This is a genomic window from Streptomyces griseus (assembly GCF_001715295.1).
GTDB lineage: Bacteria > Actinomycetota > Actinomycetes > Streptomycetales > Streptomycetaceae > Streptomyces > Streptomyces griseus_G.
On the sequence record NZ_MDKB01000002.1, the window covers coordinates 811,817 to 867,791 of the forward strand.

The following is a 55,975-nucleotide window of genomic DNA, read 5'->3' on the forward strand; positions in this document are numbered from 1 at the left end:
TCTCGATCGGCGGCGAGAAGGGGACCGTCTCCGTCAACAGCGACGCCTCCGCCACCGCATTCGCCGACTCGGTCCACGCGCTCATCCGGGAGTACGGCTTCAACGGGGTCGACATCGACCTGGAGAACGGTCTGAACTCGACGTACATGACGAAGGCGCTGCGCTCGCTGTCCGCGAAGGCGGGTCCCGGTCTCGTCATCACGATGGCCCCGCAGACCATCGACATGCAGTCGACGTCCGGGGAGTACTTCAAGACGGCGCTCAACATCAAGGACATCCTGACCGTCGTCAACATGCAGTACTACAACAGCGGTTCGATGCTCGGATGTGACGGCAAGGTCTACTCGCAGGGCTCGGTGGACTTCCTCACCGCGCTCGCCTGCATCCAGCTGGAGGGCGGTCTCGCCCCGTCCCAGGTCGGCCTCGGAGTCCCCGCCTCGACCAGGGGCGCGGGCAGCGGTTACGTGTCCCCGTCCGTCGTGAACGCGGCGCTCGACTGCCTGGCCAAGGGAACCGGTTGCGGTTCGTTCAAGCCGTCGCGGACGTACCCGGGCATCCGCGGGGCGATGACCTGGTCGACGAACTGGGACGCCACGGCCGGCAACGCCTGGTCGAACGCCGTCGGCCCCCACGTCCACGGCCTGCCGTAGCCGAGGACCCGAAGCCGCAGCGCCGCCGCTCCCCCGGCGGCGCTGCCGGGTTCGGCCGGGCGGTGCCGGCCGTGGGCTCTCTCCGGGCGGAGCCCGGAGGCGTCACCAGGGCAGCTCGCGCACCTGCTGGACGCACAGCACGACGAACAGCAGGCCCGCCGCCCCGAGCATCCCGTTGCTGAGCCATCCGTTGCGCCACTGCGGCGGTGTACGGGCGGAGTTGAGCAGCCGGAGCAGGGTCAGGGCCAGGAAGGGCATGAAGAACGCGCCGAGCACGCCGTAGGCGATGACCAGGCCGAACGGCTCGTCGAGCCAGAGGAGGGCCATCGGGGGGAAGGTGAGCCAGAGCAGGTACGCGCGGAAGGGAAGGGACCGCTCCGAGCGGCCGACCGCCGCACTCCCCGCCTGCTCCGCGCCCCCGGGGCGGCGGCCGGCCCGCATCCGCTCGACGAAGTCGGCGAACATCAGGCTGACACCGTGCCACACGCCGATGAGCGACGAGAACGAGGTGGCGAAGAAGCCCACCAGGAACAGCTTCGCGGTGGCCGGGTCGAAGCGGTCCTCCAGGACCTGTCCGAGGTCGATCAGCCCACGGTCGCCCTTGGCCAGGGCGAGGTGGGAGGCGTGCAGCAGTTCGGCCCCGACGACGAGCATCGCGACGACGAAGATGCCCGTGGTGAGGTAGGCGACCCGGTTGTCGAGCCGCATGACCTTCATCCAGGACGAGTCGGACCAGCCCTTGGCGTTCACCCAGTACCCGTAGGCCGCCATCGTGATGGTGCCGCCGACCCCGCCGATCAGCCCGAGCGTGTAGACGAGGGAACCGTCCGGGAGGACGGGGAGGAGTCCGGCGAAGGAGGCGCCGAGGTCGGGGGCCACGCGGGCGGCGACGTAGACCACGACGACGAACATGACGCCGACCAGGACCGTCATGACCTTCTCGAAGACGGCGTACTGGTTGAACCAGACGAAGACCAGTCCGGCCAGCCCCATGACGATCGCCCAGGTCTTGAGCCCGGGGCCGTCGGGGAAGAGGGCCACGACGGGCAGGGCGCTGGAGGACATGGCCGTCGCGCCGTACACGAACCCCCAGACGACGACGTACACCGCGAAGTAGACGGTGGTCCATCCGCCGAGGCCGCGCCAGCCGTCGAACAGGGTGCGGCCGGTGGCCAGGTGCCACCGGCCGACCGCCTCGGCGAGGGAGATCTTGACGAGGCAGCCGATCACGGCAGCCCACATCAGGGTGTAGCCGAATCTGCTGCCGGCGACGAGCGTCGCGACCAGGTCCCCGGCACCGACGCCGGTGGCGGCGACGACGATACCGGGGCCGATGTACCTCCAGCTGGACGCGCGCTGCGGGGAGCTGAACTCCCCCGTTCCCGTGCTTCTGTTGGTCTCCGCCATGCCGATCAACGAAGCGTACGGGGACGGATCGCGCAAGAGGGCGTGCGGTGCCCTCCGTCCGGGGAGCGGACCTCAGATGACCAGGCTCAGGGCGGCAGCGACCACGAACCCGGCGACCGAGAGGACCGTCTCCAGGACCGTCCAGGACTTCAGGGTGTCCCGCTCGGAGATGCCGAAGTACTTGGACACCATCCAGAAGCCGCCGTCGTTGACGTGCGAGGCGAAGATGGAGCCCGCCGAGATGGCCATGATGATCAGGGCGAGGTGCGGCTGCGACATGCCCTGGCCCTCGACGAGCGGGACGACGATGCCGGCGGTGGTGACGATCGCGACCGTCGCCGAACCCTGGGCGACCCGCAGCACCACCGAGATCAGCCAGGCGAGCAGGATGACCGGCAGCCCCACGTCGTTGAAGGTGTCGGCGAGCGCGTCCGCGATGCCGCTGCCCTTGAGTACGGCTCCGAAGATCCCGCCCGCGCCGACGACCAGCAGGATGTTGCCGACCGGCTTGAGGGAGGCGGTGGAGACCGTTTCGAGCGACTTGCGGGACCAGCCGCGCCGGATGCCCAGCAGGTAGTACGCCAGGAGGAGCGCGATCGTCAGCGCGACGAAGGGGTTGCCGAAGAACTCGATGACGGAGCGCGGGGTGGAGGGGTCCAGGGCGATGGAGGAGAACGTCGCGGCGAGGATCAGGATCAGCGGGGTGCCGATGATGGCGAGCACGGTGCCGAGGGCGACGGGCTTCTCGTGCGGGGTGACCCCGGCGGCCCGCTGTTCGGCGACGACGGCGGCCTTGGCCTCGGCGGCGGCCTCGACCATGTCCTGCGGTACGTCGACGAACAGGCGCTTGCCGATCCAGGCGGAGTAGGCCCAGGCGGCGAGGACGGACGGGATACCGACGACGGCGCCCATCACGATGACCCAGCCCAGGGAGACGTCGAAGAGTCCGGCGGCGGCGACCGGGCCGGGGTGCGGCGGCAGGAACGCGTGGGTCATCGAGAGTCCGGCCAGCAGCGGCATCGCGTACAGCAGGATCGATTTTCCGGAGCGCTTGGCTGCGGCGTAGACGATCGGCGCGAGGACGAAGATGCCGACGTCGAAGAAGACCGGGATGCCGAAGATCAGGCCCGTGAGGCCCATGGCGAGCGGCGCGCGCTTCTCACCGAAGAGGTTCAGCAGGCGGGCGCTCAGCACCTCGGCGCCGCCGGAGACCTCCAGGATCGCGCCGAGCATCGTGCCGAGGCCGATGATGATGGCGACGTGGCCGAGGATGCCGCCCATGCCCGACTCGATGACGGAGACGGCGGCGGACTTCTGGACCGTGCCGAAGAGTTCGGTGACGGAGAGGCCGGCACCCAGGCCGACGGCTATGGAGACGGCGAGCAGCGCGACGAACGGCTGCAGTCTGACCTTGATGATGAGGAAGAGGAGCAGCGCGATGCCGAGGGCGGCGACGGTCAGCAGACCGGCGGTGCCGTCGATCAGGGCGAGGAGTCCACCGGTGTGGGGTGGCGCCTCGGCCGGCGCGGGGGTGGCGGCGAGCAGCATGGTTGGTCAACTCCGTGGGTGACAGGGGCCCTTCGGGGCAGGGGGGAGCGCGGCACGGCGCTCCCGTGGGACGGGGCGCCGTGCCGTGGTGCGGGACGGTGCGGAGGGAGGGGCGGGCCGGGCCGGTGGATCAGCCGAGGACCGCGAGCGCGTCGATCTCGATGAGGAGTCCCGCGGGCAGACCCACGTAGACCGTGGTGCGGGCGGCGGCGGGGGCGGTGAGCCCCTGGCCCTCGAAGTACTCGTTGTAGATCGCGTTCATCTCGGCGAAGTGGTCGACGTCCGTGAGGTAGACGCGCATCATCATCACGTCGTCCCAGCTCGCGCCGCCCTCCTCCAGGATGGCCTTGACGTTGGCGAAGGTCTGCAGGGTCTGCTCGCGCAGGGTCGGCCCGGCCGGGGTGGGGGCCTGGCCCGGCACGGCGGGCAGGAAGCCGACCTGGCCCGCGACCTGGAGGATGTTCCCCTTCCGCACGCCGTGCGAGAACCTGGCGGGCGGGGTGGTGTGGGTGCCGGGGGTGAGAGCGGTCTTCTCGGTCATGGTGGTTCAGGCTTTCTCGGTGGGGGTGCTGCCGGAGTACTCCCGGCTGATGGCGTCGGCGGTGCGCCGCACCAGGGGGAGCAGGGTGAGGAGTTCCTCGGCCGTGACGACCACGTTCGGCGCGGACACCGACATGGCGGCGACGACCCGCCCGTCCGCGCCCCGGACGGGGGCGCCGACGCAGTTGATGGACTCCTCGTGGCCGCCGAGGTCGGTGGCCCATCCCTGTTCGCGTACGACGGCGAGTTCCCTGAGGAACGCCCCGGCGTTCGGGACCGAACGGGACGTGTACATGGGGTAGTCGAGCTTCTCGGCGATCGCGCGCCGCTCCGGCTCGGTGAGGTCGGCGAGGAGCAGTTTGGCGACGGCGGCGACGGTGATCGCCACCGGCTTGCCGATCCGGGAGTACATCCGCACGGGGTAGCGGCTCTCGACCTTGTCGATGTAGAGGACCTCGTTCTCCTCGTACACGGCGAGGTGGACGGTGTGTCCGCACTGCTCGTTGAGCTCGACGAGGTGGTTGTGGGCGATCTCGCGCACGTCGAGGTTCTCGACGGCCTCCTGCGCGAGGGCGAAGAGCCGGGCACCGAGGCGGTAGCGCTGGTCCTGCTGACGGTAGACGAGTCCGTGCTCGTGGAGCGTGCGCAGGAGCCGCAGGGCCGTGGACTTGTGGACGCCGAGCCGTTCGGCGACCTGGCCGAGATCGGCCGGTCCCTGGGCGAGCAGCGGCAGGATGCTCAGCGCGCGGTCGACGGTCTGGCTCATGTGACTCGTACCTCCTCGGGTGCCTGGCCGGCCGCTGTCCAGCCGGGGCCGAGACGAAGTGTCTCCCAGGCGGTGTCGTCCAGAGCCGCGAGACGGTCGGCATGGGCGCGGGCCGGGGGCGCGGTGAGGTCGCCGGGGACGGTGAGGACGGCTGCGGCCGTCAGGTGGCCGTGCCGGGCCCGGTCCCGCATCGGCAGGTCGCGCAGGGTGGCGGAGAGGAACCCGGCGGCGAAGGCGTCGCCCGCGCCGACGGCGGCGACGACGTCGACGTGCAGGGCGGGGACGGGCGTGACGGTGTCCGCCTGCCCGCCGCCGGTGCGGGCGAAGACCGTCGCGCCGTCGGCGCCCCGCTTCACGACGAGGACCTCGGGCTCCGGCAGGGCGGTACGGATCGCGTCGGCCCCCCGCACCCCCCAGGCCTCCTCGGCCTCGTCCTCGCCGACGAAGACGAGGTCGCTGCGGCGGGCCAGGGCGAGCAGGACCTCGGGGCCCGCGTCGCCCGTCCGCCACAGCCCGGGGCGGTGGTTGACGTCGAAGGAGATCAGCGGGCGGCCCTCCCGGGCGGCGGTGAGGTCGTGCAGCAGGGCCAGGCAGTCGGCGGAGAGCGCGGCCGTGATGCCGGACAGGTGCAGGACGCGGCCGGTGAGGAGGTCCTCGTAGGGGACGTTGTCCGGGGACATCGCGGAGGCGGCGGACCCCGCCCGGTAGTAGGCGACTTCGTAGGTGTCGGTGGCGCGGTCCGTGGCGGTGCGGAAGTAGACGCCGGTGGGGCGGTGCGGATCACGGCGTACGGCGGAGGTGTCGACCCCGTATCCGGCGATCGTGTCGACGAGGTGGTCGCCGAAGCCGTCGGCGCCGACCCGGCCGACCCATTTCGCCCGGTGGCCGGAGGCGGCCAGCGCGCAGGCGACGTTGGACTCGGCGCCACCGATGCCACGCGAGAAGGACGGGACGTCGGCGAGGCGGCCGGGCCGCGAGGGCAGGAACGTCACCATGGACTCGCCGAGGCAGACGACGTCCGTGTCCGCCGCGCTCGTCCTGGTCGCGAATCCGGGCACTCTGGGCTCCTCCTGGTCGGCCGTGGGCGCCGGTGCTCACCATTGACCCGGCATCGGCTCGGATGTTAGACAGCGGGTAGCGAGATGCGCAATGGGCGTTGCACATGATGCAACGTCGGCATCGAGGTCATCACCGTCACCGAGGAGGCACCCTTGGCCGCCGAGCAGTCCGCCGAACAGCCCGCCGGGCCCCCCGCGGGGTCCGCGGGGCCGCCCGTGCCGATGATCGACGGCGGGTCCCTTGCGGCACTCGCGCGGGAGCGGGTCGACCACCGCTTCAAGGCGCTGCCGCCCGACGCGGAGGGCCTGACCGTCGGCGCGCTGGCGGCCGAACGGCGCAACCTCTTCACCGGAGGGTTCACCACACCCGTGCTGGCCCTGTCCGCCGAGGCGATCGAAGCCAACCTCGCACTCCTGCAGACCTACAGCCGGCGGCACGGCCTGGCCTTCGCCCCGCACGGCAAGACGTCGATGTCACCGCGGCTCTTCGCCCGCCAGCTGGAGCACGGCGCGTGGGGGATCACGGCCGCCGTGCCCCACCAGGCACGTGTCTACCGGGCCCACGGCATCCGGCGGATCTTCCTGGCCAACGAGCTCGTGGACGCGGCGGCCCTGCGCTGGCTGGCCGGTGAGATGGACGCCGACCCGGACTTCAGGTTCGTCTGCTACGTCGACTCCGTCCGCGGTGTCGAGCTGATGGACGAGGCCCTGCGCGCGGCGGGGGCGTCCCGCCCCGTCGACGTCGTCGTGGAACTCGGCGCCGGCCCGGGTGCGCGCACCGGTGCCCGTACGGAGGACGACTGCGCGGCGGTCGCCGACGCGGTGGCGGGCGTCTCCACCCTGCGCCTGGTGGGCGTCGCCGGATACGAGGGAGAGGTGCCGGACGCCTCCCCCGAACGCGTACGGGAATGGCTGCGCCGGCTCGTCGCCCTGGCCGCCGCCTTCGACGCCGCCGGACGCTTCACCTCGCTCGCCGCGGACGAGGAGATCCTGGTCAGCGCGGGTGGCAGCGCCTGGTTCGACGCGGTCGCCGATGTCTTCGCCGAGATCCCGGTCCTCGGCCGCCCGGTGTGCCGGCTGCTGCGCTCGGGCGCCTACGTCAGTCACGACGACGGCCACTACCGCCACCTCACCCCGTTCAACCGGGTCCCCGGGGAGGGCGCGCTGCAGCCGGCACTCCGGCTCTGGGCCCAGGTCGTCTCGCGGCCCACGCCGGAACAGGCCTTCGTCAACGCGGGCAAGCGCGACGCCGCCTACGACCTGGACCTCCCCGAGGCCCAGGCCGTCCGGTCCGCCCGCGACGGCTCGGTGCGGCCGGCCACCGGCATCACCGTGACCGGCCTCTCCGACCAGCACGGCTGGCTCCGCACGGAGCCGGGGACGGTACTGGAGGTGGGCGACTGGGTCGGTATGGGCCTGTCGCACCCCTGCACCGCCTTCGACAAGTGGCAGCTGATCCCGCTGGCCGAGGCCGACGGCACCGTCACCGACTACCTCCGCACGTTCTTCTGACAGCCCCGGGACGACATCCCGAGGAAGGACAGGTCACCCCGCCATGGATCTCGTCATCCGCGACGCCCGTGTCATCGACGGCAGCGGCGCCCCCTCCTACCGAGCCGACGTCTCCGTCGCCGACGGCCGGATCACCGGGATCCACCGCGAGGGTGCCGGCCCCCGCCCCGGTGCCACGCGCATCCTGGACGCTGACGGCCTCGCCCTCTCCCCCGGCTTCGTCGACATGCACGCCCACAGCGACCTGGCACTCCTGCGCGACCCCGACCACAGCGCGAAGGCCGCGCAGGGGGTCACCCTCGAAGTCCTCGGCCAGGACGGCCTGTCGTACGCCCCCGCGGACGACCGGACGCTCGCCGAGGTGCGCTGCTCCATCGCCGGGTGGAACGGCGACGGGTCGGACATCGACTTCGACTGGCGCACCGTCGGGGGTTACCTGGACCGCCTCGACCGCAACTTCGGCGGTCAGGGCATCGCCGTCAACGCCGCCTACCTCGTCCCGCAGGGGACGGTGCGGATGCTCGCCGTCGGCTGGGAGGACCGGCCGGCCACCGATGCCGAGCTGTCCCGGATGAGGGAACTCGTCGCGCAGGGCATGGCCGAGGGCGCGGTCGGCATGTCCTCGGGCCTGACGTACACGCCCGGCATGTACGCGGGCGACGCCGAACTGACCGAGCTGTGCCGCGTGGTGGCCGCCCACGGCGGCTACTACTGCCCCCACCACCGCTCGTACGGGGCGGGGGCGCTCGCCGCGTACGAGGAGATGGTGGAGCTCACCCGTCAGGCGGGCTGCGCCCTCCACCTCGCCCACGCCACCATGAACTTCGGCGTGAACAAGGGCAGGGCTCCCGACCTGCTCGCCCTCCTGGACGACGCCCTGGCGGCGGGCGCCGACATCTCCCTGGACACCTATCCCTACACCCCCGGCTGCACCACCCTGGTCGCGATGCTGCCCAGCTGGGCGGGTGAGGGCGGCCCCGAGTCCGTCCTGTCCCGGCTCGCGGACGACGCCACGGCGGAACGGATCCGCCACCACCTGGAGGTCCTGGGCTCGGACGGCTGCCACGGCGTCCCGATCGAGTGGGACACGATCGAGATCTCGGGCGTCGGCGCTCCGGATCTCACCGGGTACGTGGGCCGTACGGTCGCGGAGTCCGCCCGGCTGCGCGGCGAGGACCCGTGGGTGACCGCCCGCCGGCTGCTCGTCGAGGACCGGCTCGGCACGACGATCCTCCAGCACGTGGGCCATGAGGAGAACGTGCGCCGGATCATGCGCCACCGGGTGCACACCGGAGGCAGTGACGGCATCCTCCAGGGCGACAAACCACATCCGCGCGCCTACGGCACCTTCCCCCACTACCTCGGCCACTACGCAAGGGAGCTGGGCATCATCGGCCTGGAGGAGTGCGTCGCCCACCTCACCTCCCGCCCCGCCGCACGCCTGCGCCTGGCGGACCGCGGCCACGTCCGCGAGGGCTACCGCGCGGACCTGGTCCTCTTCGATCCGGACACGGTGGCGGCGGGCTCGACCTTCGACGCGCCGCGCACCCTCCCGGTGGGCATCCCGTACGTCCTGATCGACGGCCGCTTCGTCATCGAGGACGGCAGGCGGACCTCCACCCTGGCCGGCCGCGCGGTCCGGGGGACGGGCCGGGGCGCGGACCGGACCGCGAGGTGACGGCCGGGCTCCCTTCTCCGCGCCCGGCCGTCCCGTAGGCCCGCCCGCTACGGCTTGGGAAGGGCGCAGCCCGCCCGGGTCAGGTCGATCTGGCTGCCGGGGCCGACGCAGGGCACGATGCCGTACGTCTGCTGCGCGTAGTTGATACCCTGACGGACCGTCACCACGCCGCCGGCGTCGACCTCGCACGGGTTGTTGTCCGTGCACCGCTGGCCGTCCTCGTTACCGGTGTTGTTGACCGCGACCACCTTCCCGGTCGCGTCGTCGATCACCGGCGAGCCGGACGTGCCGCCGATCGTCCGGCAGTCCGAGGTGTAGCGGACCGAGTCCTTCCAGGTCCAGGCCCCCTCCTTGAGGCGGTACGCGAACCCGTCGACGGCACAGCTGTACGTGCGCTTCCAGTACCCCGAGACGACCGTGATCGCCGTCCCCTGCACCGGGCGCGTGGCGTTGAGCTCCAGGGCCTTGATGCCGTAGGTGCTCTCGATCTGGGCGTACGTACGGGTGAGCCGGTAGAGCGAGACGTCGGTGTCCGTCATCGTCCCGTACGCGATCCTGTCGGCGCGGAGGGTGCCGACGCCCGTGCCCGCCGCGTTCAGCAGGGTGAAGCTCCGGGTCGACGCCCTGTTGAGGACGACTTCGCCGGGGCCCGGGAAGCCGGTCTCCAGGCAGTGGCCGTTGGACAGGACGAGGGCGGGGTCGCCCGGCAGGGACGAGGGCGTGCGGACGACCGAGCCGGAACAGTTGCTGAGCGCCACCGTGCCGGCGAAGCTGACCGCCTTCGCACGGACCTCGGCGGTCTGCGTACCGGCGCCGGCCGTCCGCGCGGTGACGCCGGTCCCGTTCGCGCGGGCCTGGGTGGTGCCCGGGTTCGTGACCGCGACCGCGGGGGCGGCACCCGCCCCGAGGAGCAGAACGGTAAGAAGTGCGCCGACGAGAGGCTTCTTCATGTGGGGGTCCCCTCCAGATGCGTCTGTCACCGGAGTTCTCCGGTTTGACATGCGCATGTTGGCCTACGGGAAGGGGGCCCACAAGGGGCGGAATCAAGCCGCGTCCCACCGGCCGTCAGCCGGTCACCCCCTCGCCCGCCCTGATCGCACCGCACCCGGCACGCCGGGCGCGGTGCGGCCGCCTCACCGGCCGGCCGCCTCCCTGGTGTAGGTCACCGCCGCCAGAAGGCTCAGAGCCTGTCGGGTGACCTGGGGTCGGAAAGCGGACGCGGTCCGGTGCGTGCGATTCCAAGGCGCTGGAAGGCCCGCGTAGCGGAGCTACGCGGGCCTTTCGGCAACGCGGGAAGCGGGCGTGCCGGGCTGTGGCCGCTCGATCAGAGGTCACCCGACAGGCTCTCAGCCCGGGTTCGGCCGTGCGCAGGATCCTGACGGCCGCCACCGCGTCGGCCGGCCCCTCGTACCCGGCCGCCGCGAGCCGCTGCCGCACCCAGCGGCCGCGCACCTCGGAGTCCGGGACGGCCGCGGCCCGCTCGACGAGGGCGACGGCGCGCTCCAGACCGGGCCGCTCGTCCTCGGGCGCGGTACTCAACGCCTCCCGCAGGAGCGCGCCGAGCTCCTCCGCCTCCCGGAGCACGGTCACGATCTTTTCCCGCCTGGCCCTGTCCGCACGGATCATGAGGGCAGCGTGCCCCGTACACCCCGCCCCTCCACCGCATTTGAGCAACTACTGAGGTGTCTGCGTACTGTCGGGTCATGACTCTCGACCTCGACGCCTACTTCGCCCGCATCGGCTGGTCCGGTGAGCGCCGTCCCACTCCGGAGGTACTGCGGTCCGTGCACCGCGCCCACATGCTCGGCATCCCCTTCGAGAATCTGGACCCCGTCCTCGGGCACGTGCCCTCCCTCGCCCTCGCGGACCTGGAGGCCAAGCTCGTCCGCGGCGAGCGGGGCGGGTACTGCTACGAGCACAACACCCTGCTCGCGGCCGTCCTCACCCAACTCGGCTTCCCCGTGACGCTCCTGGCCGCCCGCGTGGTGGTGGGTGCCGCCCCCGGTGACATCCGGCCGCGCACCCACATGCTGATGAAGGTGGAGGCGGAGGGCGCCGCCACCCCCTTCCTCGCCGACACCGGCTTCGGGTCGAGCGGGGCACTGCTGGAGCCGATCCCCCTGACGCAGGACACGGAACTGCTCGACACCCCCCGCCACCACCGGCTCGTGCACGCACCGCACGACGGCCCGCTGGAACTGTGGGAACTGCAGTCCGAGAAGGGCGGTTGCTGGGAGCCGCAGTACGAGTTCACGCTCGAACCGTTCCAGCATCCCGACTTCGAGGTGATCAACTGGCACATGGCGACGAACCCGGACTCACCGTTCCGTCAGGCGGTGTACGCCATGCGCACCCAGCCGGGTCTGCACCGGGCGCTGTCCGGACGCACCCTGGTGGAGACGGCCGACGACGGCACGATCACGGAGCGCGAGCTGAGCGGTCCGGCCGAGGTGCTGCGCGTACTCGCCGACGACTTCGGCCTACGGCTTCCGGAAGGGACCACCCTGCCGGGTTGAACCACGTCGGCCGGGCACGGCCCGGCCGCCCCGCCCCGCCCCGCGTGGCGCATCTCACCAGCCAGGTGCGGCACACCCGCATTCCAAGCCCGCGCGCCGCCCCGACCGGAGGTTCGCACGGTCGGCGGCCGGGGCGGCATGCCGATGAAAGAGCGGGCACGGCGCACTACGCCTCCGGAGGGGACAACGCGTACGCGAACGGGGCGCAGCGCGCGAAACGCGGCCGTAAGCTCACGGACATGCAGGTCATCCAGTCCACGAAGCTCTCCGGCGTCTGTTACGAAATCCGCGGCCCCGTGCTCGAGGAAGCCATGCGGCTGGAAGCCGCCGGTCACCGCATCCTCAAGCTGAACACCGGCAACCCCGCCGCGTTCGGCTTCGAGTGCCCGCCCGAGATCCTCGAGGACATACTGCGCAACCTCTCGGGGGCGCACGGCTACGGGGACGCGAAGGGCCTGCTGTCCGCACGCCGGGCGGTGATGCAGCACTACCAGACCAAGGGCATCGACCTCGGGGTCGAGGACATCTACCTGGGCAACGGCGTCTCCGAGCTGATCCAGATGTCTATGCAGGCGCTGCTCGACGACGGCGACGAGGTGCTGGTCCCCGCTCCGGACTACCCCCTGTGGACGGCCTCCGTCTCGCTGGCCGGCGGTACGGCCGTGCACTACCGGTGCGACGAGCAGGCCGACTGGATGCCGGACCTGGCCGACGTCGAGCGGAAGATCACCGACCGCACCAAGGCGCTCGTGATCATCAACCCGAACAACCCGACGGGCGCGGTCTACGACGACGAGATGTTGCGCGGGCTGACGGAGATCGCCCGGCGCCACAACCTCGTCGTCTGCTCCGACGAGATCTACGACCGGATCCTCTACGACGGCGCCACCCACACCCCGACCGCGGCCGTCGCGCCCGATCTGATGGTGCTCACCTTCAACGGGCTGTCCAAGAACTACCGGATCGCGGGATACCGCTCGGGCTGGATGGCGGTCTGCGGCCCGAAGGCGCACGCCTCCTCGTACATCGAGGGGCTGACGATCCTGGCCAACATGCGGCTGTGCGCGAACATGCCCGCCCAGCACGCGGTGGCCACCGCGCTCGGCGGCCGGCAGTCCATCGACGACCTGGTGCTGCCGGGCGGGCGCATCCTGGAACAGCGGGACGTGGCGTACGACCTGCTGACGCGGATCCCCGGGGTGACGTGCGTGAAGCCGAAGGGGGCGCTGTACCTCTTCCCCCGGCTCGATCCCCAGGTGTTCAAGATCAAGGACGACCGGCAGATGGTCCTCGACCTGCTGCGGGCCGAAAAGATCATGGTCGTACAGGGTACGGGCTTCAACTGGCCGGAACCCGATCACTTCCGGGTGGTGACACTGCCGCCGGCCAAGGATCTGACGGACGCCATGACGCGCATCGGAACCTTCCTGGACAGCTACAGCCAGCCCTGAACTCGATCAGTTCCGGATCGCACATAACTTTAGACAGATTCCAAGCTAGGATGGTCCTCCTGCACGACCAGGAGGCCCTCCATGTACGAGCCGATCCGCACGAAATCGGTCCACACACCGGCCGACGACGCCGGCTTTCCGCACCGCAGTCGTGAGGAGGAGCTGGACATCCAGCTCGCGGGGCACCTCGCCGCGCTCCTCGCGGTGACCGACGAACTGGGGCTCGCCACCACGGGCGACCGCATCGCCGAGCAGGTGGCCCGCCTCCGTGGCGCGCCGCCCGCCCGGCACGCCGGACGGACCGCCGCGGCGCCGGCCGCTCTCCACCACCGCGCCCACGCCCTGGCGGGCCGGGCCCTCCTCGTGGCGGCGTCACGCGCCGACACGGCCGCGGCGATCCTCGCCGCGCAGGCCATGGACGCGCACACCGCGGCTCTGGCCGCGGAGACCGTTCCCGCGCCGGCGGGCGCCCGCTGACGTTCCAAGTCCGCGGGCCGCGAGGGCCCGTGGCGCGGGTGCTCCCGGCCGGCCGGCCCTGACGGCCGGGAGCCGCCGCCATCGCCGGTCCCGCACCCACTCCCGTACCCACCGGGAAACCCCGGACAGGGGGCGGCCCCCGGAACCACGAGGGAGTTCCGGGGGCCTTCCGCGGCGGGCCGTCGACCCCACAGGTCAGGGCGGATGTCCTACGGGCCCGGTCGCGGAGTCCGGGGAGGCGCCGGGCCGGACCCGGCGCCCGGTCGTACCGGGTCGGGTCAGCCCAGGCGCTGGACCAGCGCGCGGTACTCGTCCCACAGCTCCTTCGGCGTGTGGTCACCGAAGGTGTTCAGGTGCTCGGGGATCAGCGCGGCCTCCTCACGCCAGACCTCCTTGTCGACGTTCAGGAGGAAGTCGAGGTCGGACTCGGAGAGGTCCAGACCGTCGGTGTCCAGGGAACCCTTGGCCGGCAGGATGCCGATCGGCGTCTCGACGCCCTCGGCCGTGCCGTCCAGGCGCTCGACGATCCACTTGAGGACACGGCTGTTCTCACCGAAGCCGGGCCACACGAACGCGCCCGCGTCGTTCTTGCGGAACCAGTTCACGTAGTAGATCTTCGGCAGCTTCGACTGGTCCGGCTTGCCGGCACCGACCTCGATCCAGTGCTTCATGTAGTCGCCCATGTTGTAGCCGCAGAACGGCAGCATGGCGAACGGGTCGCGGCGCAGCTCGCCGACCTTGCCCTCGGCGGCGGCGGTCTTCTCGGAGGCGACGTTGGCGCCGAGGAAGACGCCGTGCTGCCAGGTGAAGGACTCTGTGACCAGCGGGACGGCGGAGGCACGGCGGCCGCCGAAGAGGATGGCCGAGATCGGCACGCCCTTGGGGTCCTCCCACTCGGGCGCGATGATCGGGCACTGCCCGGCCGGCACGGTGAAGCGGGCGTTGGGGTGGGCGGCGGGCGTACCGGACTCGGGCGTCCAGTCGTTGCCCTTCCAGTCCGTGAGGTGCGCGGGCGGCTCCTCCGTCATGCCCTCCCACCACACGTCGCCGTCGTCGGTCAGCGCGACGTTCGTGAAGACGGAGTTGCCCCACATGGTCTTCATGGCGTTGGCGTTGGTGTGCTCACCGGTGCCGGGCGCGACACCGAAGAAGCCCGCCTCGGGATTGATCGCGTACAGCTGCCCGTCCTCGCCGAACCGCATCCAGGCGATGTCGTCGCCGATGGTCTCGACGGTCCAGCCGGAGATCGTGGGTTCCAGCATGGCGAGGTTGGTCTTCCCGCAGGCGCTGGGAAAGGCTGCGGCGACGTACCGGCTCTCGCCGCGCAGCGGCGTGAGCTTGAGGATCAGCATGTGCTCCGCGAGCCAGCCCTCGTCACGGGCCATGACGGAGGCGATGCGCAGGGCGTAGCACTTCTTGCCCAGCAGGGCGTTGCCTCCGTAGCCGGAGCCGTACGACCAGATCTCCCGGTCCTCCGGGAAGTGCGAGATGTACTTGGTGGAATTGCACGGCCACGGAACGTCCTCCTGGCCCTCGGCCAGGGGTGCGCCGAGGGTGTGGACGGCCTTGACGAAGAACCCGTCGGCACCGAGCTCGTCGAGGACCTCCTGGCCCATGCGCGTCATGGTGCGCATGGAGACGGCCACGTAGGCGGAGTCGGTGATCTCGACGCCGATCGCCGAGAGCGGCGAGCCGACGGGACCCATGCAGAACGGGACGACGTACATCGTGCGTCCGCGCATGGAGCCGCGGAAGACGCCGTTCTCGCCGGTGAAGATCTCCCGCATCTCCGCGGGGGCCTTCCAGTGGTTGGTCGGGCCCGCGTCCTCCTCCTTCTCGGAGCAGATGAAGGTGCGGTCCTCGACGCGGGCGACATCGCTCGGGTCGGACGCGGCGTAGTACGAGTTCGGCCGCTTGACCGGGTCGAGCTTGGTGAACGTGCCCTTGGCGACGAGCTCTTCGCACAGACGCTCGTACTCGGCCTCCGACCCGTCGCACCAGACCACGCGGTCCGGTTCGGTGAGGGCCGCGATCTCGTCCACCCAGGAGACGAGCTCCGGATGGCCGGTGGGGACAGTGAGGGGAGCCGCGATGTCGCGCGCCACGATCGCTCCTTGAAGTGGGTGTCTGAGGAAGAGGCCCCGTGGGGGCTGCGGCCCGGATGCTTCGATTCCGCCTACGCGCTCATCCGGTGCCGACCGCACTCATTTGATGTTGCGCTGCCCGCGCCCATATGTCCAGAGGGTCGCCCAGGTGAGCACAGTGAGTATCGCCACTCCGACGCACCGGGATCCGCCCCGCATCTCCGGCAGAAAAGACATAAGACCCCGGATCCGGCGTGCCGCACGGGAAATGACCCCGCACCGGACCGCACAGGGGCGTGGCCGCGACGCGACGCGGTGCCGCGGCCCTCGTCGCGCGTCGGCCGGGGACGACCGGGCCCGGGGCCCTACCTACGGTTGCGTAGGTAGCATGCGTACATGACTTCTGCTGCCGCCGCGTCGTCCGGACCCGTAGAACTCACCGACCCCGTGCCGGTCAAACCACGGATGCGCGGATGGCTGCACGCAGGAATGTTCCCCGCCGTGGTGATCGCCGGCATCGCCCTGATCTCCCTGGCCGACAGCACGCGCGCGCGGGTGGCCTGCGCGGTCTACATCCTCACCGCCTGCATGCTGTTCGGCGTGAGCGCGGTCTACCACCGCGGGACCTGGGGCCCGCGGGGTGAGGCAGTGCTGCGCAGGCTGGACCACGCCAACATATTCCTGATCATCGCGGGCACCTACACGCCGCTGACCCTTCTCCTGCTGCCGGAGTCCACCGGTCGGCCGCTCCTGTGGGCGGTCTGGGGGGCCGCTGCGGCAGGGATAGCCTTCCGGGTCCTCTGGGTCGGCGCCCCGCGCTGGCTGTACACGCCGTGCTACATCGCCATGGGCTGGGCGGCGGTCTTCTTCCTGCCCGACTTCATGCGCGCCGGCGGCGTCGCGGTGCTCGTCCTGGTCGTCGTGGGCGGCCTGCTGTACAGCGCGGGCGGTGTCATCTACGGCATCAAGCGCCCGAACCCGTCACCGCGCTGGTTCGGCTTCCACGAGGTGTTCCACTCGCTGACGCTGGCCGCGTTCGTCGTGCACTACGTCGGCATATCGCTGGTGGCCTACCAGCAGTAGACACCCGGCGCGCGAGGGGCCCGGCCGTGGTGGCCGGGCCCCTCGCATGACGGCCCGTCCGGGCCCGGACGGGCCCGGCGCCGATCAGCCGGCCAGCTTCGCGGCCAGGTCCGCCGCGTCGGTCGTCGGGGCGTCGCACACGAAGTGGCGGCAGACGTACGCCGTGGGCGCACCGCCCACCGGCGTACGGTCCGCCAGCAGCGGGAACTCGGCGCCCGCGTCCGGCCCCTCGCCCACTGCCACGACCGCGCCCGGCGCCCGTCCCAGCAGCGCCGCGCGGTGCAGTTCCCCGGCGACCGGGCCCGCCACCGCCACCTCGCGCGGCCCGTCCAGCAACGCCTCCGCGACAGCCAGCCCCCAGCCGGTGAAGCGGGGCGCCTTCGGACCGAGCGCGCCCACGATCCCGAGCGCGCCCTCGGCCGCCGTGCGGTGCGCCTCGGAGCCCGTGTGCGCCGCGTACGAGAGCAGGGCGCCCGCGGCGGCGGTCCAGCCGGCCGGGGTGGCGCTGTCCGTGGGATCCTGCGGCCGCCTGATCAGCTGCTCCGCGTCGTCGGCGGTGTCGTACAGCTGGCCGTTCTCACCGGTGAAGCGCTCCAGCACGATGTCCAGCAGGAATCCGGCGAACTCCAGCCAGACCCCCTCGCCCGTGACCGAGGCGAGCGTGAGGAAGCCCTCGGCGACGTCGCCGTAGTCCTCCAGCACCCCGGCGTTGTCCCCGGCCCGGCCGTCCTTCGACGTACGGCAGAGCCGGGCGAGGTCGCCCATGTGCACGCGTACCAGCAGGTCGGCGGCCTCGGTGGCCCGCTCGACCAGGTCCGGCCGGCCGAAGTAGGCGCCGGTCTCGGCGAGCGCGGCGATCGCCAGGCCGTTCCAGGCGGCGACGATCTTGTCGTCGCGTTCCGGGCGCACCCGCGCCTCCCGCGCCGCGAACAGCCGGGCCCGCACGTCGGCGGCCCGCTCGGCGTCGCGCGCCTCCCCGGTGCGGGCGAGCCGCAGGACGGAGGAACCCTCCTCGAAGGTGCCTTCCTCCGTCACCCCGAAGTGCTCGGCGGCGAAGGCGGCGTCCTCCGCACCCAGCACCTCGCGCAACTGCGCGGGCGTCCAGACGTAGAAGGCGCCCTCCGCATGCCGGCCCCGCGCGTCCTCGCTGTCGGCGTCCAGCGCGGAGGCGAAGCCGCCCTCGGCGGTCCGCAGTTCGCGCACCATGAAGTCCGCGGTCTCCAGGGCCACCCGGCGGGCCAGGTCCGAGCCGGTCGCCCGCCACAGATGGGCGTACGCGCGGCACAGCAGCGCGTTGTCGTAGAGCATCTTCTCGAAGTGCGGGACGATCCACTCCCGGTCGACGGAGTAGCGGGCGAAGCCGCCGCCGAGCTGGTCGTAGATGCCGCCGTGCGCCATGGCGGCGCAGGTGTCGGCGGCCATCTCCAGGGCGCCCTCGGCCCCCGTACGGGCGTGGTGGCGCAGCAGGAACTCGAGGACCATGGACGGCGGGAACTTGGGGGCGCCGCCGAAGCCGCCGTGCTTCTCGTCGTAGTCCCGGGTCAGCCGCAGCAGCGCCTGTGCGAGCTCGGGTCCGCCGGGCAGCTCCGTGCCGCCGTGGGTGACGGAGCGGCCCGCGAGGTCGCGGACGATGCGCCCGGCCACCTCCGCGACCTCCTCCCGCCGGTCCGTCCAGGCGGCCACGACGCCTTCGAGCACCTGGTGGAAGGACGGCATGCCGTGGCGGGGCTCGGGCGGGAAGTAGGTGCCGAAGTAGAAGGGTTCGGCGTCGGCCGTCAGGAAGACCGTCATCGGCCAGCCGCCCTGGCCGGTCGCGGCCTGCACGGCCTCCATGTACACGGCGTCGACGTCGGGCCGTTCCTCGCGGTCGACCTTCACCGGCACGAAGTGGGCGTTGAGGTAGTCGGCGAGGGACGCGTCCTCGAACGACTCGTGAGCCATCACATGGCACCAGTGGCACGAGGCGTAACCGACGCTGAGCAGCACCGGAACGTTCCGCTTTCTGGCTTCCTCGAACGCGCCGGGCGACCACGGCCACCAGTCGACGGGGTTGTCGGCGTGCTGGAGCAGGTACGGGGAGGTGGTCTGCGCAAGTCGGTTGGCCATGGCCCCCATCCTCGCGCACACGCCCCTGCAGCACCCGCGCGCCACGGGAGGGAAGGCGAACGGGCAGGCAGGTCGGGTGTGCGCCGCCGGAGCCGGGCGGCCCGGCATCGGCGGACAGTAGGCTGGCTCCAGCAGCACCGGGAGTGCTGAGGCTCCTCGAAGGAGGTACACCATGACCGCCGAGATGGTGGCGCCCGCGTGGATGCACACCCAGATCAGCGCGGAGCAGTACGACTCCTGGTCCGAGGAGCAGTGCGCCGGCATCGAGATCGTGGACGGGATGGTCGTCGTGAGCCCGAGCGCCTCCAAACGGCACAACAGGTTGGCCCGGATCCTGGCCAATGCCCTGGACGCAGCCGCGGGCCCTGCCTGGAACGCGGACACGGACTTCGACGTCCGCCTGCAGGACGTTCCCCTCACCAACCGCCGTCCGGACGTCACCGTCTACCGGGCGGAGACCATCGACCTCACACCCACTCGCCCCGAGCACGTGCTCCTGGTCGTCGAGGTGGTGTCGCCCGGCTCGGAGACCACAGACCGGATCGTCAAGGTCGATCAGTACGCCAAGACCGGCATCCCCTTCTACTGGCGGGTCGAGCAAGCCGCCACCGGTGTCCCCATCATCTACACCTATGTCCTCGACCCCGCCACCAAGGCGTACAGGGACGGCGAGATGTTCATCGGCGCGATCAAGACTGCTGCGCCCTTCCCCGTCACGGTCGATCTCGGGGCCATCTGAAGACGGAGAAGTCTCGCTTCCGGCATCTGACCGACAGCGCCCGGACAGTCGTCGTCCGCGACCGCTCGGAGCATCCGACCCGCCGATCGCCCTCACACTCGGCGCGATCGCCCACGAGGGCAAGCGGATGACGGCGAGCGGCACCACCACGGTCGACCGGTACGCCTTCGGCATCACCGAGGCCAGCGGCATGACGGGCCGTCATGTCGGGAGCACGTGAGAAGTCCTCGCGCACTGCTGAACCGAACACGGTGCCGAGCGGCGCACGGATCAGCGTCAAGGCCCGTACCCGTAGGGGAAGGTGGTCCGGGCGAGTCGCTCGGCCATGCCCCACTCCTCGCGTACGCGGCTCCCCACCCGGCTGATCGCCTCGCTCTCTCGCGCCGACGCGCCGTACGCAGGACACTGGGTGGCCATGAGGGCCGGCCGGACCGGCATCGCACGGGACCTAGGGGGACGCATGCGGGACAGCCATCGGGCGGAAGCCGAAAGGCTGTTGGTACGCGCCGTGGAGGAGGAGGCGCGGCGGACCGGTGGCCGGACCGACTCCGGCGCGCTCCTGGCGCGGGCACGGGGCCACCTGGACGCCATGGCGGCGGGCGCGGCCGAGGAGTACGCCGCCTACGTCCGGGCACTCGACGCGGCGGACGCGGGGAAGCAGCCGCTGTCCGAGCGGTTCAGCGGTGCGGTCCTGGGAACGCCCCTGCTGGTGACGGGAGTCGCCGCGGCCGCTGCCTTCGGCGCGGACCTGGCGCTCGGCACCGCGGCCGGTCAGGCGCTGGGAGCCGGGGCGGTGGTAGCCGTGGCGGGGACGACGGCGACCGTGGCCCGGGTGACCGCCTCGCACCGGCCCGCCGCCCACCGCCGGGCGGCCGCGCTGAACCAGCCCGGAGGCCCCGAACAGCTGAGACTCGCCTGGCTGACGGCACTGGAGGTACGCGGCATCCGCCCGTTCCTCGACCAGCAGCGGGTGCTGACGGCGGCGGCCCGGCCCGCGAGGAAGAAAGCCACCGCCTCCGTGGTGCCGCAACTGCGGGGCGGGGACCGCAGCGCGGCCGCCCGCACCCGCGCGGTCCTCGAACAGTCCTTCGGCCATCTGCCCGCCGCCGAGGGCCCGTTCGCGGGGCGGAAGACGGAACTGGCGCAGATCGCCCGGTGGGTGCACGCCGCCCGCGCCGCCACCTCGACCGAGCCGACCGTCGTCGTCCTGCACGGTGCGCCGGGCTCCGGGCGCACGACCCTCGCCGTACGCGCGGCGCACGCGCTCAGGGACCAGTTCCGCGGGGCGTGCGTCGTCGATCTGCGGGGTGACGTGGCCGGGGAGACACCCCTGCCGACCCGGGACGCGCTCCTGCACCTGCTCAACCGGCTGGGCGCGCCCCGCGACCAGCTCCTGTTCCGCGAGAGCGCCGCCTCGGACCGGGCGGAGCCGGGCTCCCGGGGAAGGTCGTCGGCCGAGCAGCAGGTGCGCCGCCTGAGCGAGCTGTACCACCAGCACCTGACGGGCACGCCCGTCACGGTCGTCCTCGACGACGCCACCGACGCCGCCCAGGTCCGCACGCTGATCCCCGAGCGCTCCGACAGCCTGGTCCTCGTCACCTCCCGCGAGCCCCTCGCCCTCCCCGACGACGTCCCGGCCCGGGTGTACCACCTGCCGGTCGCCGGGCTGGACGCGGCGGGCGCCGAGGAACTGCTGAGGGAGGCGGCGGAGGGCGAGGAGGACGGCCCGTACGACTACCCGTCCACCGACGCCGTCGTCGAGCTCTGCGGCGGGCTGCCGCTGGCCCTGCGCGTCGCGGGTTCCTCCCTCGGTACGCGTACCCGTGCCGAACTCGCCACCGCGCTCGGCGCCTACGGTCCGGTCGGACCGGTCGAACGGGCCCTGTGGCTGCGCTACACCGACCAGCCCGAACAGGCCCGACGGCTGCTGCGGCGCCTCGCGCTGGCGGGGCGCGCCAGTCTCGGGGCCGCCGCCGCCGCGTCGCTGCTGTCGGCCGACGAGCGGCAGGCCGGGCTGCTGCTGGACGCCCTGTGCCGGGCGGGGCTCCTCACACACGTACGGGGGGCGCGCTACCGGCTGCACGACCTCGTACGCGACTTCGCGCTGGCCAGGCTGCTGGACGAGGAGGAGGCGGCGGACCGCACCGCCGCCCAGGAGCGTCTCGTCCAGAACTACGCGGAGCTCGCCGACGCCGTGATCCGCATGGTCGACGGCAAGATGTCGACCCGGGCCGGCCAGTTCGGCTCGCACGGCTTCAGCTCACTGGACGCCGCGCTGCGCTGGCTGGACGACGAGTCCAGCTTCATCACCGCGGCGCTGCGGCACTCCGAGGGCGTCGACCAGGGGGCGGTGCTCCACCTGCTGGGCGCTCTGTGCGACTACTGCCTGCTGCGCGGCGACCTCTACCGGCTCGGCGAGATCGGCGAGCTCACCCGGGCCGTCGACAAGGGGCTGCTCGACCGGTCGGTCCAGTGGCGCACGGGCATCGCGGCCCGGCAGCTCGGCGAGCTCGACAAGGCCGCCACGACGCTGTCGTCCGTCGTCGGCCTGTACCGGGAGGCGCAGAACGACGCGGGCGCCGCGCTGGCCCTGTGCTCCCTGGGCATCACGCTGCACCACCAGGGAAATCTCACCGAGGCCTCGGCCCGCCTGCGGGAGGCCCTGGCCCTGCAGGCCTCCGACGAGCAGGCGGAGGACCGGGCCTGGTCGCTGCACGCCCTGGCCGCCGTGGAGCGGGACCGGGCGAACATCGCCGAGGCCCTCTCCCTGCTCGACACCGCGCTCACCTTGCACCGCGAGGGCGAGTCCCTGCACGGCGAGGCGTGGTCGCACTTCCAGCTCGGGCAGGTCTGCCTGCGGATGGGCGAGGTGGCGCGGGCGGAGGAGGAGCTGACGACCGCGCTGGACCTGTACCGCCGTACACAGGACGAACGCGGGGAGGCGTGGGCCCTCACCCAGCTGGCCCGCGCCCGGCTGATGGAGGGGAACGGCGGCACGGCCACCGCGGTGGAGGAGCTGCGCGGCGCCCTGGCCCGGCACCGGGCCAACGAGGACGCGCGGGGTGAGGCGTGGACGCGTTACTACCTCGGGCAGGCGCTGGAGGAGGACGGCGACACCGATCAGGCGGTACGGGAGCTGGAGCGGGCCCGCACGATGTTCTCCCGGATGCGGGACGTGTACGGGCTGGCGTGCGCCCGCCACCACTCGGGGCGGGTCACCCGTGACCAGCGGGCCGCGCAGACGGGCAACCTCCGCAATTCCGGATTCGCCCGCCAGCTCCTGGTGGACGCCCGCGCCGACTTCCGGCGGATCGGGGTGGCACACGGCGAGGCCTGGACCTGCCTGGAACTGGCCCTGATCGACGGCGGCAACAACCGCACGGCACAGGCACTGCGGCTGTGCGACGAGGCGATCGCCCTGTTCGCCTCGTACGGGGACGTCCGGGGCGGGGACTGGGCGGCGTTCCTGCGCTGCACGCTGCTGCCGTACGCCTCCCCCGGCGGCAGCGAGGTGGGCACGGCGGTGGCCCAGCAGGAGCTGGCGGACCTGCTGCGGGACGCGCACCCGCTGCGGGACCCCGGTCTGGAGGACTGCGCCGAGGCCTTCCGGGTGGTCCTCAACCGTGGGGTGGACCTGGACGACGGCTGGCAGGCCTGGCGCCTCGGGCTGACCCCGTCCCGGCACGCCCGCGAGGTGATGGGCGTACCGGTGGGCGCACGGCCGTGACGCCCCGCCCGGAACCCGCGGGGCACAGGTCATGACGCCCCGCCCGGTGCGGAGCACGCGGCACGGGCCCGGCGAGGTGCGCCGGGCCGGTGCCGCACCCTGCCCGGTGTCAGCCCTTGCGGGCTGCGTCGGCCTTCACGCCGGCCCCGGTCTGCGCACCGGATCCGCCCTCGCCCCCGGCGGCGGCCTTCTCTGCCGGGTCGGGGGCCTCCTCGAAGTCGACCCTCCCCATGTGGCGGTTCATCGACTTCATCAGCAGCCAGACCCCCACGGCGAGGGCCGCGAAGACGAGGAAGCCGAGGACGCCGGGGGTCACCTTGTTCTTGTCGAGCTCATCGGCGGCGAACGGAACGAGCTGCGTCAGTGCCTGGGTCGCGTACATATCAGGCATTGTCGCGGATGCCCGCGAAGAGGTCGCTCTCGGGGAGGGAGGTATCGACCAGGGACTTGGCGAGCTCGTACTCCTCGGTCGGCCACACCTCCCGCTGGACGTCCATCGGGACCCGGAACCAGCCGCCGTCCGGATCGATCTGCGTGGCGTGCGCGATCAGCGCCTTGTCACGGATCTCGAAGAAGTCGTCGCACGGGACGTGCGTGGTCAGCGTGCGTTCGGCGCGCTCGAACTCCTTCCAGCGCTCGAGCCACTCGCCGTACGGGGACTCCAGTCCGCGGGCGAGCAGCGCCTCGTGGAGGGCGACCGTGCGCGGCTTGTTGAAGCCCTGGTTGTAGTACAGCTTCTGCGGCTGCCAGGCCGGACCGAACTCCGTCTCGGGGAACTTCTCGGTGTCCGCGGCCCCGTCGAACGCGATCATCGAGATGGTGTGCGTCTTGATGTGGTCGGGGTGCGGGTACCCGCCGTTCTCGTCGTACGTGGTGATCACCTGCGGCCGGAACGCGCGGATCTTCGCGACGAGACGCCCCGCCGCCTTCACGTCGTCCTCCAGGGCGAAGCAGCCCTCGGGCAGCGGCGGCAGCGGGTCGCCTTCGGGCAGGCCGGAGTCGACGAAGCCGAGCCACTCCTGCTTGACGCCCAGGATCTCCCGGGCCTCGTCCATCTCCTTCTTGCGCACCTCGTGGATGTGCTCCTCGATGTACGCGTCCCCCTGGAGCTTCGGGTTGAGGATGGAGCCCCGCTCGCCCCCCGTGCAGGTGACGACGAGGACGTCCACCCCCTCGGACACGTACTTGGCCATGGTGGCCGCGCCCTTGCTCGACTCGTCGTCGGGGTGGGCGTGGACGGCCATCAGTCTCAGCTGCTCGGTCAAGACTCGGTCCTCAGTCATCGGTCGCGGTGGTCGGCTTCTATAGTGACTGAACCGGGGGGTGGAAAATTCCTCGGTCCCCGGTACGGGAGGAACGATCATGACGGCGGTGCGGGAGGCCGTGCCCGACGGGCGCTACGGCCGGTCACGTGACGAGCGCGCGGACCGCGGGCTGAAGATCACCGGTTCCGTGCTGGGCGTGCTCTTCCTCACCGTGATCGGCTGGTTCGGTTACGACTACGTCGCCGGCCAGGACCTCAGCGCCGAGCTGATCAAGTCCACCGTCGTCTCCGACTCCCGGGCCGAGGCGCATCTCGAGGTCCGCAAGGAGCGGGACGCCGAGGGGTACTGCACGGTCCGCGCCCTGAGCAGGGACGGCGGCGAGGTGGCCCGCAAGGACTTCCGCTTCGACGAGCCCTCCGAGCGGATCGACCGGGTCGTCGCGCTGCGCACGACGTCCAGAGCGACCGCCGTGGAGCTGATGACCTGCACCGCCGACGGCTGAGGGCCGTGCGGGGCGCGCACCGCACCCGCGCCGGCCGGCGGTGACGCGCGAGCGTCCGTTTACCTTCTCCCCCTTTTCGCGGGGAATTGTTAGGCTCGTGGTTTCGCCCACCCGTGGCAGCGCATGCTTGGGGTAGGGCGATGCTTTGTATTCCCAGTACCGACGAGGAGCACCCTGTGACCCAGACCAGCGATAACGTCACCTGGCTCACGCCGGAGGCGTACAACCAGCTGAAGGCGGAGCTGGAGTACCTGTCTGGTCCCGCGCGCACGGAGATCTCCGTCAAGATCGCGGCGGCCCGCGAGGAGGGTGACCTCCGCGAGAACGGCGGGTACCACGCGGCCAAGGAGGAGCAGGGCAAGATGGAGCTCCGGGTGCGTCAGCTCACCCAGCTCCTGGAACACGCGAAGGTCGGCGAGGCACCTGCCGACGACGGCGTGGTCGAGCCCGGCATGGTCGTGACGATCGCCTTCGACGGCGACCCGGACGACACGATCACCTTCCTGCTCGCCTCCCGCGAATACGCCAGCTCGGACATCGAGACGTACTCGCCCCAGTCCCCGCTCGGCGTGGGCGTGAACGGCAAGAGGGTGGGTGACGAAGCCGAGTACGAGCTGCCGAACGGGAAGACGGCCTCCGTGAAGATCATCTCGGCGAAGCCCTACACCGGCTGATCAGCCCCTCGCACAGAGAAGCCCCGGCCGCGCGCGGCCGGGGCTTCGTGGTGCCGTGCGGGTGCTCAGCCGGTGGCCGAGCGGTACGTGCGGACCGCGAGGGTCCGGAAGACCACCAGGATGACGACCGACCACAGCACCGACGCGACGATGGGGTGCCGCATGGGCCAGGCGTCCGGGGTCACGAAGCCGGGTGGCAGGTTGCCGAAGAGCACACGGCAGGCCTGCACGGTGGCGCTGAAGGGGTTCCATTCGGCGATGGTGCGCAGGAACGCCGGCATCTGGTTGGCGTCCACGAAGGCGTTCGAGATGAACGTCAGCGGGAAGAGCCAGATCAGCCCGCCGGAGGTGGCGGCCTCGGGCGTGCGCACGATGAGGCCGATCAGCGCGCCGATCCAGGAGAACGCGTAGCCGAGCAGGAGCAGCAGCAGGAAACCCAGCAGCACCTTGCCGAAGTTCTCGTGGACGCGCCAGCCGACGATCAGCGCGACGCCCGCCAGCACGACGAGGGTGAGCGCGGTCTGCACGAGGTCGGCGAGCGTGCGTCCGGTGAGGACGGCGCCCCGGGCCATGGGCAGGGAACGGAAGCGGTCGATCAGCCCCTTGTGCATGTCGTCGGCGATGCCCGCCCCGGCCCCCGCGGTGGCGAAGGTGACGGTCTGGGCGAAGATGCCGGCCATCAGGAACTCGCGGTAGGCCTGGGGCGAGATGGTGGCGCCGACCTTGATGGAGCCGCCGAAGACGTAGGTGAACAGCACCACGAACATGATCGGCTGGACCAGTCCGAAGACCACCATCTCGGGGATCCGGATCATGCGGAGCAGGTTCCGGCGGGCGACGACCAGGGAGTCGACGACCGACTGGGCGAGCGCGCCCCGGCGCACCCTGGGGGTGGTCTCCGACGGGGGTGAGACGGCGGTCACAGGACGTCCTCCTCGAGGTCCTGGCGGGCCTCCTCGGCCGGTCCGGGCCCGTTGTTCCTCGCCTGCTCGGCGGCGTGCCCGGTGAGGGAGATGAAAACGTCGTCGAGGGTGGGCCGGCGCAGCCCGATGTCGTCGATCTCCACGCCGCGCGCGTCGAGGTCGCGGATGACCTCGGCGAGCAGTCTGGCCCCACCGGTGACCGGTACGGTCAACTCGCGGGTGTGCGAGGAGACGGTGATCTCGCCCTTGCCGTAGGTGGCGAGCACCGAGCGGGCGGGCTCGATCTGGTCGCTCCGGTGGACGACGACCTCGACGCGCTCACCGCCCGTGCGGGCCTTGAGCTGGTCGGAGGTGCCGCGGGCGATGACCGCGCCGTGGTCGATCACGCAGATGTCGTGGGCGAGGTGGTCGGCCTCCTCCAGGTACTGCGTGGTCAGCAGCAGGGTCGTGCCCCCGGCGACGAGGTCCTGGATGACCTCCCAGAGCTGCTGCCGGTTGCGCGGGTCGAGTCCGGTGGTGGGCTCGTCCATGAACATGACCGGCGGGGAGACGACGAGCGCCGCCGCCAGGTCGAGGCGGCGGCGCATGCCCCCGGAGTAGGTCCTGGCGGTGCGGTCGGCCGCGTCGGCGAGGTGGAACCGCTCCAGCAGCCGGTCGGCCCGTCTCTTCGCGTCCCGCGAGCTCATCTGGTAGAGCTGGCCGACCATCCGGAGGTTCTCGCGGCCGGTGAGGTACTCGTCGACGGCCGCGAACTGGCCGGAGAGGCCGATCGAGCGGCGCACCTCGTCGGGGTTCTTCACCACGTCGATGCCCGCCACGACCGCCCGCCCGCTGTCCGGCTGGAGGAGGGTGGTCAGGACGCGAACGGCGGTCGTCTTGCCGGCCCCGTTGGGCCCCAGCAGTCCCAGGACGGTGCCCTCCGGTACGTCGAGGTCGACGCCGTCCAGTGCTCGTACATCGCCGAAGGTCTTCACCAGGCCTTCGGCGTAAATGGCGCCTGGCATTGGGATCCCCCAGTTGCTGTCGGGTGACTTCCTCGGCCGATCGTAGATTCGCCCGCGCCCCCCGGCCCGGAGGCACGGGCGGCCCGGCGCGCGTGCCAGGGCGGGACGGCGCGGCCCACGACCGGTTCCGGCGCTCGGACCCGCCTCGGGTGCTCAGTCCCGCACGAGGTAGCCGGCGGCCCGCAGCGCGGAGGCGACCTCCACGCAGTGCTCCGGCCCCTTGGTCTCCAGGTGCAGTTCCACCTCCGCCTCGGTGAGACCGAGCCGGGGATCGGTCCGTACGTGGCTGATGTCGAGCACGTTGGCGTCGGCGACGGACAGCGTGGCGAGCATCGCGGCCAGCGCCCCCGGGCGGTCGGTGAGCCGGAGCCGCAGGCTCAGGTAGCGGCCCGCCGCGACCATGCCGTGCGTCAGGATCCGCTGCATCAGCAGGGGGTCGACGTTGCCGCCCGACAACACGGCGACGACGGGGCCGCTGAACGACTCCGGGTCGCTCAGCAGCGCCGCGACGGGGCTCGCGCCGGCCGGCTCGACCACCATCTTGGCTCGCTCCAGGCACAGCAGCAGCGCACTGGAGAGCTCGTCCTCGGAGACGGTGCGGACCTCGTCCACCAGCTCCTGGACGAGTGGGAACGTGAGGTCGCCGGGCCGTCCCACCTTGATCCCGTCGGCCATGGTCTGCACCGGTCCGAGCGCCACCGGACGCCCGGCGGCGAGCGAGGGCGGAAAGGCGGCCGCGCCCGCCGCCTGCACGCCGACGATCCTGACGTCGGGGCGCAGCGCCTTCACGGCGACGGCGATCCCGGCGGCGAGCCCGCCGCCGCCGATGCCCACGACGACGGTGCGGACCTCCGGGCACTGTTCGAGGATCTCCAGGCCCACGGTGCCCTGGCCCGCGATGATGTCCGGGTGGTCGAAGGGGTGGATGAAGACGGCGCCGGTCTCCTCCGCGTACTCCTGGGCGGCGGCGAGCGTCTCGTCGACGACCGCCCCGTGCAGCCGCACCTCGGCCCCGTACTCGCGGGTCGCGGCCACCTTGGGGAGGGGTGCGCCGACCGGCATGAAGACCGTGGACCGTACGCCGAGCAGCGAGGAGGCCAGGGCGACCCCCTGCGCGTGGTTGCCGGCACTCGCGGCCACGACGCCGGCGGCCCGTTCGACGGGGGTGAGGCCGGAGATGCGTACGTACGCGCCCCGCAATTTGAAGGAGCCGGTGCGCTGGAGGTTCTCGCACTTGAGGTGGACCGGGGCGCCGACCAGTGCCGTGAGGTGGCGGCTGCCCTCCATGCCGGTCGTCCTGGCAACCCCGGACAGCATCTTCTGCGCCCCCCTGATGTCGTCGAGGATCAGTGGGGGGAAAGGACCCGGGGTACGGAAGCTCATGACAGCAAGTCTTGCAGCTCGCAGGCTTCGGGGCCGTCGCATCTCATGGGGGCCGCGAGGGTGTCCACGGGTTTGCGCGGCCCTGGTACGCGTTGCCCCCGGGCCGCGTACTCTGTCCCCCACCCACCCGACACCGCACGAAGAGAGCCCCCGGCCATGCCCCCTCAGGACATGACGACTGCTGCGTCTCCTTCCGGGGGCGCGACCCCCGGACATCCGGGATCCGACCACCTCCTGGACGCTCTTCAGCACCAGGTGGCCGTCTTCGCCCGCCGTGCCGAGCAGACCCGCCTCGGCGGTGTCGGCCAGGTCCGCAACTCGATGGACCGGGCCGCGTATCTGCTGCTCAACCGGCTCGACCTGGAAGGGCCGATGGGTGTCAAGGCGCTGGCGGCCGGCATGGGGATCGACTCCTCGACCGTGACCCGGCAGGTCGCGCCGCTCGTCGACACCGGGCTGGTCAAGCGCACCTCGCATCCGGAGGACGGGCGCGCCGTGGTGCTGCAGCTGTCGCCGCGCGGCCAGTCACGTCTGGAGGAGGTCCGTGCGTCGCGGCGCGAACTGATGCACCAGGTGACCGGTGACTGGAGCGAGGAGGAGCGCGACACCTTCTGCACCCTGCTGACGAGGTTCAACGCCTCGCTGGCGGCCCGGCAGGCCGCGCACCAGCCGGCCCAGGAGAACTGAGCCCCACCGGCGGGGGGCCGCGCCGGGCGGTCCGATCCGTTTCGTCCGGTCCTGACCTGGTCGCGGTTCTATGCTGGGAGTGTCGGTACGGCACCCGAGCCGAGGAGGCCGTCATGACACGGAAGATCGCCGACTGCCGTAAGTACCCGAGCGTCTCCGGCTGCTCTCTCACCATCTCGGGCGAGGAGGACGAAGTCGTCCGGGCCGCCGCCGAACACGCCGTCTCGGTCCACGAACACACGGACGGCCCGGAGCTGCGCGAGCAGGTCAGGGCCTCTCTGGAGGACGAGAAGGCCGCCGTCTGACGGCGTACCGCGCACATCCGGCGGCCGGGACACGTCCACGGCCGCCGGACGCAGGACTTGCGCTACTTGCCGGACCCGCCGAGCGCCTGGGTCAGGTCGGCCAGCAGGTCGTCGGCGTTCTCGATGCCGACGGAGAGCCGGACCAGGTCGGCCGGGACCTCCAGCAGGGAACCGGCGGTGGACGCGTGCGTCATCCGGCCCGGGTGCTCGATCAGCGACTCCACGCCCCCGAGGGACTCGCCGAGCGTGAACAGCTTCGCCCGGTTGCAGACCTCGACCGCAGCCTCCTCGCCGCCCTCGACGCGGAACGACACCATTCCGCCGAACGCCTTCATCTGCTTGGCGGCGATCTCGTGCCCCGGGTGCTCCGGCAGCCCCGGGTACAGGACCTGCGTCACCTTCGGGTGCCGGGTCAGCATGTCGGCCACCTTGGTGGCGTTCCCGTCGTGGCGGTCCATGCGCACGGCCAGGGTCTTGATGCCCCGCAGCACCAGCCACGCGTCGAACGGCCCGGCGACGGCCCCCATCGCGTTCTGGTGAAAGGCGAGTTCGTCGGCCAGGTCCGGGTCGCCGACGACGAGCGCGCCGCCGACGACGTCCGAGTGGCCGCCCATGTACTTGGTCGTGGAGTGCACCACGACGTCCGCGCCGAGGGCGAGCGGCTGCTGGAGGTAGGGGCTGGCGAAGGTGTTGTCGACGACGAGGCGCACCCCGGCCTGCCGGGCGACGCCCGCGACGGCCGCGATGTCGGTGATGCCGAGCAGGGGGTTGGACGGGGTCTCGACCCAGATGACCTTGGTGCGGGGGGTGAGGGCCGCCCGTACCGCGGCCACGTCGGAGGTGTCGGCGACCGAGAAGTCGACGCCCCAGCGCGAGGCGACCTTCGCGAACAGCCGGAAGGTGCCGCCGTAGGCGTCGTTTGGGATGACGACGTGGTCGCCGGGCGTCAGCAGGGTCCGCAGGAGGCAGTCCTCCGCGGCCAGGCCGGACGCGAAGGCGAGCCCGCGGCGCCCGCCCTCCAGTGCCGCCAGGTTCTCCTCCAGGGCGGTACGGGTCGGGTTGGCGCTGCGGCTGTACTCGTAGCCGCCGCGCAGGCCGCCGACGCCGTCCTGCTTGTACGTGGACACCTGGTAGATCGGCGGGACCACGGCGCCGGTGAGGGGATCCGCCGTGTTGCCGGCGTGGATCGCGAGGGTCTCGAAGCTGTGCTGGTCGCTCATGAGGCCCGAGCGTAGTTCGTCACACGGGCCGTCACGGGCCACTGCGCCGTCCGTGTACCCGTCCGGGGACAATGGGCGCATGGAGATTCTGTGGTTCCTGCTCGCGCTGTGCATGCTCGCAGCGGTCGCCGGCCCGATCATGCTGCGCCGCCGTGGCGGTATCCGCCAGGTCGCGCCCGGATCACCGGACGCGGCCGACCCGGACACCTACGGCTTCGTACGGCAGGAGGAGCTGGACGTCCGGCTGCCGGGGCCCGACCAGGACCTCCTGGACGTCCTGGACGTCGTGCAGGGCACGCAGAGCTGGCGGGCCGCCTCCCAGCTGCTCGCGGGTACGCCCAAGGAGAGCGAGACGCGCTGGCAGCGCGTGCAGGCGTTCGCGGGTGCGGCCTCCCTGGAGCTGGCGCAGCGGCCCGGCGAGGGCGGGGCGTGGCTGCGCGCCTGGCGGGCCGAGGCCCCGAAGGACGCGGGCGCCGCGGCGGTGCACGCGGAGTTCCTGGTGCAGCAGGCATGGCGCACCGGCACCGTGGGCACCGACGACTTCCGCATCATCCTGGAGGAGGCGCGTACGGTCTGCGGGGAGGCGGCCCTGCTGGCTCCGGGCGACCCGATCCCCTCCATCGTGGAACTGGCCGTCGCCCGCGGACTGGGCTACTCCCCCGAACAGTTCGACCAGCTCTGGGCGAAGATCATCGACCGGGCGCCCGCGCACATGGGGGCGCACATCGCCGCCCTGCACTTCTGGTGCGAGAAGTGGCACGGCTCCCGCGAGGAGGCCGCCCGCTTCGCGACGGCGGCCGCCGCCCGCGCCCCGCAGGGCTCGTTGCTCGCCGCGCTGCCGCTGTTCGCGGTGTACGAGCACCTTCCGGAGGTCAATCTCGTGCAGGGCTTCTACCGGAGCGCCGTCGTCACACAGGCGGTCGAGGGTGCGATGTTCGCGGTGCACGCGGCCCGCGCGGACGACCCGGTGCTCGCCCACGTACGGCACCTGCTGGTCCTCTTCCTCGTCCGTATGGAACGCTGGTCGGAGGCCGTGCACCAGTTCGTCCACATCGACGGGCACGTGGGTGCCCTGCCCTGGACCCAGAGTTCCGACCCGGCGGCCGAGTACACGGTGTACCGGGCGCTGGCCGTCGCCGGATTCGAGGCGAACGGCGGCAGCCCGGCGAGCCTGCCGCACTGATCTGTCACTCCGCCTGGATGGGAACGGCCCCGCTATGACCCGACTGATCCCGCTCGTCCTGATGGCCCTCGCGCTCTGGTTCTGGCTGCGGGCCAGGAAGAAGACGGCCGCTTACATGGCCTCGTACGAGGCGCCCGAGGCCCCTCGGGACCGCCGGGACCCTCCGGCCCCGGCTCCCTGAGGCGGCGGAATCCCGACCGCCCCCCGCGTGTTGTACGGACTGCAAACCGACCCCCGGAGGAGCCCCGCATGTCCCTGTTCCACCGCACCCCGCAGCTCCCCACCCGTGAGGAGGCCCTGCGCGGGCGACCCACCCCCGAATTCACGGTCCCCTCCCGCCACACGGTGCTCGGCAACCCGCTGACCGGCCCGTACCCGCAGGGCCTGGAGGTCGCCGACTTCGCGCTGGGCTGCTTCTGGGGCGCCGAGCGCAAGTTCTGGCAGACGGAGGGCGTCTGGACGACGCTCGTCGGATACCAGGGCGGTTACACGGAGAACCCGGCGTACGAGGAGGTCTGCTCGGGCCTGACCGGCCACACGGAGGCCGTACGGGTGGTCTTCGACCCGGAGGTCGTCGGCTACGCGGAGCTCCTGAAGCTCTTCTGGGAGTCCCACAACCCGACCCAGGGCTTCCGCCAGGGCAACGACGTGGGGACCCAGTACCGCTCGGCGATCTACACCCACTCCGCCGAGCAGGCGGAGGGCGCGGCGGCCTCCCGCGAGGCATACCAGCGGGTGCTGACCGGCGCGGGCTTCGGCGAGATCACCACGGAGATCCTCCCGGCCGAGGGCCGCACCTTCTGGCCGGCGGAGGCGTACCACCAGCAGTACCTCGACAAGAACCCGGACGGCTACTGCGGCATCGGCGGCACGGGGGCCACCCTGGAGTCGCCCTCCGAGACCAACTGGGGCCGCGCCTGCCCGACGGGCATCGCCCCGGCTCCCGCCGCGGAGTGATCGGGCGGGCGGGCCCCGGGGGCCCGCCCGGCCGTACGGCTCCGGTCAGCCGGCGGTGACCCAGCGGCCCGTGCCGGTGTCGTAGCCGAAGACGGGCCGTCCCCGGCTCCCGCTCGTACGGAACGGGCGGCCCCCGTCGTCGACGCGTACGGTGCCGTGGCTCGCGCCGGCGCTCCACGCCAGCTCCAGGTACCAGTCGCAGTCGCAGTCGGCCGCACGGCCGTCGACCAGGAGCACCTCGGGGTCGGTGGCCGACACGGTGTAGGGGAACGGGACCGCGGGGAGAGGCGTGCCGGAGTCGTTGCCCGCCAGGGCGCGGGCGACCGGGCGCGGGCGGTCGAGGTCGACGTCGAACACGCGTGGCGTGAGCGCACCACCGCATCCGTCGTCCATGCGGTGGACGTTGCGGCGGAGGGGCTCCCGCCGCGCGGTGACGCGGACCTGCATCGACTCCAGGACCACGGTCCGCTGGCCGGTGCCCTGCAGCGTGATCCGGACCCGGGTCCCGTCCGCGTGCACCCCGCCGACGGCGCTCGCCCAGGCCCCGGCGTCGGCCTCGACCGGGGGCGGGGGCACGGCGGTGGCGTCCCCGCCGATGAGGTAGGAGTGGCCACATCCGTACCTCCACACATGATCGTTGACGCTCCACGAGAACGGCACCGTGCCATCTCCCCCGGCCGGGGACGGGTCGGCGGGGACCGGGGACGCGGCGTCCGGGCGGTGTTCCGCGCCGCCGCTGCCGGAGGGCCGACCGGTGGCGGAGGCGGAGGGGGTCGCGGATGCGAGGGGTGCGTGCGCGGCGCCCCGGCCCGGTGGCGTGGGGTGTCCGGATCCGCTGGAGGGTGCCCCCGTGCCGGTGTGCTGCCGGGCGGCCGGTGGGGTGGAGGTGCCGTCGAGGGTGAGTGCCAGGGTGAGCACGAGGGCGGCCGGGAGGAGCGCGGCGGCGTACGCGGCGCGGCGCTTCCAGGGTGCGGGGGCGGCGGTTGCCGGGTCCTTGTCGTGGACCGCCTTGGCCCCGGGGGCGGGCTCGGGGGCGGGGGGCTCGGGTTCGCGGCCCTCTTCGGGGTCCACGGATCCGGGGCTCGCGGGCGCTTCGCTCTGTGCCCTCTGTGCGGCCGGCTGGCTGTGCCGCTCCTGACGGAGGGTTCGCTCCGCGTCCGCCAGGATCCACAGGCGGTGGAGGTCCACCAGCCGCTCGCCGGTGCACCCGCACAGGCGTGCCACCTGGGCGACCGGCGCGAAGTCCACCGGCACCGTCTGCCCGGTGCAGTAGCGGTGGAGCGTCGACGCGCTGATGTCCGTCCGGCGCGCGAGGGAGCCGTACGTGCGGCCGGAACCCTCCCGTATCCCGCTCAGCCACCGGGCGAACTCCTCACGCGCGGACTCCGTCGGTGCCTCCACCCCGTCCCCCCTCCCCCGTGCCGTCCCGAGTGGCGTTCCACCCCCTCGAAACAGTCCCACGTCACCGGGGGTGGGATGGTTCCACCCCACCCCGACCGCTCGGGACGCTTGGTCCGCCCCGGGACTCCGCCCAAGCTGGTGGCTGTCCGACCCGGCAACTGACCACCAGGGAGCTCTTCGTGAACACAATCCGCACTGCCGTCGTGACCGCCGCAGCCGTGGGGGTGGCCCTCGCCTCGTCGGTACCGGCCTCGGCCGCCCCCGTGGCGCCGAAGTTCCTCTCCGCGTCGCAGTGGCCGGCCTCCCTCAGCCCGTGGAGCGCGGACCCGGTGCGGCAGGGGCTGCCCGACTCGGGCTCCGCGTGCACCGCGGGGACGACGCCGGCGGCGTCCAGCTCGTACCGGGACTTCAGGACCGAGCTCGACACCGGGGCCAGGCAGACCACCACGGTCGCGTCCACCACCGCCGAGGCGAAGAGGCTGGCCGCCGCACTCCGCGCCGCCGTCGAAGGCTGCCTCGAACGGCTCCGGGCCGAGCAGCCGGGCCTGGAGGGCGAGACCCGCTCCCACGGCACGGTGGATGTGGAGGAGGGGGCGCATGTCTACAGCATCGACACGTCCTACCCGGAGGTCGGCTCGACCGACATCGCGCTCTACGCGGTCGGCCGTGACGGCCGGACGGTGACGGTGCTGGAATGGGGGCAGCTGGGTGACCTCGACGGCGCTCCCCTGCAGGGGTTCAAGAGGACGACGGGCGTCGCGGTCGCCAAGCTCCGCTGACCCGGGCCCGTCCGCCGGCGGGCGGGTGCCGCCCTCAGGCGGCCAGCCGCACCTCGCCGAACGAGGCGGAGCCCCGGGAGGTCCGGGAGGCGGGGGCGCTGCGGCGGGCGAGCTCTCTCCGGGCCAGGGACAGCACGTCGGCCAGCCCGAGCCCGAGTGAGCGGGCGGCCGCGGCGAGGACCTCCGAGGAGGCCTCCTTGCGCCCGCGTTCGATCTCGGAGAGGTACGGGACGGAGATCCGGGCGGCCTCGGCCACGTCCTTGAGCGTCCGCTGCTGGGCGGTGCGTTCGCCGCGCAGGACGTCGCCGACGACGTCCCGCCAGAGGGGCTCTCTCGGCGCGGGGGCGGGACGCAGGGGGACGATGCGGGCGTGGTCCGGCGCGTGGCTGCTCATCGTCCCAGCCTAGGAACGATCGGCCCGGCGCGGGAGGGAAAGTCCTTCCGCGCCGGGCTGATCTGCTGACGGCAGAACGAGGGGGTGTCAGCCGCCGGTGTTGCTTGCCCGGGGCTGTGTGCCCGGGGCCGCGTCGTGGCAGCGTCAGATCAGGCCCTGCGCCAGCATCGCGTCCGCGACCAGCTCGAAGCCCGCGATGTTCGCGCCGGCCACGTAGTTGCCGGGGCTTCCGTACTTCTCGGCCGTGGTGAAGCAGGAGTCGTGGATGTGGCGCATGATCTGGGCGAGGCGCTCCTCCGTGTGGGCGAAGGTCCAGGAGTCCCGGGAGGCGTTCTGCTGCATCTCCAGGGCGCTCGTGGCCACCCCTCCCGCGTTGGCCGCCTTGCCGGGCGCGAAGGCGACGCCCGCCTCCTGCAGCACATGGACCGCTTCGGGCGTGGTCGGCATGTTGGCGCCCTCGGCGACCGCCTTCACACCGTTGCGTACGAGTGCGAGCGCGTCCGGCTCGTGGAGCTCGTTCTGCGTGGCGCACGGCAGTGCCACGTCCACGGGAACGGCCCAGACGCCCGTGCCCTCGACGTACCGCACGTGCGGGCCGCGCCGCTCGGCGTACTCGGAGATCCTGCCGCGCCCGGTCTCCTTGACCTCCTTGAGCAGGGCCAGGTCGATCCCCTTCTCGTCGACGACGTAGCCGCCCGAGTCGGAGCAGGTGACGACGGTCGCGCCGAGCTGCTGGGCCTTCTCGATGGCGTAGATGGCGACGTTCCCCGAGCCGGACACGGCGATGCGCTGGCCGTCGAGGGACTCGCCGCGCACCCGGAGCATCTCGGCCGTGAACAGCACGCAGCCGTACCCGGTCGCCTCCGTGCGCACCAGCGCGCCGCCCCAGCCGAGGCCCTTGCCGGTGAGGACGCCCGACTCGTAGCGGTTGGTGATGCGCTTGTACTGGCCGAAGAGGTAGCCGATCTCACGGCCGCCGACGCCGATGTCACCGGCGGGGACGTCGGTGTACTCGCCCAGGTGACGGTGGAGTTCGGTCATGAAGGACTGGCAGAACCGCATGATCTCGGCGTCCGTGCGGCCCTTGGGGTCGAAGTCCGCCCCGCCCTTGCCACCGCCGATCGGCATGCCGGTCAGGGCGTTCTTGAAGATCTGCTCGAAACCGAGGAACTTCACGATGCCGAGGTTGACCGAGGGGTGGAAGCGCAGTCCGCCCTTGTACGGGCCGAGCGCACTGGAGAACTCGACGCGGAAGCCGCGGTTGACGTGGATGTCGCCCGCGTCGTCCGCCCACGGCACCCGGAAGATGAGCTGGCGCTCCGGCTCGCAGATCCGCTCGATGATCCGTGCGTCGACGAACTCCGGCCGCTGGGTGAGCACCGGGCCGAGGGTTTCGAGGACCTCGCGTACCGCCTGGTGGAACTCCTTCTCACCCTGGTTGCGGCGCAGGACCTCCGCGTAGAGCGGCTCGATGACACGGTTGTCGACGGTGTGCTGGGTGTCGGAACTGGCCGGCATGTGATCAAGACCTTCCGTGGGTGGGCTGGGTGCGCGTCGGCGCTCCCTGTCCCCGGAGGCGCCACCGGTCCATGGCGGACCGCCGCACCGGCCGATTGTCCCAGCGGGGCGTCGCGTTCCCGGGAGCCGTTTCACATAGTGGCCCCGCGCCGCCGGTCCCGACGGGGTGCGGCGGACACCGGAGCCCGCGTCCGGCGGGCCGGAACGGGCCACGGGTGACCGGGACGCGCCCCGCCCCGGGGTGGTGACCCTCACAGTCCGGCGGCCGGGTCTGTGAGGATACGGGCCGCCGCCCGTATACCTGCCCCCGGCGTGGCGTGGCGTCCGGGCCGGAGGGCGCCGGCCGGGCGGTGAGGAGGACGGACGGCTGCCGGGGCGTACGCGCCGGCGGGTGACCGCCGCCCCTGGCCTCGCCCCGCGGCTGTCCCCGGCCACCGCCGGAACCGCCCCGCTCCCGGAACCCCCGCCGGCCCCCGGGGCCGCGTACGCCGAAGGCGGCGGCGCCCGGAGAGTCCGGGTGCCGCCGCCTTCGGAGGGGGAAGGGGCGCGGGGATCGCGCGGTCAGGCCTGGGAACCCGCCGTCCACTCCGACCAGCTCATGTTCCAGCCGTTGAGCCCGTTGTCGGGGGCGATGGTCTTGTCCGGGGAGTTCTTGACGACGACCACGTCGCCGATCATGGAGTTGTTGTAGAACCACGCGCCGGCCGTGCCGGGGTCGTCCGCGCCCTTCGTGTCGGACAGGCCGACGCAGCCGTGGCTGGTGTTAACACTGCCGAAGATGGACTTGGCGCCCCAGTAGTTGCCGTGGATGAAGGTGCCCGAGGTGGACAGCCGCATGGCGTGCGGGACGTCCTTGATGTCGTACTCGCCCTTGCCGTCGTCGTCCGTGAAGCCGACCGTCGAACCGTCCATGCGGGTCTCCTTGAACTTCTCGGAGATCACCATCTGGCCGTTGTACGTCGGGTTGTCGGGGGATCCGGCGGAGATCGGGATGGTCTTGACGGTCTTGCCGTCCCGGGTGACCGTCATCGTCTTCGCCTTGGCGTCCACGGTCGAGACCTGGTTGCGGCCGACCTTGAAGGTGACCGTCTTCTGCTGCACACCCACGACGCCGTCGGCGCCCTCGACGCCGTCCAGCGCGAGCTTCAGCGTGACGGTGGAGCCGCCCTGCCAGTAGTTCTCGGGACGCAGGTCCAGACGCTGGTTGTTGAACCAGTGGCCGACGACTTCCTGGCCGCTGCTCGACGTCACCGTGATGCCGTCCTGGACGGCCTTCTTGTCGGTGATCGGCTTGTTGAAGTTGATCGAGACGGGCATGCCGACGCCGACCGTGGAGCCGTCCTCGGGGGTGAAGTTCCCGATGAAGCTGTTCTCCGGGGAGACGGTGGTGAAGGAGCTGTTGCCGTGGGCCTCGCGGCCCTTCGCGTCGGCCGCCGTCGCACTGATCTTGTACGTGGTCGAGCGTTCGAGCTGGCCGTTCGGCTTCCAGCTGGATCCGTCGGCGGCGAGAGTGCCCTCGACGGCGTCGCCGGACGCCGTGGTCATGGTGACCTGGGTCAGCTTGCCCTTGGCGACGGTGACCAGGGCCGCGTTGTTGATACTCGCGTTGGCCGCGCCGTTCTTCGGCGCGATCGTTATCTGCGCTTCGGAAGTGTCCTTGGCGGCCGCCTCGTCCACCTGCGCCTGGGACGCCTTCGAGCTGTCGGCGCTCGCGCTCGTGCTGCCGCCTTCGTCGCTGCAGGCCGAAAGCACCAGCACACCGCCGAGCAGGGCGGACGCGGCCATGAGGCCCTTGCGCCGCTTGCTGACCGTCATCACACGCTTCTCCATCGTTGCCGATTCCCCGGAAAGATCCCCGGACGAGGCCGCCTGACGGCGAACCCGTCAATATTCCAAGAACACCTGGAACAGGTGTTCCGTTCCACGTCTGCCGTATGTGTGGGGAACACCACTCATCGACGCGCGGACGGCGCCGGTGGTTCCCTCACTCCCGGAGACGTGTCCGCCGACGTCGGCGTTCCGTGTTCCCGCCGATTTCCTCGTCGTCCGTGGCATTCTCCCCGACTGAGTAGTAGGTCTCGTCCTCGTCCTCCCCCACCGATCCGTCCTCGGCGTCGGGGTCGTGGTCGACCGTCTCGCTGCTCCACGACGCCTGGGCGAGCTCCACCCCGGGCATCTGGCCGATCAGGTCGAACGGGTCGACGAGCGAGGCGAGGGCCTCCGCTGCGTCTTCCCTGACCGTCTCCTCGGCATGCGCGCGTTCCTCGGCGGACTCGTCGGCCGAGGCTCCCGAAGCGGTGAAGTCGGCGGCGATGCCTTCGAGCGCGGTGCCGGTCAGGGCGTCCGGGTCGGTGACCTCCAGCACCATCTCCACGCGAAGCCGAACAAATACGGGTGTCTCTGCGTCGGTCATACGCCGGAGCGTACGGCTCACGGGACCTGCGATTTTCCTCCGGCCCGCAGGTTTGCTTAGCATCGGCCTACGGGGTCAACTGACGGCTGTCGCAAGGGGATCGATTACGTGTACGTCGCTCGTCGCATGCTGCTGACCACCACGGCGGCAGGCACCCTGCTCTGTGCTCTCTGGTTCGTCCCCTCCGCCAACGCCACCGGCGAGGCGGCTCCGCGCAGCGAATCCGCCACGTCGTCCGCAGGCCCCGCGGCCCCGACGACGCAGGGCAGGGAGGCACCCACCGCCTCGGCGGGGGAGCCCGTCCCGGAGAACAGGCTCGCCGACACCGGCGCCGGGGTCGACACCACCCCGTACGTGATCGGCGGCACGGTCTCCCTGGCCGTCGGCGCGGGATTCGTCGCCTACTCGGTACGCCGGGCCGGCACGGCCGCCTTCTGAGACCGGGTCCGGGCGGTTCCGCGGCGGGCACGGCCCGCCGCGGCACCCCGGCTCAGGCCAGACGCCCGGTCACCGTCTCCGCCACCTCGACCAGCTTCCCCTCGCGTACGAAGGCGTCGGCGGCGGCCAGGTCGGGGGCGAGGAAGCGGTCGGGTCCCGGCCCCTGGACACCGGCGGCCCGCAGCGCCTCGATGACGGCCCGCGACGCGGGCGCGGGGGTCAGCCCCCCGGCGGCGCGCAGTTCGACGGCGCGCGTGGCGGCGTACAGCTCGACGGCCACGACGCGCGCGAGTCCGGTGACGGCCGTACGGAGCTTGCGCGCGGCCGACCAGCCCATGGAGACGTGGTCCTCCTGCATCGCGGAGGACGGGATCGAGTCCACGGAGGCGGGGACCGCGAGTCGCTTCAACTCACTGACCAGTGCGGCCTGGGTGTACTGGGCGATCATCAGCCCCGAGTCGACCCCGGCGTCGTCGGCGAGGAACGGCGGCAGCCCGTGCGAACGGTTCTTGTCCAGCAGCCGGTCCGTGCGGCGCTCGGTGATCGACGCGAGGTCGGCGGCGACGATGGCGAGGAAGTCCAGGACGTAGGCGACGGGCGCGCCGTGGAAGTTGCCGTTGGACTCGACCCGGCCCCCCGGCAGGACGACCGGGTTGTCGACGGCGGCGGCCAGTTCGCGGTCGGCGACGAGCCTGCCGTGCGCGAGGGTGTCGCGCCCGGCCCCGTTGACCTGGGGTGCGCAGCGTACGGAGTAGGCGTCCTGGACCCGGGGGGCGTCGCCCGTGACCTCGGAGTGCCGTCCGGTCAGGCCGGATCCCGCGAGCACCCGCAGCATGTTGTCGGCGGAGGCGCCCTGGCCGGGATGCGGGCGTATGGCGTGGAGCTCCGGGGCGAGGACCTTGTCCGTGCCGAGGAGGGCTTCCATGGAGAGGGCGGCGGTGATGTCGGCCGAGGTGTAGAGGTTCTCGAGGTCGGCGAGGGCCATCACCAGCATGCCGAGCATGCCGTCGGTGCCGTTGAGGAGGGCGAGTCCCTCCTTCTCGCGCAGCTCGACGGGGGCGATGCCGTGGGCGGCCAGGAGCTCGCCGGCGGGGCGCACCGTCCCGTCGGGGCCCTCCGCGTCACCCTCGCCCATCAGGGCCAGGGCGCAGTGGGAGAGCGGGGCCAGGTCGCCGGAGCAGCCGAGCGAGCCGTACTCGTGGACGACGGGCGTGATGCCGGCGTTGAGCACGTCGGCCATGGTCCGGGCGACCTCGGGGCGTACGCCGGTGTGCCCGGAGGCGAGGGTCTTCAGCCGCAGGAACATCAGCGCCCGGACGACCTCGCGCTCGACGCGGGGACCCATGCCCGCCGCGTGCGAGCGGACGATGTTGCGCTGGAGCTGCGCCCGCAGCTCGGGGCCGATGTGCCGGCTGGCGAGGGCGCCGAAGCCGGTGGAGACGCCGTAGACCGGCTCGGTCCTGGCGGCGAGCGCGTCGACGATCTCGCGGGCGGCGGCCAGCGCCTCGAGGGCGGCTGCGGAGAGCTCGACCCGGGCGCCCCGGCGGGCCACGGCGATGACGTCCTCGGCGGTGGTGCCGGACGTCCCCACCACGACTGTGTGCATATCCATATTCAGAAGCGTACGGACTGAATCGCCGCATGTCACCAGTCGTCGCCCGGCGGACCCCTTACCGCGCTCTCAGTTCCCGCCCCCGGGCGGGCTTCCCCTGAGCCTGCGGCGGTCGTGCGGGGACCGGGGCGGGGAGTCGGCGAGCCGGATGACCTCGCCGTCCCGCCCGGCCACCACCGGAGTCCTGGAGTGTGCCGCCTTCGCCCGGTACTGGGCGGCGTCGGCCAGCCGGAAGAGCCGGCGCGCGGAGCGCACGGGACCGATGTCGTCGCCGGTCGACGCGATGCCGCAGGCGACCCCGTTCCCGAGCTCCAGGCCGACGGCCCGCGCGCAGAGTTCCTCGGCCACCCGGACCACCTCGTCGGCGCCGGGGCCCACGGTCAGCAGACAGAACTCGTCCCCACCCAGCCGGGCCGCCAGCGCCCCGGGGAGCATCGCCCCGCAGAGCGAGAGCACGGAGCCGAATCGTTCCAGCAGACGGTCGCCGACGGCGTGACCGTGCGTGTCGTTGACCGCCTTGAGACCGTTCAGGTCACAGACGACCAGGCTGACCACGGCATCCTCCACGCGGTGCCGCTCCACCGCCTCGTCGAGCCGGATGTCGACCGCGCGGCGGTTGGCGAGCCCGGTGAGGGGGTCGGTGAAGGCCAGCTTGCGGACCTCCTCCAGGCGCTCCGTCTGGGCGATTCCCGCCGCGGCGACGGCCGCGAGCACGGTCGCGAAGTCCGCGTCGCCCCGGTCGAACACAGGCTCCCCCGCCCGCCGGGCCACGTACAGCTCGCCCCAGGCGCGGCCGTGCAGCACGATCGGGGCCACGACGCAGCAGCCCCGGCCGCGCCGTCGCAGGGCCGCCACCCGCTGGTGGCAGTACGGCCGGGCCCCCCTGGCGGGAGCCCCGGCGGCACGGCTGCCGTCGGCGGTCTCCACCCAGGCGTCCGGCTCACCGCCACCGGCCCACCGCTCGTGCAGGAACTCGGTGATCTCCGGGAACTGGTGCACGGGGTAGGCCTCCTCCTCGGGGAACTCCTCCTCCCCCGGCGCCCGCTCCCCCACGTTCACCAGCACCCTCAGCCTGCCCCGGTCGCGCTCCCAGACGGAGAGCGCGGCGAAACTGCCGCCCAGCGCCTCGCACGCGCCGAGGGCGGCCGCACGCCAGGAGTCCCGCGGGGTGCAGGCCGCCGCCATCGTCTGCGCCAGCGCCACCACGGCACGCAGCCGCACCTCATCACCGCCCATCGCTCCAGCTTAGGGAGGTTTGCAGCGATTCGAGCAGTTCGCAGCGCTGATGATCTTCGCAGCGGCTTCGCCCGCACGCACCACCCGGCGGGTGGACCGGCCCCGTACGGGTGGCCCTCACTCCCCGGGCCAGGCGGGCTTCCGCTTCTCGTTGAACGCGGCCACGCCCTCCGCCCGGTCCCCGGAGAAGGCCACCGACCGCCAGGCCGCGTCCTCGACCTCCAGCCCGGCCCGCAGGTCGAGCCCCTGCCCGAGCCGCAGCGCCCGCTTCGCGGCGCGCAGCCCCACCGGGGAGTTGGCGGCGATACGGCCACCGAGTGCCAGCGCCGCCTCCCGGGCGCCGCCCGCGTCGACCAGTTCGTCGACCAGGCCGAGTTCTCGCGCCTCGGCCGCCTCCACGCGCCGGGCGGTGAACACCAGCTCGGCGGCGCGCGCCGCACCGACCCTGCGGGGCAGCAGCTGGGTGCCCCCACCGCCCGGGATGACCCCGACGGACACCTCGGGCAACCCCACCACGGCCGTACGGTCGGCCACGATCACGTCGCAGGCCAGCGCCAGCTCGAAGCCGCCCCCGAGGGCGAAGCCGTGCACCGCGGCGACGACGGGCATCGGCAGTTCCAGCACCCCGGTGTACGCGGCCCGGGCGGTGGGCCGCTGCCGCACCAGCTGGGCGTCCGTGAAGGAGTTCCGCTCCTTGAGGTCCGCGCCCACACAGAAGGCGCGGTCGTGGCTGGAGGTGAGGACGGTGGCCCGCACCCCCGGGTCGGCGCCGAGCGCGGCGCAGGCCTCGCCGATCGAGCGGGCCATGGCGGTGGACACGGCGTTCATGGCCCGGGGCCGGTCGAGGACCAGTTCGGCGACGTGGTCCTGGCCCTCGTGCCGCCGTACGACGACGAATTCCCCGAACCTCTGCTCGGACGTGACGGTCATGGCGCACCCCTCCGGTTAACGAGCGTTACCGGGATCCTAGGACGCGGGCGCCGGGAGCCCCAGGGCGGGCGGGGGGCCGGGGAGGAACGGCGGGCACCGGGGGAGCGCTCTCCGGGCGCCGGCCCGGGTCAGGACGACGGCTTGCCTCGTCGCGCCAGCAGCCACGGCTCGATCACGCCCAGCCCGCGCACCGGCCGCTGCCACATCGGCTGGAGCCCGAAGCGGTACGCCGGCAGGGGCGGCTCCTCGTCCAGCCGGCCCTCCTTCTCTGCCAGCCGGGCGCGCTCGGCCGCGGCGGCGGCCTCCTGGGCCGCCTGGGCCTCGGACGCGGGGGCGTCCCCGGTCCGGGTGAGCTCCTGGGCGAACGCGCCGTCCACCAGCACGGCGTCCTTCGGCGCTATCGACGTGAGCCTGCTGGCCAGGTTCACCGTCGTACCGAACACGTCGCCCATCCGCGTGGTCACCGTGCCGAAGGCGATGCCGACCCGCAGCGCGGGCATCGTCGTGTCCTGCGCCATCGCCTCGACCAGCCGGAGCGCTATCTCGCCCGCCGTGCCCGCGTCGTCCGCGGCGAAGAGGACCTCGTCACCGAGCGTCTTGATGAGCCGCCCGCCGTGGGCGGCGACCAGGTCGGCGGAGGTCGTCTCGAAGGCCTCGACCAGCTCGCCCAGCTCCTCCTCCTCCAGCCGCCGGGTCAGCCGGGTGAAGCCGACGAGGTCGGCGAAGCCCACGGCGAGCCGGCGGTCGACCATCTCCTCGTCGTCCGCCGCCTGGACGACCCGCCCGGTCGCGGCGGCGAGCTGGCGCCGCCACACGTACACCAGGAACTCCTGGAGCTCGGGCAGGAGCAGCTCGATCAGCGGGTAGGTGACCTCCGTGCGGGTCATGCCGGGCTCGGGGGGCTCGGTCAGCCCCTCCAGGAAGGAGTCGATCTGCCACTCGGCCAGCCGGGCGGTGGTCTGCCCGGTGGACCGGGCCACCTGGATCGCCATCGGCTCGCTGAGCAGCCCGGCCTCCACCAGACCGGCCAGCCTGCGCAGGGCCAGGACGTCGGCCTCGGTGAGCGCCTTGGCCTGCCCGATGTCGGCGAAGCCCATGGCACGCCAGAAGCGGGACGCCAGGTCCATGGAGACCCCGGCGGTCCTGGCCGCCTGGAACGGCGTGTACCGGCGGTCGGCCCCCAGGATCAGGTGTTCCAGCCGGATCGCGAGGGGGTCGTCGGTCGGTTCGGCCGTGTGGTCGACCTCATGGTGCGGCGTGGGGTGGACCGAGGGCTCCGCCGGAGGGTCCGCGCCCTCGCCGGAACTCGTGTCGTCGACGGTCACCGGCCGCCTCCTGCCCGTTCCCTGCGCACTGCCCTGCCGATCTGTCGCTGGATCGCCTCAACGATACGGCAGATGTGCCGTGGCTCACGTCCCCGGCCGTCCGCTCCGGGCGCATCCGTGACGACATCACCCGTGGTGGCGGACCTGCGGGGCCGCCGTCCGGGTCAGGTCAGGCCGCCCTGCGCGCCACGCAGGTGGACGATGTCGCCCGCCGACACGGGTTCCTGGAGCCCGTCGCCGGTCGCCAGGACCAGCCGCCCGTCACCGTCGATCGCGACGGCCTCACCGACGAGCGTCCGGTCGCCCGGGAGCTCGGCCCGTACCGTCCTGTCCAGCGTGGCGCAGCCCGCCGCGTACGCCGCCTGGAGCCCGCTCTCGGCGGCGTCGCCCTTCGCCTCGCGCCACTGCCCGTACCACTGCTCCAGCGAGCGCAGGACGGCCCGCAGCAGCGTCTCGCGGTCGGTGGACACGGCGTCGGCGAGTGCCAGGGAGCCGGCGTGCGGGGCGGGCAGCTCGGCCGCGCGCAGCGAGACGTTCACGCCGATGCCGATGACGACGCCGTCCCCGGCCCGCTCGGCGAGGATGCCGCCGGTCTTGCGTTCGGTGTCCCCGACGGTCACCAGGAGGTCGTTGGGCCATTTCAGTGCGAGATCGACGCCGGCCGACCGCGCGAGCCCGGTGGCGGCGCCGACGCCGGCCAGCAGGGGCAGCCACCCCCAGCGCTCGACGGGCACCTCGGAGGGCGTGAGGTAGACCGAGAAGAACAGGCCCGACCTGGGGGGTGCCGACCAGTTCCGGTCCATCCGCCCACGGCCCGCGGTCTGCTCCTCGGCGACCAGCACCGCACCCTCGGCGGCCCCGGGGCCGGAGGCACGGGCCGCGAGGTCGGAGTTGGTGGAGCCGGTCCGCTCGACGACGTCGAGCGAACTCCACAGCCCGCCCGGCCGCACCAGGGCGCGCCGCAGCGCGGTGGCGTTCAGCGGCGGCCTGTCCAGGTCCGACCAGCGGTTGTGTGCGGCGTCCGAAGGTGTCATACGCCCCACATTAGGTGTGTCCAACGACGCACTGCCGAACGGTATCCGCGCCGATACGCTACGGATCAGTAGCAAGACCGGCCGGCGAGCAGGTAGCCGTCGAGCCGTACGTGTCCGGCGCCGCACCGGAGGTGCCGGACAGCACGAACCAGCCGTCCCCGTGACCAGGCAGGGAGCCGCCACCCGATGTCCGAGCCGCAGAGCGACATCCACACGACCGCGGGAAAGATCGCGGACCTGCAGCGCCGTATCGACGAGGCCACACACGCAGGCTCCGCACGCGCCGTGGAGAAACAGCACGCCAAGGGCAAGCTGACCGCCCGTGAGCGCGTGGAACTCCTGCTCGACGAGGGTTCCTTCGTGGAGCTCGACGAGTTCGCACGGCACCGGTCCACCAATTTCGGCATCGACAAGAACCGCCCCTACGGGGACGGGGTCGTCACCGGCTACGGCACCGTCGACGGGCGCCCCGTCTGCGTGTACTCGCAGGACTTCACGATCTTCGGCGGCTCGCTCGGCGAGGTCTACGGCGAGAAGATCGTGAAGGTCATGGACTTCGCGATGAAGACCGGATGCCCGGTGATCGGCATCAACGACGGCGGCGGCGCGCGCATCCAGGAGGGCGTGGTCGCCCTCGGCCTGTTCGCCGAGATCTTCCGCCGCAACGTCCACGCCTCGGGTGTCGTCCCGCAGATCTCCCTGATCGTCGGGCCGTGCGCCGGCGGCGCGGTCTACTCCCCGGCGATCACCGACTTCACGGTGATGGTCGACCAGACCTCGCACATGTTCATCACGGGGCCCGACGTCATCAAGACGGTCACCGGCGAGGACGTCGGCTTCGAGGAGCTGGGCGGCGCCCGCACGCACAACACCACCTCCGGGGTGGCGCACCACATGGCGGGTGACGAGAAGGACGCCATCGAGTACGTCAAGTCCCTGCTGTCGTACCTCCCGTCGAACAACCTCTCCGAGGCCCCCGCCTTCCCGGAGGAGGCCGACCTCGGGACGACGGACGAGGACCGCGAGCTCGACACCCTCATCCCGGACTCGGCGAACCAGCCGTACGACATGCACACCGCCATCGAGCACGTGCTCGACGACGGCGAGTTCCTGGAGACGCAGGCGCTGTTCGCGCCGAACATCATCACCGGCTTCGGACGTGTCGAGGGCTATCCGGTCGGCATCGTCGCCAACCAGCCGATGCAGTTCGCCGGCTGCCTGGACATCGACGCGAGCGAGAAGGCCGCCCGCTTCGTGCGCACCTGCGACGCGTTCAACGTGCCGGTCCTGACCTTCGTGGACGTGCCCGGCTTCCTGCCCGGTGTCGACCAGGAGTACGGCGGCATCATCCGCCGCGGAGCCAAGCTGATCTACGCCTACGCCGAGGCCACCGTCCCGCTGATCACGGTGATCACCCGCAAGGCCTTCGGCGGCGCGTACGACGTCATGGGCTCCAAGCACCTGGGCGCCGACCTGAACCTGGCCTGGCCGACCGCGCAGATCGCGGTGATGGGCGCGCAGGGCGCGGTGAACATCCTGCACCGCCGCGCGATCGCCGCCGTCACGGACGCCGACGAGAGGGAGGCCACCCGCGCGGAGCTGATGGCGGACTACGAGGACACCCTCCTGAACCCGTACGTCGCGGCCGAGCGTGGATACGTCGACGCGGTGATCATGCCGTCCGACACCCGGGCACACCTCGTCAGGGGCCTGCGCCAGCTCCGTACGAAGCGGGAGTCGCTGCCGCCGAAGAAGCACGGCAACATCCCCCTCTGACCCAGCCACCGGGAGCCACCATGATCAAGGTCGTACGGGGCAATCCGACCCCCGAAGAGCTCGCTGCCGCCCTCGCGGTGGTCCGGGCGCGCGCGGCGGCGGTCGCCGCACCGCCGCCCGGTGACCCGCTCCCCCCGGAGCAGTGGTCGGACCCGGGCCGTATCGCCCGCCGGGGGGCGCTGCGCCCCGGCCCGCGCTCCTGGGCCCGGACGTACTGGCCCGTGTGACGGGCGTACTGGCCCGTGTGACGGGGCACCGGGCTGGAGCGCCGTGGCGCCTGAGTACGCGTACTCAGGCGCCACGGCCGCGTCCGGAGCACCATCGGTTGCATGCTGTGGTCGGACCCCGAGAACAAGCCGCCGAAGGAACTGCGCGACGCCCAGGACATGCTGCGCCGCGCGGGGCTGCTGCTCGCGCTGGCCATGGTGGTGGCGATGGCCGTCCTGGGGACCCGCTGAGCCCCAAAAACACGCCGGGGCCCGACGGCCCGGGAGCCCGCGGAGTCCTGCCGCACCCCGCCGGACGGGGCTCCGGGAGCTCCTGCGGCCTTCTACGATGGCCCGTATGACTGATCAGCGCCGTCTCGTGCTCGCCTCCGCGTCCCCCGCCCGCCTCGGTCTGCTGCGCCAGGCCGGTTTCGCCCCCGAGGTGATCGTCAGTGGGGTGGACGAGGACGCGCTCACCGCGCCGACCCCGGGTGAGCTGGCGCTCGTACTCGCCGAGGCCAAGGCCGCCGCCGTGGCCGCCCGCCCCGAGGCCGCCGGCGCCCTGGTCATCGGCTGCGACTCGGTGCTCGAACTGGACGGCGAGGCGCTCGGCAAGCCCGCGGACAGCGAGGAGGCCACCGCACGCTGGAAGTCCATGCGCGGCCGCTCGGGAGTGCTGCGGACGGGGCACAGCCTGATCGACACGGCGGCCGGGCGCACCGCGTCGGCGACCGCCTCCACCGTCGTCCGCTTCGGTGAGCCGACCGAGGCCGAGGTGGCGGCGTACGTCGCTTCGGGCGAACCGCTGCACGTCGCGGGAGCCTTCACCCTGGACGGCCGCTCGGCACCGTTCGTCGAGGCGATCGAGGGGGACCACGGCAACGTCATCGGGCTCTCGCTACCCCTGCTGCGCAGGCTGCTCGGCGAACTCGGTCTGTCGGTCACCGACTTGTGGGTCTGAGGGGCCGAGGGGCCGGGAGGGCCGAAAGGCCCGTCAGCCTCACGCGGGAGCGGGCGCTCCGGCCTCGGCGCCCGCCCCGCCCGCCTCCGGTTCACGCCGCTCGTACGCCAGCAGGGTGAGCACCAGCAGCGCGAGCACGGCCATCATGAAGGCGAACGCCGCCCAGCCGACCAGGCCCACCGCCAGGGCGCCCAGCACCCCGTGCGCGACCGCGCACCCGATGAGGGCGATCCTGCCGAACCGGCCGGGCGCCCGGTCGCGCACGGCGGCCAGGAGCGGTATCAGCCCGCACAGCAGCAGCAGGAGGCCGAAGAGGCCGCCCGTCACCCGGGTGCCCGTGGCCATGACGCCGGGGTCCATCCCGGCCAGGGACATGCTCTGGTTGTCGACGACCCGGGCGAGGACGACGTGGACGAGCACGATGCCCGCCGCCTCCCCGAACAGGACGAGCGCGGTCACACCGGCCACCGATCTGCGCACCACGGCGACACCTCCTGTTACCTGCGGTACGTGCAGTACAGCGCGGACCCTACACGCGAGGACCCCCGCTCCTTAAGGGCCTGGGGAAGAACGGTGGCCGCACTCACCTCACGCGCCCCCGCCGCGGTGCCCGTCTCCGCCCGGGCCCGTCCCTTGCAAAGATGGAGTCGACCGTTCGTAGGGACTCCACAAAGAAACGCCGAGTGGCGTTGCAGCAACAGACAGAGACTTGAACCACACTTCGTGGCTACTGTGCGGTCAAGGATCCCGGCGTACCGTGGTGCGACAAGGGATTTCGCGACTCGAGCAAGCCTCGAATCACACTCCGTGTGGGCAAGTTCACCATTGGGGACGGGTCGTACGGCGGTGTCGGTAGTCCCTAAACTCAGCTTGTTCTCAAGGAGGGAGTCATCGTGCGCAAGGTGCTCATCGCCAACCGTGGCGAAATCGCTGTCCGCGTTGCTCGGGCTTGCCGGGATGCCGGAATCGCGAGCGTAGCCGTCTACGCCGATCCGGACCGGGACGCTCTGCATGTCCGCGCGGCCGACGAGGCGTTCGCTCTGGGCGGTGACACCCCGGCCGCCAGCTACCTGGACATGGCCAAGGTGCTCCAGGCGGCCAAGGACTCCGGGGCGGACGCGATCCACCCGGGCTACGGCTTCCTCTCGGAGAACGCCGAGTTCGCCCAGGCCGTGCTGGACGCCGGCCTCACCTGGATCGGCCCGCCTCCGCAGGCGATCCGGGACCTGGGTGACAAGGTCGCCGCCCGGCACATCGCGCAGCGCGCGGGCGCCCCCCTCGTGGCCGGCACGCCGGACCCGGTGAGCGGCTCGGCCGAGGTCGTGGCGTTCGCCGAGGAGAACGGCCTGCCGATCGCGATCAAGGCGGCCTTCGGCGGCGGCGGACGCGGTCTGAAGGTGGCCCGCACGCTGGAGGAGATCCCGGAGCTGTACGACTCCGCGGTCCGTGAGGCCGTCGCGGCCTTCGGGCGCGGTGAGTGCTTCGTGGAGCGGTACCTGGACAAGCCCCGGCACGTGGAGACCCAGTGCCTGGCGGACACCCACGGGAACGTGGTCGTCGTCTCCACCCGTGACTGCTCGCTGCAGCGCCGCCACCAGAAGCTGGTCGAGGAGGCGCCCGCCCCGTTCCTGACGCAGGAGCAGAACGCGGAGCTGTACGCCGCGTCCAAGGCGATCCTCAAGGAAGCCGGTTACGTCGGCGCGGGCACCGTGGAGTTCCTGGTCGGCCTGGACGGCACGATCTCCTTCCTGGAGGTCAACACCCGCCTGCAGGTGGAGCACCCGGTCACCGAGGAGGTCACGGGCCTCGACCTCGTACGCGAGATGTTCCGCATCGCCGACGGCGAGGAGCTCGGGTACGGCGACCCGGCCGTGCGCGGGCACTCCTTCGAGTTCCGGATCAACGGCGAGGACCCGGGTCGTGGCTTCCTGCCCGCCCCCGGCACCGTCACCGGATTCGCACCGCCGGCCGGCCCGGGTGTCCGGCTGGACGCCGGCGTCGAGACGGGTTCGGTCATCGGCCCCGCGTGGGACTCGCTCCTGGCCAAGCTGATCGTGACCGGCGCGACGCGTGAGCAGGCGCTGCAGCGCGCGGCGCGCGCCCTGGCCGAGTTCGAGGTCGAGGGCATGGCCACGGCCATCCCGTTCCACCGCGCGGTCGTCGCCGACCCGGCGTTCACCGCCGATCCGTTCCGGATCCACACCCGGTGGATCGAGACCGAGTTCGTCAACGACATCAAGCCGTTCGCGGCGGCCCCGGCGGACGGGGAGGCGGACGAGGAGTCCGGCCGCGAGACCGTCGTCGTCGAGGTCGGCGGCAAGCGCCTGGAGGTCTCCCTGCCCTCCTCGCTGGGCATGAGCCTGGCGCGTACGGGCCTGGCGGCCGGCGCGAAGCCCAAGCGCCGCGCGGCGAAGAAGGCGGGCTCCGCCGCCTCCGGCGACACGCTGGCCTCGCCGATGCAGGGCACCATCGTCAAGGTGGCCGTCGAGGAGGGCCAGGAGGTCAAGGAGGGCGACCTCGTCGTCGTCCTGGAGGCCATGAAGATGGAGCAGCCCCTCAACGCCCACCGCTCCGGCACCGTGAAGGGCCTGTCGGCGGAGGTCGGCACCTCGGTCACGTCCGGCGCCGCGATCTGCGAGATCAAGGACTGACCCCTCTCCACTGCCACCGAGGGCCCGGGCGCCGCCCGGGCCCTCGGTGGCATCCTGGTTCCAGGGCGCAGACCAGGAGGACAGCGCGATGGCGATGAGCACGGCAGGAACTCCGGCCCGTCCGATGCGGGCCGACGCGCGCCGCAACTACGACCGGCTGGTCGGCGAGGCCCGCACCTCCTTCGCCGAGCACGGCACGGACGCCTCGCTGGAGGACATCGCCCGGCGGGCGGGGGTGGGCATCGGCACCCTGTACCGGCACTTCCCGAACCGGCAGGCGCTGATGAACGCCGTGTTCCAGGAGACCCTCGGCTCGCTGCTCGCCCGGTCCGGCGAACTGGCGCAGGCGCCGGATCCGTGCGCCGCGCTGATGGAATGGCTGCGTGCCCTCGTCACTCATGCGGGTGAGTACCGCGGGCTGGCGCAGGCGCTCATGTCCGCCTCGGGTGACGAAACGTCAGCCCTGACCCCGTGTCATGTTCCGCTCCGACAGGCCGGGGAGCGGCTGCTGCGGCGGGCCCGGTCGGGCGGTGCGGTGCGGGCGGACGTGTCGATCGACGATCTGCTGCAGCTGACGAACGCGATCGCGCTGGCCGCTGAGCAGACCCCCCGGGACCCGGCGCTGGCCGACCGCCTCCTGCGTCTGGCGCTGCAGGGCATCGCGGCGCCGAAGCCGCCCGGCCGGGAGCCTGTCGGGTGACCTGGGACCGGAAAGCGGACGCGGTCCGGTGCGTGCGATTCCAAGGCGCCGGAAGGCCCTCGTAGCGGAGCTACGTGGGCAGTTCGGCAACGCGGGAAGCGTGCGTGCCGGGGCGTGGCCGCTCGGTGAGAGGTCGCCCGGCTGAGAGCCTGTCGGGTGACCTGGGACCGGAAAGCGGACGCGGTCCGGTGCGTGCGATTCCAAGGCGCCGGAAGGCCCTCGTAGCGGAGCTACGCGGGCAGTTCGGCAACGCGGGAAGCGTGCGTGCCGGGGCGTGGCCGCTCGGTGAGAGGTCGCCCGGCAGGCTCTGAGGGCGAGCCCGCTACCGCCGCCGCAGGTCCGCGACGCGGCCCCGCTCCGCAGGCCCGTCGCTGAGCGCGGCCGCGCTCCGCAGCGGCGGGCCGAGCCCTGCGGGGCCGCCCTGCGTGCGCCGCTGGCCCGGCAACGGCATGTCCCGCCGGGGCTGCTGCCGCCCCTGGGGCGGCCCCTCCGCGGCCGGCGCATCGCTGTCGGGGCCCGCCACCGTGATCTCCACGCCCTGGTCCGCCAGGGCCTGGAGCTCGGTGGCCGCCCGCTCGTCGTGGGCCGGCGGTTCGTCGGTCACCAGGCGGGTGATCAGCTCCGTCGGCACCGTCTGGAACATGGTGTCGGAGCCCAGCTTGGTGTGGTCCGCCAGGACCACCACCTCCGCCGCGGCCTGCACGAGCGCGCGGTCCACGCTCGCCGAGAGCATGTTGGACGTGGAGAGACCGCGCTCGGCGGTCAGCCCGCTCCCGGAGAGGAACGCCCGGGAGACCCGCAGCCCCTGGAGGGACTGCTCGGCCCCGCTGCCGACGAGTGCGTAGTTGCTCCCGCGCAGGGTTCCGCCGGTCATCACCACTTCCACCCGGTTGGCATGGGCCAGCGCCTGGGCGACCAGGAGCGAGTTGGTGACGACGGTCAGACCGGGAATCCGCGCGAGCCGGCGGGCCAGCTCCTGCGTGGTCGTACCGGCGCCGACCACGACGGCCTCGCCCTCGCCGACCATCCCGGCGGCCAGGTCGGCGATGGCCGTCTTCTCGGCGGTGGAGAGATGGGATTTCTGCGGAAAGCCGGACTCGCGCGTGAAACCGCCCGGCAAGACCGCACCGCCGTGCCGGCGGTCGAGGAGTCCTTCTGCCTCCAGTGCCCGCACGTCCCGCCGTACGGTCACTTCGGAGGTCTGGACGACGCGGGCGAGCTCACGGAGCGATACCGCCCCGTTGGCACGCACCATTTCGAGGATCAACTGACGACGTTCTGCAGCGAACACGGAACTGACAGTAACCTGGCCATGGGTTGCTTTTCAGCAGTTTGCGCCGAATAACAGAAGTTGTACGAGCACGGAACCTCCCGGTGGTATAAGAGATCCCACTGTCGTGCACGGGGCTCGGGAGCCGCCGGTCCGCCGGGGCCGGACCCCCGGATCACGCCCGGGTCCCGGGCTCCGTCACCGGGACCCGACGGCCTGACCGGAGGGGGCGGACCCGTCCGCTCAGGCCTCGCCGGCCCGCTTACGGCTCTGCAGTTGCCGTGCCACCTCGGCGATCGAGCCGGACAGGGACGGGTACACGGTGAACGTGTTCGCGATCTGCTCGACGGTCAGGTTGTTGTCGACCGCGAGCGCGATCGGGTGGATCAGCTCACTGGCCCGCGGGGCGACGACGCAGCCGCCGACCACGATGCCCGTACCGGGACGGGCGAAGATCTTGACGAAACCGTCGCGGATGCCCTGCATCTTGGCGCGCGGGTTGCGCAGCAGCGGAAGCTTCACGACCCGGGCGTCGATCCTGCCGGCGTCCACGTCCGCCTGGCTGTAGCCGACCGTGGCGATCTCGGGGTCCGTGAAGACGTTCGAGGAGACGGTCTTCAGGTCCAGCGGGGCCACCGCGTCGCCGAGGAAGTGGTACATCGCGATACGGCCCTGCATCGCCGCGACCGAGGCCAGCGCGAAGACGCCGGTGACGTCCCCGGCCGCGTACACGCCGGGGGCGCTGGTGCGGGAGACCCGGTCCGTCCGGACGTGCCCGGACTCCTTGAGCAGGACCCCGGCCTCCTCCAGGCCCATGCCGGCGGTGTTCGGGATCGCGCCGACCGCCATGAGGCAGTGGGTGCCCGAGATGACCCGGCCGTCGGCGAGCGTGACCTCGACACGGTCGCCGACGCGCTTGGCGGACTGGGCGCGGGACCGGGCCATGACGTTCATGCCCCGGCGCCGGAACACGTCCTCCAGGACGGCGGCGGCGTCCGGGTCCTCCCCCGGGAGCACCCGGTCGCGGGAGGAGACGAGGGTCACGCGGGAGCCGAGCGCCTGGTAGGCGCCGGCGAACTCGGCGCCCGTCACCCCGGACCCGACCACGATGAGCTCCTCGGGGAGCTCGTTCAGGTCGTAGACCTGCGTCCAGTTCAGGATCCGCTCGCCGTCGGGCTGCGCGTCCGGGATCTCGCGGGGGTGGCCACCGGTGGCGATCAGGACCGCGTCGGCGGTGAGCCGCTCCTCCGTGCCGTCGGCCGCCCTCACGACGACCTGGCGGGACCCGTCGGCGGCCTGGAGTCCCTCCAGCCTGCCGCGCCCGCGCACGACCCTGGCCCCCGCGCGGGTCACGGAGGCGGTGATGTCGTGGGACTGGGCCAGCGCCAGGCGCTTGACCCGCCGGTTGACCTTGCCGAGGTCGACGCCGACGACCCGCGCGGCCTGCTCGATGTGCGGGGTGTCGTCGGCGACGATGATGCCGAGTTCCTCGTACGAGGAGTCGAAGGTGGTCATCACCTCGGCCGTGGCGATCAGCGTCTTCGAGGGCACGCAGTCGGTGAGGACCGACGCGCCGCCGAGGCCGTCGCAGTCGACGACGGTCACCTCCGCGCCGAGCTGGGCGCCCACCAGGGCCGCCTCGTAGCCGCCGGGGCCGCCGCCGATGATCACGATCCGGGTCACGAAAAGTCCGCCTCGCGTGGTTGTCATCCCACGGCCGTCTGCCGCCCCGGCCGGGGGTCCGGGGGAGCGCCCCGGTGAATGCAGTACGTAGTTCATTGTCCCGCACGCGCCAACCTGCTTCCCGCCGGGGCCCTCCATACGGGAAAGGCGCCGACGGGGCGGGGCCCTCCCGGGCCGCCCGGGAGGGCCGACGGGACCGCATC

52 protein-coding genes (1 of these 52 only partly in view) are annotated in these 55,975 nt (G+C 72.3%); 24 read left to right on the forward strand and 28 right to left on the reverse strand.

The features are described from left to right. Positions 1-650 carry the 3' end of a chitinase gene (locus BA175_RS10110; RefSeq protein WP_069170968.1) on the forward strand. 1,084 nt of this gene lie to the left of the window's left edge, so only the last 650 of its 1,734 coding nucleotides appear in the window; its start codon lies off the left edge, out of view; the stop codon is at positions 648-650. A gap of 102 nt (positions 651-752) precedes the next feature. Here the strand turns inward: BA175_RS10110 and BA175_RS10115 are convergent, their stop codons facing one another. From BA175_RS10115 to BA175_RS10135, 5 genes are all read right to left on the reverse strand, one after another. Further along, the gene (locus BA175_RS10115; protein ID WP_069172036.1) at positions 753-2,057 is read right to left on the reverse strand and encodes an Nramp family divalent metal transporter; all 1,305 of its coding nucleotides are present in this window, start codon (positions 2,055-2,057) and stop codon (positions 753-755) included. A 72-nt stretch (positions 2,058-2,129) separates the two neighbouring features. Further along, the gene (locus BA175_RS10120; protein WP_069170969.1) at positions 2,130-3,605 is read right to left on the reverse strand and encodes a GntP family permease; all 1,476 of its coding nucleotides are present in this window, start codon (positions 3,603-3,605) and stop codon (positions 2,130-2,132) included. 130 nt (positions 3,606-3,735) lie between these two features. Continuing rightward, entirely contained in the window at positions 3,736-4,146 is a 411-nt protein-coding gene (locus tag BA175_RS10125; RefSeq protein ID WP_069170970.1) for a RidA family protein, read from the reverse strand. A 6-nt stretch (positions 4,147-4,152) separates the two neighbouring features. Further along, positions 4,153-4,911: an IclR family transcriptional regulator gene (locus tag BA175_RS10130; protein ID WP_069170971.1), complete on the reverse strand. Its 759-nt coding sequence runs from the start codon at positions 4,909-4,911 to the stop codon at positions 4,153-4,155. Further along, on the reverse strand, positions 4,908-5,969 hold the full coding sequence (locus tag BA175_RS10135; protein WP_069170972.1) for a sugar kinase: 1,062 nt from the start codon (positions 5,967-5,969) through the stop codon (positions 4,908-4,910). The genes BA175_RS10130 and BA175_RS10135 overlap by 4 nt, the downstream gene beginning before the upstream one ends. 222 nt (positions 5,970-6,191) lie before the next feature. Between BA175_RS10135 and BA175_RS10140 the strand changes: the two genes are divergently transcribed. Then, positions 6,192-7,481, forward strand: a complete 1,290-nt coding sequence (locus BA175_RS10140) for an alanine racemase (protein WP_069172037.1) — start codon at positions 6,192-6,194, stop codon at positions 7,479-7,481. 43 nt (positions 7,482-7,524) lie between these two features. Next, positions 7,525-9,159, forward strand: coding sequence for an N-acyl-D-amino-acid deacylase family protein (locus BA175_RS10145; protein WP_069170973.1), 1,635 nt, complete (start codon positions 7,525-7,527; stop codon positions 9,157-9,159). Positions 9,160-9,206: 47 nt separating this feature from the next. On the opposite strand, the gene BA175_RS10150 is transcribed toward BA175_RS10145, so the two are convergent. Further along, a complete protein-coding gene (locus BA175_RS10150; RefSeq protein ID WP_069170974.1) occupies positions 9,207-10,109 on the reverse strand; it encodes a S1 family peptidase in 903 nt (300 codons plus the stop codon). Between the two features lie 753 nt (positions 10,110-10,862). On the opposite strand from BA175_RS10150, the gene BA175_RS10160 reads away from it, so the two are divergent. The 3 genes from BA175_RS10160 to BA175_RS10170 all read left to right on the forward strand — a co-directional run bounded on the left by BA175_RS10160 (position 10,863) and on the right by BA175_RS10170 (position 13,603). Beyond that, positions 10,863-11,675 carry an arylamine N-acetyltransferase family protein gene (locus tag BA175_RS10160; protein WP_069170976.1) on the forward strand — a complete coding sequence of 271 codons (813 nt, stop codon included), beginning with the start codon at positions 10,863-10,865 and terminating at the stop codon, positions 11,673-11,675. A 239-nt stretch (positions 11,676-11,914) separates the two neighbouring features. Further along, positions 11,915-13,126: a pyridoxal phosphate-dependent aminotransferase gene (locus BA175_RS10165; protein ID WP_069170977.1), complete on the forward strand. Its 1,212-nt coding sequence runs from the start codon at positions 11,915-11,917 to the stop codon at positions 13,124-13,126. A gap of 81 nt (positions 13,127-13,207) precedes the next feature. Next, positions 13,208-13,603, forward strand: a complete 396-nt coding sequence (locus tag BA175_RS10170) for an SCO4983 family protein (RefSeq protein WP_069170978.1) — start codon at positions 13,208-13,210, stop codon at positions 13,601-13,603. Positions 13,604-13,881: 278 nt separating this feature from the next. Here the strand turns inward: BA175_RS10170 and BA175_RS10175 are convergent, their stop codons facing one another. Next, the gene (locus BA175_RS10175) at positions 13,882-15,708 is read right to left on the reverse strand and encodes a phosphoenolpyruvate carboxykinase (GTP) (RefSeq protein WP_069170979.1); all 1,827 of its coding nucleotides are present in this window, start codon (positions 15,706-15,708) and stop codon (positions 13,882-13,884) included. Between the two features lie 375 nt (positions 15,709-16,083). Between BA175_RS10175 and trhA the strand changes: the two genes are divergently transcribed. After that, a complete protein-coding gene (gene trhA / locus BA175_RS10180; RefSeq protein ID WP_069170980.1) occupies positions 16,084-16,770 on the forward strand; it encodes a PAQR family membrane homeostasis protein TrhA in 687 nt (228 codons plus the stop codon). An 84-nt stretch (positions 16,771-16,854) separates the two neighbouring features. Here the strand turns inward: trhA and BA175_RS10185 are convergent, their stop codons facing one another. Continuing rightward, the gene (locus tag BA175_RS10185; protein ID WP_069170981.1) at positions 16,855-18,876 is read right to left on the reverse strand and encodes a thioredoxin domain-containing protein; all 2,022 of its coding nucleotides are present in this window, start codon (positions 18,874-18,876) and stop codon (positions 16,855-16,857) included. 172 nt (positions 18,877-19,048) lie between these two features. Here BA175_RS10185 and BA175_RS10190 point away from each other — a divergent pair, with 172 nt between their 5' ends. Further along, the gene (locus BA175_RS10190) at positions 19,049-19,615 is read left to right on the forward strand and encodes a Uma2 family endonuclease (protein ID WP_069170982.1); all 567 of its coding nucleotides are present in this window, start codon (positions 19,049-19,051) and stop codon (positions 19,613-19,615) included. Positions 19,616-19,891: 276 nt separating this feature from the next. Here BA175_RS10190 and BA175_RS31110 read toward each other — a convergent pair whose 3' ends face one another. After that, positions 19,892-20,053 (reverse strand): hypothetical protein, encoded by a 162-nt coding sequence (locus BA175_RS31110; RefSeq protein WP_175420797.1) that lies wholly within the window; start codon positions 20,051-20,053, stop codon positions 19,892-19,894. Positions 20,054-20,075: 22 nt separating this feature from the next. On the opposite strand from BA175_RS31110, the gene BA175_RS10195 reads away from it, so the two are divergent. After that, the gene (locus BA175_RS10195; protein ID WP_069172038.1) at positions 20,076-23,342 is read left to right on the forward strand and encodes a tetratricopeptide repeat protein; all 3,267 of its coding nucleotides are present in this window, start codon (positions 20,076-20,078) and stop codon (positions 23,340-23,342) included. Positions 23,343-23,451: 109 nt separating this feature from the next. Here BA175_RS10195 and BA175_RS10200 read toward each other — a convergent pair whose 3' ends face one another. Both BA175_RS10200 and mca read right to left on the reverse strand, forming a co-directional pair. After that, positions 23,452-23,724 carry a hypothetical protein gene (locus BA175_RS10200; protein ID WP_069170983.1) on the reverse strand — a complete coding sequence of 91 codons (273 nt, stop codon included), beginning with the start codon at positions 23,722-23,724 and terminating at the stop codon, positions 23,452-23,454. Position 23,725: 1 nt separating this feature from the next. Continuing rightward, the gene (mca, locus tag BA175_RS10205; protein WP_069170984.1) at positions 23,726-24,607 is read right to left on the reverse strand and encodes a mycothiol conjugate amidase Mca; all 882 of its coding nucleotides are present in this window, start codon (positions 24,605-24,607) and stop codon (positions 23,726-23,728) included. Positions 24,608-24,704: 97 nt separating this feature from the next. On the opposite strand from mca, the gene BA175_RS10210 reads away from it, so the two are divergent. Next, positions 24,705-25,109 carry a DUF4307 domain-containing protein gene (locus BA175_RS10210; protein ID WP_069170985.1) on the forward strand — a complete coding sequence of 135 codons (405 nt, stop codon included), beginning with the start codon at positions 24,705-24,707 and terminating at the stop codon, positions 25,107-25,109. A 176-nt stretch (positions 25,110-25,285) separates the two neighbouring features. Then, complete coding sequence (gene greA, locus BA175_RS10215) at positions 25,286-25,783, forward strand: transcription elongation factor GreA (RefSeq protein ID WP_069170986.1); 498 nt, start codon at positions 25,286-25,288, stop codon at positions 25,781-25,783. Between the two features lie 65 nt (positions 25,784-25,848). Here greA and BA175_RS10220 read toward each other — a convergent pair whose 3' ends face one another. From BA175_RS10220 to ilvA, 3 genes are all read right to left on the reverse strand, one after another. Further along, a complete protein-coding gene (locus BA175_RS10220; protein ID WP_069170987.1) occupies positions 25,849-26,706 on the reverse strand; it encodes an ABC transporter permease in 858 nt (285 codons plus the stop codon). Next, positions 26,703-27,710 carry an ATP-binding cassette domain-containing protein gene (locus BA175_RS10225; protein WP_069170988.1) on the reverse strand — a complete coding sequence of 336 codons (1,008 nt, stop codon included), beginning with the start codon at positions 27,708-27,710 and terminating at the stop codon, positions 26,703-26,705. The genes BA175_RS10220 and BA175_RS10225 overlap by 4 nt, the downstream gene beginning before the upstream one ends. A 153-nt stretch (positions 27,711-27,863) precedes the next feature. After that, positions 27,864-29,093 (reverse strand): threonine ammonia-lyase, encoded by a 1,230-nt coding sequence (gene ilvA, locus BA175_RS10230; protein WP_069170989.1) that lies wholly within the window; start codon positions 29,091-29,093, stop codon positions 27,864-27,866. Positions 29,094-29,249: 156 nt separating this feature from the next. Here ilvA and BA175_RS10235 point away from each other — a divergent pair, with 156 nt between their 5' ends. Together BA175_RS10235 and BA175_RS10240 are read left to right on the forward strand one after the other, a co-directional pair. Then, entirely contained in the window at positions 29,250-29,780 is a 531-nt protein-coding gene (locus BA175_RS10235; protein ID WP_069170990.1) for a MarR family winged helix-turn-helix transcriptional regulator, read from the forward strand. 113 nt (positions 29,781-29,893) lie between these two features. After that, on the forward strand, positions 29,894-30,085 hold the full coding sequence (locus BA175_RS10240; protein WP_069170991.1) for a DUF1059 domain-containing protein: 192 nt from the start codon (positions 29,894-29,896) through the stop codon (positions 30,083-30,085). Between the two features lie 62 nt (positions 30,086-30,147). On the opposite strand, the gene BA175_RS10245 is transcribed toward BA175_RS10240, so the two are convergent. Continuing rightward, a complete protein-coding gene (locus BA175_RS10245; RefSeq protein WP_069170992.1) occupies positions 30,148-31,305 on the reverse strand; it encodes a cystathionine gamma-synthase in 1,158 nt (385 codons plus the stop codon). Between the two features lie 79 nt (positions 31,306-31,384). Between BA175_RS10245 and BA175_RS10250 the strand changes: the two genes are divergently transcribed. From BA175_RS10250 to msrA, 3 genes are all read left to right on the forward strand, one after another. Then, complete coding sequence (locus BA175_RS10250; RefSeq protein WP_069170993.1) at positions 31,385-32,488, forward strand: hypothetical protein; 1,104 nt, start codon at positions 31,385-31,387, stop codon at positions 32,486-32,488. Positions 32,489-32,522: 34 nt separating this feature from the next. Next, entirely contained in the window at positions 32,523-32,669 is a 147-nt protein-coding gene (locus BA175_RS31115) for a hypothetical protein (RefSeq protein ID WP_175420798.1), read from the forward strand. Between the two features lie 68 nt (positions 32,670-32,737). After that, a complete protein-coding gene (gene msrA, locus BA175_RS10255) occupies positions 32,738-33,445 on the forward strand; it encodes a peptide-methionine (S)-S-oxide reductase MsrA (RefSeq protein ID WP_069170994.1) in 708 nt (235 codons plus the stop codon). Positions 33,446-33,490: 45 nt separating this feature from the next. On the opposite strand, the gene BA175_RS10260 is transcribed toward msrA, so the two are convergent. Then, a complete protein-coding gene (locus BA175_RS10260) occupies positions 33,491-34,846 on the reverse strand; it encodes a helix-turn-helix domain-containing protein (RefSeq protein WP_069170995.1) in 1,356 nt (451 codons plus the stop codon). Positions 34,847-35,025: 179 nt separating this feature from the next. On the opposite strand from BA175_RS10260, the gene BA175_RS10265 reads away from it, so the two are divergent. After that, positions 35,026-35,625 (forward strand): hypothetical protein, encoded by a 600-nt coding sequence (locus BA175_RS10265; RefSeq protein ID WP_069170996.1) that lies wholly within the window; start codon positions 35,026-35,028, stop codon positions 35,623-35,625. A 34-nt stretch (positions 35,626-35,659) separates the two neighbouring features. On the opposite strand, the gene BA175_RS10270 is transcribed toward BA175_RS10265, so the two are convergent. The 4 genes from BA175_RS10270 to BA175_RS10285 form a co-directional block, all read right to left on the reverse strand. After that, entirely contained in the window at positions 35,660-36,019 is a 360-nt protein-coding gene (locus BA175_RS10270) for a helix-turn-helix domain-containing protein (RefSeq protein WP_069170997.1), read from the reverse strand. Between the two features lie 144 nt (positions 36,020-36,163). Then, positions 36,164-37,537 (reverse strand): NADP-specific glutamate dehydrogenase, encoded by a 1,374-nt coding sequence (gene gdhA, locus BA175_RS10275; protein WP_069170998.1) that lies wholly within the window; start codon positions 37,535-37,537, stop codon positions 36,164-36,166. A gap of 561 nt (positions 37,538-38,098) precedes the next feature. Further along, positions 38,099-39,367, reverse strand: a complete 1,269-nt coding sequence (locus BA175_RS10280) for a L,D-transpeptidase (RefSeq protein ID WP_069170999.1) — start codon at positions 39,365-39,367, stop codon at positions 38,099-38,101. Positions 39,368-39,521: 154 nt separating this feature from the next. After that, complete coding sequence (locus BA175_RS10285; RefSeq protein WP_069171000.1) at positions 39,522-39,950, reverse strand: hypothetical protein; 429 nt, start codon at positions 39,948-39,950, stop codon at positions 39,522-39,524. Between the two features lie 108 nt (positions 39,951-40,058). On the opposite strand from BA175_RS10285, the gene BA175_RS10290 reads away from it, so the two are divergent. Then, on the forward strand, positions 40,059-40,388 hold the full coding sequence (locus BA175_RS10290) for a hypothetical protein (RefSeq protein WP_069171001.1): 330 nt from the start codon (positions 40,059-40,061) through the stop codon (positions 40,386-40,388). A gap of 52 nt (positions 40,389-40,440) precedes the next feature. Here BA175_RS10290 and hutH read toward each other — a convergent pair whose 3' ends face one another. The 5 genes from hutH to BA175_RS10315 form a co-directional block, all read right to left on the reverse strand. Then, positions 40,441-42,000, reverse strand: a complete 1,560-nt coding sequence (hutH, locus tag BA175_RS10295; protein WP_079159489.1) for a histidine ammonia-lyase — start codon at positions 41,998-42,000, stop codon at positions 40,441-40,443. A 69-nt stretch (positions 42,001-42,069) separates the two neighbouring features. Beyond that, complete coding sequence (locus BA175_RS10300) at positions 42,070-43,236, reverse strand: GGDEF domain-containing protein (protein WP_069171003.1); 1,167 nt, start codon at positions 43,234-43,236, stop codon at positions 42,070-42,072. A gap of 117 nt (positions 43,237-43,353) precedes the next feature. After that, on the reverse strand, positions 43,354-44,166 hold the full coding sequence (locus BA175_RS10305; protein WP_069171004.1) for an enoyl-CoA hydratase/isomerase family protein: 813 nt from the start codon (positions 44,164-44,166) through the stop codon (positions 43,354-43,356). A 128-nt stretch (positions 44,167-44,294) separates the two neighbouring features. Next, entirely contained in the window at positions 44,295-45,491 is a 1,197-nt protein-coding gene (locus BA175_RS10310) for an adenylate/guanylate cyclase domain-containing protein (protein ID WP_069171005.1), read from the reverse strand. Positions 45,492-45,655: 164 nt separating this feature from the next. Beyond that, positions 45,656-46,525 (reverse strand): biotin--[acetyl-CoA-carboxylase] ligase, encoded by an 870-nt coding sequence (locus BA175_RS10315; protein ID WP_069171006.1) that lies wholly within the window; start codon positions 46,523-46,525, stop codon positions 45,656-45,658. Positions 46,526-46,711: 186 nt separating this feature from the next. Here BA175_RS10315 and BA175_RS10320 point away from each other — a divergent pair, with 186 nt between their 5' ends. The 4 genes from BA175_RS10320 (at position 46,712) to BA175_RS10330 (ending at position 49,468) form a co-directional block, all read left to right on the forward strand. Next, positions 46,712-48,301: an acyl-CoA carboxylase subunit beta gene (locus BA175_RS10320; protein ID WP_069171007.1), complete on the forward strand. Its 1,590-nt coding sequence runs from the start codon at positions 46,712-46,714 to the stop codon at positions 48,299-48,301. A 20-nt stretch (positions 48,302-48,321) separates the two neighbouring features. Next, positions 48,322-48,528 (forward strand): acyl-CoA carboxylase epsilon subunit, encoded by a 207-nt coding sequence (locus BA175_RS10325; RefSeq protein WP_069171008.1) that lies wholly within the window; start codon positions 48,322-48,324, stop codon positions 48,526-48,528. A 102-nt stretch (positions 48,529-48,630) separates the two neighbouring features. After that, positions 48,631-48,759 (forward strand): morphogenic membrane protein MmpB, encoded by a 129-nt coding sequence (gene mmpB, locus BA175_RS32115; protein WP_302622489.1) that lies wholly within the window; start codon positions 48,631-48,633, stop codon positions 48,757-48,759. 97 nt (positions 48,760-48,856) lie between these two features. Then, on the forward strand, positions 48,857-49,468 hold the full coding sequence (locus BA175_RS10330; RefSeq protein ID WP_079159490.1) for a nucleoside triphosphate pyrophosphatase: 612 nt from the start codon (positions 48,857-48,859) through the stop codon (positions 49,466-49,468). Between the two features lie 39 nt (positions 49,469-49,507). On the opposite strand, the gene BA175_RS10335 is transcribed toward BA175_RS10330, so the two are convergent. Then, complete coding sequence (locus BA175_RS10335; RefSeq protein ID WP_175420799.1) at positions 49,508-49,951, reverse strand: hypothetical protein; 444 nt, start codon at positions 49,949-49,951, stop codon at positions 49,508-49,510. 410 nt (positions 49,952-50,361) lie between these two features. On the opposite strand from BA175_RS10335, the gene BA175_RS10340 reads away from it, so the two are divergent. Next, positions 50,362-52,119: an acetyl/propionyl/methylcrotonyl-CoA carboxylase subunit alpha gene (locus BA175_RS10340; protein WP_069171010.1), complete on the forward strand. Its 1,758-nt coding sequence runs from the start codon at positions 50,362-50,364 to the stop codon at positions 52,117-52,119. Between the two features lie 88 nt (positions 52,120-52,207). Then, a complete protein-coding gene (locus tag BA175_RS10345) occupies positions 52,208-52,819 on the forward strand; it encodes a TetR/AcrR family transcriptional regulator (RefSeq protein ID WP_175420800.1) in 612 nt (203 codons plus the stop codon). A 322-nt stretch (positions 52,820-53,141) separates the two neighbouring features. On the opposite strand, the gene BA175_RS10350 is transcribed toward BA175_RS10345, so the two are convergent. Together BA175_RS10350 and BA175_RS10355 are read right to left on the reverse strand one after the other, a co-directional pair. Next, positions 53,142-54,110: a DeoR/GlpR family DNA-binding transcription regulator gene (locus BA175_RS10350; RefSeq protein WP_079159491.1), complete on the reverse strand. Its 969-nt coding sequence runs from the start codon at positions 54,108-54,110 to the stop codon at positions 53,142-53,144. A 222-nt stretch (positions 54,111-54,332) separates the two neighbouring features. Further along, on the reverse strand, positions 54,333-55,772 hold the full coding sequence (locus tag BA175_RS10355; RefSeq protein ID WP_069171012.1) for an NAD(P)H-quinone dehydrogenase: 1,440 nt from the start codon (positions 55,770-55,772) through the stop codon (positions 54,333-54,335). Positions 55,773-55,975: the final 203 nt, after the last annotated feature.

Bases quoted from the DNA above. Each gene is read 5' to 3' on its own strand.
- BA175_RS10115 (WP_069172036.1), bottom strand. From the start codon at position 2,057: ATGGCGGAGACCAACAGAAGCACGGGAACGGGGGAGTTCAGCTCCCCG.
- BA175_RS10120 (WP_069170969.1), bottom strand. From the start codon at position 3,605: ATGCTGCTCGCCGCCACCCCCGCGCCGGCCGAGGCGCCACCCCACACC.
- BA175_RS10125 (WP_069170970.1), bottom strand. From the start codon at position 4,146: ATGACCGAGAAGACCGCTCTCACCCCCGGCACCCACACCACCCCGCCC.
- BA175_RS10130 (WP_069170971.1), bottom strand. From the start codon at position 4,911: ATGAGCCAGACCGTCGACCGCGCGCTGAGCATCCTGCCGCTGCTCGCC.
- BA175_RS10140 (WP_069172037.1), top strand. From the start codon at position 6,192: ATGATCGACGGCGGGTCCCTTGCGGCACTCGCGCGGGAGCGGGTCGAC.
- BA175_RS10145 (WP_069170973.1), top strand. From the start codon at position 7,525: ATGGATCTCGTCATCCGCGACGCCCGTGTCATCGACGGCAGCGGCGCC.
- BA175_RS10150 (WP_069170974.1), bottom strand. From the start codon at position 10,109: ATGAAGAAGCCTCTCGTCGGCGCACTTCTTACCGTTCTGCTCCTCGGG.
- BA175_RS10160 (WP_069170976.1), top strand. From the start codon at position 10,863: ATGACTCTCGACCTCGACGCCTACTTCGCCCGCATCGGCTGGTCCGGT.
- BA175_RS10165 (WP_069170977.1), top strand. From the start codon at position 11,915: ATGCAGGTCATCCAGTCCACGAAGCTCTCCGGCGTCTGTTACGAAATC.
- BA175_RS10170 (WP_069170978.1), top strand. From the start codon at position 13,208: ATGTACGAGCCGATCCGCACGAAATCGGTCCACACACCGGCCGACGAC.
- trhA (WP_069170980.1), top strand. From the start codon at position 16,084: ATGACTTCTGCTGCCGCCGCGTCGTCCGGACCCGTAGAACTCACCGAC.
- BA175_RS10185 (WP_069170981.1), bottom strand. From the start codon at position 18,876: ATGGCCAACCGACTTGCGCAGACCACCTCCCCGTACCTGCTCCAGCAC.
- BA175_RS10190 (WP_069170982.1), top strand. From the start codon at position 19,049: ATGACCGCCGAGATGGTGGCGCCCGCGTGGATGCACACCCAGATCAGC.
- BA175_RS31110 (WP_175420797.1), bottom strand. From the start codon at position 20,053: ATGCCGGTCCGGCCGGCCCTCATGGCCACCCAGTGTCCTGCGTACGGC.
- BA175_RS10195 (WP_069172038.1), top strand. From the start codon at position 20,076: ATGCGGGACAGCCATCGGGCGGAAGCCGAAAGGCTGTTGGTACGCGCC.
- BA175_RS10200 (WP_069170983.1), bottom strand. From the start codon at position 23,724: ATGTACGCGACCCAGGCACTGACGCAGCTCGTTCCGTTCGCCGCCGAT.
- BA175_RS10210 (WP_069170985.1), top strand. From the start codon at position 24,705: ATGACGGCGGTGCGGGAGGCCGTGCCCGACGGGCGCTACGGCCGGTCA.
- BA175_RS10225 (WP_069170988.1), bottom strand. From the start codon at position 27,710: ATGCCAGGCGCCATTTACGCCGAAGGCCTGGTGAAGACCTTCGGCGAT.
- ilvA (WP_069170989.1), bottom strand. From the start codon at position 29,093: ATGAGCTTCCGTACCCCGGGTCCTTTCCCCCCACTGATCCTCGACGAC.
- BA175_RS10235 (WP_069170990.1), top strand. From the start codon at position 29,250: ATGCCCCCTCAGGACATGACGACTGCTGCGTCTCCTTCCGGGGGCGCG.
- BA175_RS10240 (WP_069170991.1), top strand. From the start codon at position 29,894: ATGACACGGAAGATCGCCGACTGCCGTAAGTACCCGAGCGTCTCCGGC.
- BA175_RS10245 (WP_069170992.1), bottom strand. From the start codon at position 31,305: ATGAGCGACCAGCACAGCTTCGAGACCCTCGCGATCCACGCCGGCAAC.
- BA175_RS10250 (WP_069170993.1), top strand. From the start codon at position 31,385: ATGGAGATTCTGTGGTTCCTGCTCGCGCTGTGCATGCTCGCAGCGGTC.
- BA175_RS31115 (WP_175420798.1), top strand. From the start codon at position 32,523: ATGACCCGACTGATCCCGCTCGTCCTGATGGCCCTCGCGCTCTGGTTC.
- msrA (WP_069170994.1), top strand. From the start codon at position 32,738: ATGTCCCTGTTCCACCGCACCCCGCAGCTCCCCACCCGTGAGGAGGCC.
- BA175_RS10270 (WP_069170997.1), bottom strand. From the start codon at position 36,019: ATGAGCAGCCACGCGCCGGACCACGCCCGCATCGTCCCCCTGCGTCCC.
- gdhA (WP_069170998.1), bottom strand. From the start codon at position 37,537: ATGCCGGCCAGTTCCGACACCCAGCACACCGTCGACAACCGTGTCATC.
- BA175_RS10280 (WP_069170999.1), bottom strand. From the start codon at position 39,367: ATGGAGAAGCGTGTGATGACGGTCAGCAAGCGGCGCAAGGGCCTCATG.
- BA175_RS10285 (WP_069171000.1), bottom strand. From the start codon at position 39,950: ATGACCGACGCAGAGACACCCGTATTTGTTCGGCTTCGCGTGGAGATG.
- hutH (WP_079159489.1), bottom strand. From the start codon at position 42,000: ATGGATATGCACACAGTCGTGGTGGGGACGTCCGGCACCACCGCCGAG.
- BA175_RS10300 (WP_069171003.1), bottom strand. From the start codon at position 43,236: ATGGGCGGTGATGAGGTGCGGCTGCGTGCCGTGGTGGCGCTGGCGCAG.
- BA175_RS10305 (WP_069171004.1), bottom strand. From the start codon at position 44,166: ATGACCGTCACGTCCGAGCAGAGGTTCGGGGAATTCGTCGTCGTACGG.
- BA175_RS10315 (WP_069171006.1), bottom strand. From the start codon at position 46,525: ATGACACCTTCGGACGCCGCACACAACCGCTGGTCGGACCTGGACAGG.
- BA175_RS10320 (WP_069171007.1), top strand. From the start codon at position 46,712: ATGTCCGAGCCGCAGAGCGACATCCACACGACCGCGGGAAAGATCGCG.
- BA175_RS10325 (WP_069171008.1), top strand. From the start codon at position 48,322: ATGATCAAGGTCGTACGGGGCAATCCGACCCCCGAAGAGCTCGCTGCC.
- mmpB (WP_302622489.1), top strand. From the start codon at position 48,631: ATGCTGTGGTCGGACCCCGAGAACAAGCCGCCGAAGGAACTGCGCGAC.
- BA175_RS10330 (WP_079159490.1), top strand. From the start codon at position 48,857: ATGGCCCGTATGACTGATCAGCGCCGTCTCGTGCTCGCCTCCGCGTCC.
- BA175_RS10345 (WP_175420800.1), top strand. From the start codon at position 52,208: ATGGCGATGAGCACGGCAGGAACTCCGGCCCGTCCGATGCGGGCCGAC.